Below are 57,671 nucleotides of genomic sequence, written 5' to 3' on the forward strand. Positions count from 1 at the left end.
CGGCCACGGTCAGGAAGTTGCAGCCTTCGATGTAGGACGAGGCTAAGCCGTGGGTGTACCAGGAGGTTACGAAGGTGGTGCCGGTCAGCCATGCCCCGATTGCCAGGTAGGCGGTGGGGAACAGCAGGATGCCGGACCAGCCGACGAAAACGAATCGATCGCGCTTGAGCCAGTCGTCGAGGACGTCGAACCATCCTCGCTCTGGCACGCGATTGACTGCAATAGTCATCGTGTGAATCTCCGAATAATAGCTTCAGATCGGGTAAATCGGGTTTTTTAACGTTACCCTTTGGCAGCCGCTCGCTAGAAATTAAGCGGGTTGCCAATCTATGTGTTTACGTTTCTTTACTATTCTACTCATTTTTTTGAGAAGATCCACACTTTCATGGCAGCGATCGCCTCAAAGTAAGCTCTGATGGGCGATCGCCAATTTGACGGAGTCTTGGGAGCGATCGGGGGGCATCGTTCCAGTTACCAAAAATTTGGGTCTAAAGCCTCGCCCCCTTCGACTTGGCTCACTTCGACAAGCTCACTTCGACAAGCTCAGTGCAAGCAGTGCGAGCAGGGCAAGCCTTCGACTTGGCTCACTTCGACAAGCTCACTTCGACAAGCTCACTTCGACAAGCTCACTTCGACAAGCTCACTTCGACAAGCTCACTTCGACAAGCTCAGTGCAAGCAGTGCAAGCAGTGCAAGCAGTGCAAGCAGTGCGAGCAGGGCAAGCCTTGCAGGGCGACTTGGCTATGATGTCAGAGAACTGGAACGGTATTTAACCAGTCTAAAAACCGAGCCTCTAATCGAGGCATCCGAACCTTGAAAACTAGAGTTAGCGGGTTCTGTTCGGGAAAGCTCGAACAGGTAAAAGCTCTAAGCAACACGGACATCTCACAGTGGCAAACTCGTTTCGCCACCCGTGTCCTCAAGTACAGAGAGTCAATTTTTCAGTAGATTATCAGGTACGGTAGATTATCAGGTACGGTAGGGCATACCGAAACCTCCTCTGTAATGGGGAAAACGTCTGGGGAGATAAACCCCTCTGGTACTTATTGGCAACAATGGGTAGTAAGGGTTGTCGCCGAACCAGAAATCTAGAACCGTGAGGTCTGGAGAATCCCCACGCCTTCAGGCTGGGGAGTATGTCAAACTGAGAAGGTCGAGCTACTAGGCTACGTTTCTTCATTTCATGTACACGATCGATCTGATTCTGAAATACACGCCCGTTCCCCTGTCCGTCCAGCGCAAAAGCGAAGAGGACGCTCGCGAACTGTACCAGCAGTTTCGGGAGGCGATGAACTCCGGCGAACCCAAGGTGATGGAGTTCATCAGCGAAGACAAATCGGACAAAGCCAAAACCATCTGTATCGTCACCAGCGAGTTAATTGCCGTACAGATGTCTCAAAAAGGTGCGGCCTCTGACGGACGCCAACCGGGATTCTTCATCGCCAGCGAAGCGTAATGGCCCGCGATCGATCCCAGACCGATCCCGCCGTTGTCGTGCGGGATTTGTCGTTTCAATGGGCTGACGGCACCTCTGTCTTGAAGGACTGTTCCTTAGAGGTGCCGTCTGGGGAGTTTTGGATGCTCCTGGGAACCAACGGAAGCGGCAAATCGACCCTGTTGCGAATTTTGGCGGGTTTACTCCCGGTGCAGTCGGGAGAGGTTCGCGTACGCGGACGGGTCGGATTCGTGTTTCAAAATCCCGATCACCAACTGGTCATGCCAACGGTGGGGGCAGACGTCGCGTTCGGACTCGTTGAAGAGCGGCTTCGGGTCGATCGAGTGCGCCAGCGGGTCGCCGAGGCGTTGTCGGTGGTGAATTTAGATGGGTTGCAGCAACGGCCGATTTACGCCCTCAGCGGCGGGCAAAAACAGCGGGTGGCGATCGCTGGTGCGATCGCCCGTCATTGCGATATTCTCCTGCTCGACGAGCCGACGGCACTTCTCGATCCCGACAGTCAACTCGATTTGGTCGAGCGAGTCAAACAACTGGTCGAACAGCGTCAGATGACGGCGTTGTGGGTCACGCACCGCCTCGACGAACTCGATTACTGTGACGGTGCAATTTTACTCGAAGGGGGAAAAGTCGTCGATCGCGGCGATCCCCAACGGCTCAAACACCGTTTTGTCAACGCTTGACCGCCAGGATGACGATTTTCGATGACACGGGAGCGGTGCGATAAAACTTTACAATAGTCGAGCGGGACGACTATAACAAAGTATCCCACTGTGGCAATCGAGCAATTGTAGAGTTTGAATCCATGTCACCCACCTCCCCTTTCGTCACCTTATTTGTAGACGGCTATAACATCATCGGTATCTGGGCGCAGTTACGCCAAATCCGAAATCGAGACGGGTTAGAACCCGCTCGTCGCACCTTAGTCGAGGTGTTAGTCAACTACAGCGCCTATAAAGGCTTTGAAACTTGCATTGTCTTCGATTCTCAATATCGCAACTCTCGAGGGCATCGCGAAACCGTCTCTGGTAATCTCTGCATTCACTATACGGATTTCGACCAAACCGCCGATACCTTCATCGAAAAAAACTGCGCGGTACGCCAGCGCCAAGTTCACCCCCTCGGACATCGAACCATCGTCGCCACTTCCGATCGCGCTCAACAGTTAACGGTGGTGGGCTACGGTGCTGAGTGGATGTCTGCCGAACAGCTCGATCGCGAGGTGAGAGCGACAACCCAGCGTGTCAGACAACGACAGCGGACTTCGACAACGCGATCGAGCCGCCGGTTTCTCTCGAGTCGCCTCGATCCCGTGGCGCAACAACGACTGTCACAACTGAGACGAGGATTCTGAAACCCCCACCGATACGGGGGTTTAGCTGTTTTTGTCGAACAAGTCGTTCCCTAAATTTCAAAATTTCTCAAAAAATTTTCCCAAACCCCCTTGCCAAATCCAAACGAGTTTGGTTAATATAGATCCTGCGTCAAGCAAAGGCATTCCTCAGTAGCTCAGCGGTAGAGCGGTCGGCTGTTAACCGATTGGTCGCTGGTTCGAATCCGGCCTGGGGAGTCTAAAAAGAAGAGGTAGGCGATCGCCTGCCTCTTTTTTATGTTTGATGGGGGGAGACGGCATCGAGACTTCTGCAACGCCCGCAAAACGGCATAATACTGAAGAGAAGACCGAGTCGTGCGGGTTGCTTTAACCGAGCCAACCAACCGACCAACCGAACCGACAGACCGATCTCGCGTTTTTGTGAGGTATTGAATCGATATGGGATATTCCCTAGAAGTCTACGACCACAACTTTGAAGAAGAAGTTCTCGAAAAATCGCGCCAAACGCCAGTTATCGTGGATTTTTACGCGACTTGGTGCGGTCCGTGTCAAATGCTCGCGCCCATTTTAAAACAGGTGGCGCAGGAGTATGATTGTGTTGTTGCGAAAGTCAACACGGACGAAAACCCCTACATTCCCCAAGCTTACGGCGTACAAGGAATTCCCGACGTCAAAATTTTCCGAGACGGTGAAGTTATCGATGGCTTTGTCGGCGTTCTTCCCGAACCCGAACTGCGAAATCTGTTAGCGAAATGTCAGATTCGCTCCGATCTCGACGATCGCATGGATGCAGTCAAGCAGGCGATGGATTCGGGCGATTCCGAGGCGGCGGAATCTCAACTTCTGGCGTTGTGCGAGGCTTACCCCGATCGCCCGCAACTGTTTCTCGATGCGGCGAAGTTTTACGTCGCGATCGGTGAATTCGAGAAAGCCGAGGCGCGACTGGCTGAGGTTCCCGCCAGCGATCGCCAATACGCCCCCCAAGTCGAAGCGGTTCGTGCGTTAATTACTTTTAAACGTCAGTGCGATCGCCCCGTTGGAGAGAGCGAACTCGATCGCGAATTCTCCCGTGCTTGCTGTCTGACGGTCTCTGGTAACTACAAAGAAGCCCTCGAAACCTTTATCGACCTCGTCGGACGCGATCGCGGCTACCAAAACGACGGCGCTCGCAAAGCAGCGATCGCCATTTTCAACCTACTCGGAAACGACCACCCCTTAACCCAAGAATATCGCCGACAGTTGACGATGGCCTTGTATTAAGAAAATTCTGACACGGGGTAGGTGGGGGCGACAACAGCGTACCTAACCTACTCCCGTTCGAGGTAGTTATGCACAGTAATGATGACGAGCGCGGATTGAAGCAATATATAGCAACCCTAAATTAGTTGTGTAACAAAATTGGGAACCGTGAATCGGGAACAGGGAACGGTGAATCGGATTTTTTTCTAGTGTTTTAATTGTTGACGACTCATTTAGGACTGCTATAGTAATGTCCGAAGTCGCAAATCGCGGCCACGTGATTTTCAAACTTTTTAGAAAACGATAAAATTTTACACACAAGTCGAGCTACAGGCTGACGAAGAGTATTGTTAAATATTTCAATTTAAAAAAAAGAATTGCTAATTGAATTATAAAAAAAAGAACCCTGGCATTTTTAAAATACCAGGATTCTCAATGCTTAATTTTGTTAAGTTCGAGGTCACACCGACTCAGATCGGGAAAATCAGGACGGCCTTAAACCATTAAGCCGATCGCGCCGGAGGTAACGCTCGTTTGTTGGAATAACGAACGGGAGCATTGCGTTTCGGCTCGTCTGCCAGGAAGACGCTGCGAATCAAGCGTGCAGCCGCCCGCTGAGCCAAATTTCCTACGATTTCCTGTCCCATCTGTTGCGTTTCCGGTTTAGCTAGCAAGCCGGGAACCAAGCGCACCAATTGCATAGGATCGAAACCGGGGGTATCTTGCAGGATTTCCCAAATCCGTTTGACCCGTTCGAGGTCTTCGCTCTCGCTCTGGCTCATCTTCACCGATCGCGTGGGACGGCTACCGTTGCGAGACAAATTCAACCATTCCCGTAACGCCGCGTTCGTGTTCTGTACCGCATCTTGGGACAGCAAATCGACGTTTTTCACCACTTCGTCCACGAGGCGATCGCGAATAAACTCGCCCCGTTCGGAAAACAGAAAGTCTAACGCCTGGTTCAACGCATTAGCCAAGTCGTAATCATCGCTGTCTTTGGCGTTTTTCAGCAGGTTTTCCAAACGGTTCCAGCGGAACTGTCCTTCCTTAAACAGCAACTCTCGCAGCGACGATCGCAACTCCGGCGACGAATCGGTCAGCAGCCGTTTCGCCACGTAAGGATACGCCTTACTCAACACCTTAAAATTCGGATCGACGTTAATCGCAATCCCTTCGAGGGTGACGAGCGATCGAATAATCAGCGCGTAATAGGCCGGAACCCGAAACGGATACTCGTACATCAACGCCGATAACTGGTCGGTAATGCTCTTAAAGTTTAACTCCGCCACACTAGCACCCAAGGCGTTGTTAAACACCGACGACAATGCTGGAACGATGGGTCTCAAATCCGTATCTGGCGTTAAAAACTCCAGTTTGACGTAATCCTGCGCCAACCCTTCAAAATCTCGGTTGACCAAGTGAACCACCGCTTCGATGAGGCCGTAACGCTGGTACTTTTTCACTTCGCTCATCATCCCGAAATCGAGATAGGCCAAGCGTCCGTCCGGCATAGCCAGCAGGTTTCCGGGGTGGGGGTCGGCGTGGAAAAAGCCGTGTTCGAGAAGCTGTCGCAGCGAGCATTGTACGCCCACTTCGATGATGTGTCGGGCGTCGATATTTTGTTCGCGAATCGCTTCGAGGTTGGTGAGTTTCGTTCCCGTAATCCACTCCATCGTCAACACGCGACGGCGGGTGTATTCTTCGTAAATGCAGGGAACGTAAATGCCTTTAATGTGACCGTACAGCGACGCGAAGCGTTCGGCGTTGCGAGCTTCGTGGCTATAGTCCATTTCCTCGAAAATGCGACTGGCGAACTCGTCCATGATGGCGACGAGGTCGCTGCGAAGACGCTTGATGCTCTTCTGCGCGATTTGCGCCAGGGTTCGCAGTAGATAGATATCGAGGGCGACGCGTTCGAGCAAGTCGGGACGCTGAACTTTCACCGCCACGGTTTCGCCGCTTTTGAGTTTCCCTTTGTACACCTGTCCCAGCGACGCCGCTGCTACGGGACGTTCGGAGAGTTCGGCGTAAATTTTGTCAGGGGGTGCGCCGAGTTCTTCTTCGATGAAGCGATAGGCGACTTTGTTGGGAAACGGCGGAAGTTGGTCTTGTAACTTACCTAGCTCGTCGAGATAGAGCGGCGGGACTAAGTCGGGGCGCGTGGACAGAGCTTGTCCGATTTTGATGTACGCCGGCCCCAAATCGGTGAGAATTTCCCGCAATCGGATAGCTCGGCGGGCTTCGTGTTTGGCAACGTTACCCGTTCGGCGATCCCACCACAGATTTAGGAAGAACAGCAGAAACGGCCAGACGATTTCTAAGAACCGACCCCAGACGCGGAACGGCCGCTTGCGATAGCGGGCCGAAACCATCTCGGGGTCGTAGCGTAGGGCTTTGTTATCGTCGTCGAAATCGTCGTTTCCTTCGAGCGGTACGAGAAATTCTTCTTCGAGAGGTGGCTCGACCCTATTGTTTGGGGAGCGATCGCCTTCGATCGCGCGTTTGGGCGGTGTTACGGTTCTAGCATCCATAAAAAATCTGCTACCGATGTGAGATCGCTTAATACATTGTAACAATTCTCACCATCACGTCGAAAGTGCGATCGCCCGTTTCCCCTATTTGACTTTCGCCTTGTGATGGTGGAAGCGAATCCCCAAAAATACGTCGTAGACGAAGCTGAAGAAGTTTTTACCGCCCTGAAAAATTCCCAGAGACTGATCGGCACCTTTTTCGTCGAGGAGCGACTTCGTGGCGTAGTAAGCCCCTTGATAGCCGTACCAGGGAATTGACGGCCAGAGATGGTGAATGAGGTGGTAGTTCTGCCCCAAAATCAGCACGTTGAGGATGCGACTGGGATAGACTCGGGCGTTTTTCCAGCGATCGCGTTCTTTGAAGGGACGGTGGGGGAGATAGTCGAAAAACAAACCCAGCGCCAATCCCACCACCAGCGCCGCCGAAAACCAATAATTTAAAATGTAGCCGACAAAACCGTAGTAAATCCCCAATCCAACTACGGTAAACAGGAAAGTCCGACTGAGAAACCATTCGAGGAGTTCGTATTTCCGCCAGAGCCGACGTTTGAAGAAAAAGATTTCGTGATAGAAAAACCGCGCCGCAATCATCCATAACGGCCCGCCGGTCGATACAAAATGATCCGGATCGTTTTCCGGATCGTTGACGTTGGCGTGGTGTTGCATGTGGACTCGCGTAAAGACTGGAAACGCGAAGCCGAGCATGAGGGCGCTGCTGTGACCGAGAACGGCGTTGGCCACTTTATTCTTGTGGGCGACGTTGTGGGAGGCGTCGTGAATCACAGTTCCCGCCATGTGTAAGGCGGTAACGTTCATCAGAAAACAGATAAAGCCCGGAAAGTTCCAAATCCAGTAGCCGAGGACTGACAACACGACTAACCCCGTGGCGCCCAGCATTAACAGGACTGTGGGATTGATTAACGCTTCGGGGGGTCCTAGAAATTCCTTGGGAACCGTCGTGACAGGCTTCGGCTCTGAAGCGATCGCAGTCATATGCTCTTTATTTATAGATGATGGCGGATTATTAACTTTCCGATGGTAGCAGGGAAAGATGAAGTTTTGTCAAGCACGGTACAGTTTGAGGCGATCGCGCGGGGGTTTTGGCAACTTTTTGCGGAGAAATGCGTCTGGACGTAACGAGCGGTCTCGCGAACCCTCTCGTTGCGTCGGGGTCGTCCGCCATGCTGTTACGACTCGATGGGCTATGTTTAAATCTATTTTTCGATCGATCGGTCCGAAAACGTCTCTTACACTCGCAGTGGCGGTTCTTTTAGGAACGATGGGAACGGCGATCGCGCAAATTCCCGAACTTCCCCCCTCCTCAGAACCGTCGGAGTCCGAACCCACACCAGACTCTTCTGAATCCAGTTCGCCTCGCTTTACCTGCGAAGGTATTAACAACCAGTACACGGTGATGTACTATCCCGAAAGTCAACCGGGTCAGGGGTACGCCTGGGCGTCGCCGACGCAACTCGGGGGCGGGTGGACGCCGCAGCGTCGCTGTGAGGAAATTAGCCGCCGCTTGGAGTCGTACCGTCCCGATGGGTTGTTGGAGTTGGGAACGGCGGTCGAAAACGGTTACGATATCGTGTGCGTGACCACACAAGCCAATTCCGCCTGTCGTATCGTGTTGACAGTTCCTCCCGGTCAAAATCCCCGACAAACTCGGGATTTGGTGTTTGAAAATATCGTTTTGGCCGATGCGGGAACCTCTACCGATGCGGTGATGGCGCTGACGGGAGAAGGTCGGGAAATTCGCGAAATTGAAGAGTTGTTGGGTATCGATTTACCGGGCGGACTTTCAGGCGATCGAGCGCCTCAAAGTTCGGCTTGGGTAAACTTACGACCGTTCCTCGATCCCGCCGATGGCGGAACTGGGGCGCAGTTAACGGAGTCTAATGTCAATAATTCTCCCGCATCGTCTTCTCCGAAAAATCCCCGCCTCAATCCAGAAAATTTCCGTTAGGAATACAGAGATTTCATACGGAATCCGGGCCGAAAACAGGGGTTTCTCCGACCCCTGCATCCCCCCAACCCCCCTTCCCAAGGGGGGCTAAGGGGGGATGTGTCTCTGTGGTGAGACGTTTTGAACCCAGCTTAAGCGAAAAAAGCCCGAGCGGTGAGTTTACCGTTCGGGCTTTATGGTGCTAGACCTAGATCTGACTAGGAGTTGTCGTTACGAAATCCGTTGGCTTAGCTGACGGCGACTGCACTGGGGCCGTAGGTGGCGCGATCGCCCGCATCGACGAAGCGATGGAACTGACGCCAGTATTCATCCACGTCGACGGTTACGCCGACTTCAGAGGCCAAGCGATTCAACATGGTTTGCTGGCGTTGGCGCGTGGCCACTTCGCCTTTGAGCATGAGTTCGCGCATCCGTTGTTGCAGAGATACCGTCACTTCGGGTTCTGGTGCAACGTCGGCCGCTAGGGGAGCCGGAACGGTTTCCGGTCGTACCGCCGGTTGTTGTTCGGTTTCAGCAGTTTCGCCGTTGGTGTGATAGGCGACGCCGCGATATTTGAGGTCGAGGGTCGGTTGCAAGACCAAGGGTTTCTTGGGATTGCGGAATCGCACGTCAATTCCCCGGTAGGTTCCAACGAGATCGCTCGATGCCGTTTCCACTTCGGGGGGAGTGTAATCGTAGGGGATACCGCGATAGCAGAGTTTCATGGTTTTCGCCTCCATTATGTGTCGTTGCTGTGTATCGGGTTCGATAGAGGCGCGTTCCTTCAGGATCTCTCCCTACTTCCGTCCTCTTGTCCGTTGGCTCTTTACAACTCGAGCCGTTTGGTGCGAAGAGGATGAACGATTGGTTTTCTGTCTGTGTTTATTATTACAGTTAACCACTTGAGCTGTCAATTTGATGTCAGGGATACATAACAAGACACCCGCGCGAGCGGGTGCGAACGATCGGTCTTGAAAACGGGGTGCGATCGCAAGTTCGGAAACAGCGTCGTTTGTCTGTTGTTGTCCGAACTGAGTGCGATCGCCGTTATTTCAAGCTAAATCCGTTAAAACTAAGAGATTTAGTGAGCCGATCCGTTTCCGTGGTAGTTATCGGTATCGTAAAATCCGTTCCGCGTTCCGAAAAACAAGCACAAAATCACGAAAACCGGGGTTATCGCCAGCAGTGCAGTTTTAATGTCCATAACAACTCCTTTGAGTACGGTATGAGTGCATCACTCATATTATGTGAGATGGGGGTACGATCGAGATGAGGGGATGATGAGTCACCGGGGCAGTGCGTGACGCGGTCATATAGCGCTTGCCAATTGGGTTAGGACAGTCAGATCTGGTTGTGTGTGAGTTTTCAGTCTTGAAAAAATGTCCTGGTTTATTTGGCGGCTGCTATACAAAGTTGGTCTGACTTCACCCATATTTTTTGCGTCATACACCCTTGTCTGTTGGCGGTGTATAGCGCTCGCCAATTGAGTTAGGACAGTTAGCTCTAACTGTGTATGACTTCTAGACTTAAAAATGTCCTAGCTATACATTGTCGGTGCGTTACGATTTATGGGTCTCACGTTCGACACCCGATTTTTCAAGTCACGCACCCTACGGGGACTCTAAATTTGGTAATTTTGAGAAGATCGACCTTACAAAAGACAAGCAATGGGAAACATGATGTATTCGAGGAAAAAGAGTTTCCAGATAAATTGGTAAAACTGAGCGATCGCACCTCGATCCTCTAAATCCAAATCCCGACGACGCCACCACAACAACACTAACACCGCCAAATGCATCGTCACGACGAGCGTTCCGTTAGCGTTGGGAAGCCACAACAACCCACCCACCGCCATCGCCACATCGCACAACGAAATTACGACGAGAGCGAGGCGAGATACCGCAGACGCCCCCAGGCGAATCGTCAGCGTCGAAATGTTGTAGCGTTTGTCGCCTTCAAAATCGGGAATATCTTTAAAAATGGCGATCGCAAAAGTAAAACCCAATACGAACAGCGTCAACGCCCAAACTTCCGGGGAAACAGGAAATCCATCGTTGAAGTGGAGAAAAAGCCCCAAATTCACCACGACACCGCGCACGGTAAAAATACAAAACGACGCCCAAAACGGAAACCGTTTCAACCGCAGCGGCGGAAGCGAGTACGCCGTTCCCAAGGCGAGACTGACGGCGACGGTGGCGAACAGCCAAATCCCCTGAGTTGCAGCGATCGCGATCGCGGCGATTCCCGTGACGCCGACAATCCATCTTCCTTGAAGCGAGGAAAATTCCCCCGACGCCAGGGGAAGATGGGGTTTGTTGACGCGATCGATCTCGATGTCTTCGAGTTGGTTCAAACCGACGATGTAGACGTTTCCGCACAAACACGCCAACCACGCCACCAGCGGAGGAAGTAAACTAGCTGCGGTGAATTCGCCGACGCCAACTGCAAGAGCGAACAGTCCCCAAACGCTCAACGTCGTACCGACGATGGTATGGGGACGACTAAACTTCCAAAACGCATAAAGGAGCGATCGAGTTTTTTGCCATTGGGCGATCGGTGTAGAATTCATGCAACTGTCGCGAATATGGGTTTCAAGGGCGATCGAAACCTCGTTAAACACGGGAGCTATTTCAGTTCCACGACAATGGGTAAACTCTCGCAAGGATAGGACTCTGCCAGAATCGAACCCTCTTCGTCGCAGGCTCCGTTACTGGGATCGTAAACTAACTTCTCGATTTCGGCGGTTTCTGGCACTTCAAAGGCGATTTCTCCAGCTTTGCGATCGCCGACAGCCACGGGTTCTAAATCGGTATCCAAGACGGACGCCGCCTGTAAATCCTGTCTGTAGTAATTTCCCTCTGCATCGACTAACTGCATTTCCTGAAAGGTGACGATGTAGTCGCGATCGCCGTTGTTTTCAATTTCGACCATTACCGCTAACCACGTCGTCCCATCGGCGGGTTGCTCGAACATTCCCTCTCCGGTAAACTCTCGCATTCCGGTAATGGACACGACACCGTCGATCCCTAGAGTATCGCGGTATTCGATGGGGGTGTTGAGGGCGTAAACCGTTCCCGAATCGATGTCGGGAGGAGCGGAATCGGCGATCGCTTCTGAGGCGGTTTCTCCCGTCGTGACAGCAGCTTCTTCAGCAACTTCTTCGACCGTATCTCCCGCAGTGTCGTCAGGGGATTCTACCGCGTCTCTCGAAGGTGAAACTCCCTCGTCTGGGGCGTTTTCACCGTTCGACCCACATCCGACTGTCAGTAGGAGTAGGGCAGTTACGACACTTCCGCGAACGATGAGTTTGTATAGGGCAAACATATCTTTAACAGTGAACAGCGAACAGTGAACAGCGAACAGCGAACAGCGAACAGCGAACAATTAGCAGTAAGTAGTTGACAGTTTTCTCCTCATCTCTTTCTAAGCGACGGGTTTTGTCGCACAGAGGACGCCGTAGCGAATTAGCCCCCGTTGGTAGCCGTCGCGCATCAAGCCGATCGCTAACGCCCCGCGCAAGGTTTCCCATCCCGATCGCAGGATACCTAAAACGACCGCCGGATCGAATGCAGAATTGAGAACGTCGTTCCAAAACGGGGCGACAGCTCGAGACCAATCCTCGGTTTGCAGGTTTTGAAATCCCACGCGATCGGCGATTTCGGCATATTCAGGCAGAGAAATCACGTAAGGCAAGTGGTAAATTTGGTAAATTTCAGATAAATGCTGGATTTCTGAGGCGGTGAGTCGTCCGTCGGGTTCCGAGATCGGGCGATGACACCAAGTCGCGAGGACGAAAGTACCGCCCGGTTTGAGGAGGCGATAACACTCTTCGATAAATTGGGTTTTGTCGGGCATATGTTCGCCGCTTTCGAGAGACCACACCCAATCGAAGCTGTTGTCGGTGAAGGGAACGTTGAGGGCGTCGGCGACGAGAAAGCCCAAAGAGCTGCTTCGTCCGGCTTCTGCGGCGCGTTCGGTAGCCCGTTGGACTTGGACGGGGCTGAGGGTGATTCCCGTGGCTTTCGTGCCGTATTTGCGCGATAGGTACAGACTACTGCCGCCGACGCCACATCCAACATCGAGAACTTGGGTGTTGGGGGAGAGGGGGGTTGCGTTCCCACAAGCTTCGACCCACTGTAGGAGTCGTTCGAGAAGGTCGATTTGGGCTTGTTGGCGATCGCGATCGGCGCGATCGCCGTAGTAGCCGTGGTGTAGGTGTTCGCCCCAAACCTGTTCCCAGAGTTCGGTCGAGCTGTCGTAGAAGGTTTGAATTTGACGGTTGAGGGTCGAAGTCATAGTTCGATCTTCGGTTGCGCGACGTTTCTAGTGTGGCATTTGCAGCCAGTTCTCGAACCGGCGATGGCGATTCGCCAAAAAAATACCCTCCTTTGCAGGAGGGCGATTCGGAGAGTAAGAGCTTTAACACTCGGTCGGTCTTTGGATTGAGAGATCCTAATTTACGGCGATGCTGTCGCTGAGATTTCCCGGCATTGCGAAAACACCTAACCCTTCAGTTTCCGAACACGCGTAAACCCCTTCACCGGGAAGGGCAGTAAATCCGGGGCAGTTCCCCCAAGTGCAAGCCGTCGCCGCCATATAAGCGTCGTAATCTTTATCGCGCAAGCATTTTGCCCAGGCTTCGGGATCGGTTCCCGAGGACGCACATTTGAGCGTGTTTCCCAATCCGATCGCTTTTAAGCCACAGTTGGCTTCGACACTACAGCCGTCTTTGGAAAAGACCATACCACCCGTTGGCGGACTGTTCGGATCGACAGACGTTCCGGCGTATAGATTATCCATCCGGCTCGGATCTTGTAGGAGCGTGGTCTTTTTCTGATTGAAATCGCTAACCTCGGGGGCTAATCGATACGACAGGTTCGTCAGGAAGTTCGTTTGCATGGTGTCGAGGCTAACTTCCCCATCGACAATCATTTGGAGGTCGTGGTCGCTCTCAGTTCCGAAAATGGGTAGCGCCTTCGCGGGGGTAGCGGCAACGCCACCGAGGAATAACAGCGCGGTTGAGGTTAGGGCAGCGAGTTGCTTTTTCGCGATCGACATGGTTCGAGTTTGTGTGTTTGTACTTATGTTTTGTTGGGCTGATAGCACATTTTTGCGTGTTTTTTCGGAAGTCCGGAGTGCTGACAACCTGAAGAGTTCTTGCTATGAATAAAGCAAAAAATACAATAACTAATTTAATGGTATCCGAGGCAAACTAAAGCGTCAATTCAATTTTGTGTAAAGAGATCGTGAAGCCAGAAAGTGAATTTATGCAGGTTTTGTAAAGACGATAAATTGACGTTGGCGGATAGTTCGGGCGACGATGGAACTATCCTAAAGTCGGGGCGGACTCGATTGAGGTTCTTCTCTAGTCAGTTATTTCCCATCTTTTGGGAGTTTGAGGAGAGAGGAACGGCGCGATCGATAATTTAACTCAAGTTGCCATAAGTCAATACATGGATGTCTCTGATGAAGGTACAAGAGCGTAAAAAAACACTAGCTCAAGCAGCTCGGGCGTTAAAACTGGCCGGTACGACGGCGATCGTTATATCGCTACTTAACTACCTGTTGTTACTGTTTCCCTTAAATCTGGGTGAGGTGACCTGGTGGCTGAACTTCACATCGCAAATCGTCGAACAGGGTATCGTGCCGTTAATCGGAATCGGTTTGATTTTTGCTGGGATCGGCTTCGAGACGCTGGTGGGACGAGTTAAGGAAACTGATAAATGGGTCAAATCGACGAAAACCTTAGCGTTTCGTTTGTCGGCCGTTCTGGCGGCAATTTTCGCGATCGCCATTCCGGTTCACGCTTTAGCGACAGTCGCGGCGAGTCGTCAAGCCATGGAAACCATCGACGAGAAAGCCACCGCCAGTCTCGAACAAATCGACGTGCAGCTTCAGCAGCAAAAGCAACTGTATTTGAGACTGTTAGAGGAGTCGCCCGATGCGGAAACGATGGTTCGGGAGTTAGTGGGGGACGAACCGCTATCGGAAGAGGAATTAGCCCAGTTAGAGGAGTTTCGCGAGAACCCGGAGGCTTTAGACCGACAAATTCAGGCCATCCGCACGAGCCTAGTCGAACGGGTTCAACGGCGGAGCAAGGAGTCCAAGGAAGCCTCGAAACTGGGAGTTTGGAAGTCTATCGCCCGGTTGGGCTTTACGAGTCTGCTGTTAGCTGCCTGTTACTTTAACGTGGCGTGGATCGGTTTGAAAGGCTCCAAACGACCGAAGAAGGGGACTCGTCGCCCTCAGCCCACTCAGGAACCAGACGAGACGTTTACACCCTAATTACGAAGATCGGAGGCTTGGGTTGGGGGGCGATCGCCGTTTCTGAAGAAATTTAGCTTTTTTTCCGAAAAGGGGGTTGCCATTTCAAATGACTGTGCTAAGATATAAATCTGTGACACGCAAGCGGTCGTCACAAAAATTGAAGAGCTGAGGGTCGGTGCCCGAGTGGTTAATGGGGGCGGACTGTAAATCCGCTGGCTACGCCTACGCTGGTTCGAATCCAGCCCGGCCCATCTTCAGCGCCCGTGTAGCTCAGCGGTAGAGCACACCCTTGGTAAGGGTGAGGTCACGAGTTCAAGTCTCGTCACGGGCTTTTTTTAGTGTCGATTCAGATGTCAGTTGACAGATTATTTGTTCTCTCTATTCTCCCCACACCCGAGACAAATTCAAGACAAAACCCGGTAAAACATCCTCACCGGATAACTCAGCCGGATTTGACAAGACTTCTACCTCTAAACCCACTCGATAAACTTCCACCGTTCGGGTTTGAGGATCGATTAACCAACCCAGCTTAGCCCCATTCTCCACATACTCTTGCATTTTTGCTTGCAGTGACTTCAGTGTATCCGAGTGCGAACGGAGTTCCACGACGAAATCCGGGCAAATATTGGCAAACGTTCCTTTCTGCTCGTCCGTCAGGGCATCCCAACGTTCTTGACTAATCCAACCCGCATCGGGAGAGCGAATGGCACCATTGGGTAACGTGAATCCCGTCGAACACTCAAAGGCTTCCCCAATAGCGCCATTGTCGTCATACCAGCGATATAACTGTCCGATAATGCTAAAGTTACGTTTTCCAGTTTCCCAACCCGTCGGCGGATTCACGATAAGTTCTCCTTGTGCAGTTCGTTCGAGTTGTAGGTCTCGGTTACTGGCGGCGAGAGCGGCAAACTGCTCGGGAGTGACGTACAGCTTTAGATTTCTGGGGAACTCAAGCGATAGGGTTGAGGATTCGAGTTGTGTTGGAATTTGTACCATTGTGACCGGCTCGATCGCAATCTGATTACAATTTAGATTAGCACTGACCTAAAACTGAGTGACTCATGGTTGAAGTCTCCCGCGACCTGGAAACGCTCTACCCTGATTTTGATGGGAAACCGATGGCTGACAATACAGAACAGTATGAATGGATTGTCCGCTTGGTTACAAATCTCAAGTATTTATTAAAAGACAAAGTTGCATTTGTCGCTGGAGATTTACTCTGGTATCCCGTGGAAGTTGAAGAACTCCCAGCACCTCGCCAAGCCCCGGATGTCATGGTTGCCTTGGGTCGTCCGGCGGGATATCGAGGCAGCTATAAGCAATGGCAGGAAGATAATATTGCCCCGCAAGTCGTCTTTGAAATTCTCTCACCAAGTAATACTCGCCGGGAGATGGCCGAAAAGCAGAAGTTTTATGAAGACTACGGGGTTTTGGAGGCATACTATTACGATCTGCAACGCTCTGATTTTTGGGGGTTTGTGCGGGAACGATCAGACGATATTTTTACGCTGATTACGGCTTTATATTTACCTTGGACATCGCCATTGTTGCAGATTCGATTTGAACGGCTTGAGGATGGATTGAGGATCTTCCATCCCAATGGTGAGCAGTTTGCGGAACCGGAAGCGAGTTTATTGGAACGCGATGAGGCACGGCGCGATCGCGATCGGACTCAGGCTCAGCTCGAACAAGCGTTAGCAAAGCTTCGGGAGTTGGGCATTGACCCGGATACACTTTAGGAGGATGCGATCGCACGGGAACTTCAGTTGAGGAATGGGTACGGTGCAAGGTCTTGTGGGAGGCTAACACTACCGCGAAGTGTCTCAGGACGAGGGGAGTAGTGCTGTACTGTAATGATGTCGATCGAATTTTTTTCAGTGTAAAAGATTAAGACTCAAGATAACCTTACAATTCATTGCCACCTATGAAAGATCTAAAAAAATACCACAGCACGAATATTCAAGTTTACGAATCAAGAGCTAAAGCATGGGATTGTCAGCGATCCAAGATCTTCTTAGAGAAGTTTTGGATCGATAGAGTCATAATGCATTTGAAGCCAGGCTCAGATGTCCTCGACCTTGGATGTGGCGCAGGAATTCCAATATCGGAATACATAATCTCAAAAGGATTTTCATTGGTAGGTGTAGATGCCGCTCGATCGATGATTGATATATGCCAAGAAAGATTCCCTGATTCCCAATGGCTACAAATGGATATACGCAATCTCGAGCTGAATAAGAAGTTTAATGCAATTCTTAGCTGGGATGCCTTCTTTCACTTGTCCCAGGATGAGCAGCGTAAAGTCCTTGTCGATATTGCAAAGTACATTCAACCGGGCGGCGTTTTGCTACTCACTATAGGCGATAGAGAAGGTGAGGTTCTTGGGGCTGTGGATGGGGAAATAGTTTATCATTCAAGCTTGAGTGAGAATGAATATCGGCAAATACTGGAAGCGCTAGGATTTGTATCCATTCATTTTGTTTTTCGAGATCCAGAGTGCGGCGATCGCTCTATTGTTTTTGCAATTAAGTCATAAACTTAGAGATAACGAAGCGTTGCACTGGAGCGATTCTCCAGATTTGCCAATAAATTCGACCGTTGGAGATCGAGCCTCGTACAGTTTGCAATACCAGAAAAGACATATTTCTTTTCATAACAACCACCAATTCACAATGAAATGCAACACTGAGGGGTTTCATTTTTGAATTGGTGGATTATCGTTAGCTTTCCACGTACGCAGCGCGTTCGGACAGACATAAAGCAAATCTTCTCAGGAGTCGTCTATTTGAACTGCTTTGAGAGAACTTCATTAAGAGCCTGCCTCAACTTCTCGCGTTCTTTTGCTTGACGTAACTACTCTGAATATTTTACTATAGCTCTCTCTATACAGTCTGAAGCGTGAAAACCGAGTAGCTTATAAGTGTGCTAGAGCGTTGTGCAGCTCTCTCCACACTCGTGCAGTCTCAATTTTTTCAAAAAGTTATGGGCAGAACACCTCCTAATGTATCTACGATAAAAGTTTTGGGACGACCTGCAGAACAAGGTCGATGGTTGTTGATTCCTTTGGGAATGACTATCTTACTGTGCTTGGGAACGGTCTATTCCTGGAGCATTTTTAGAATCCCGTTAGAAAACGAGCTGGGCATTACTGCGACTCAAAGCATTTTGCCATTTACCGTTGCTCTAGTTTTCTATGCAGCAACCATGCCAATTGCAGGCTTTTACATTCCTCGAGTTGGAACCCGCGTGACAACAGCAATTGGTGGGATTGTCGTTGGCTTAGGCTATATCCTTTCAAGCCTTACCAATCAGGTTGGAGGCTTAATTCTAACCTATGGCGTGGTTTCTGGTGTCGGGATCGGTATTGTGTATGGTGTCCCTCTGATGGTTGCCTCGCGCTGGTTTCCTGAGAAAAAAGGATTAGCGGTAGGGTTGACGGTTCTGGGCTTTGGCCTTTCGCCTTTTATTACTGCGCCCCTTGCCAATCGACTCATCAGCTCCTACACCGTTCGCCCCACTTTGCGAATTCTCGGGATTGCTTTTATAGCAATTATTTTCGTCATTGCCTTGACAATGAAGTTACCGCCAAAAGATTGGCAGCCTCAGCGAAATTTTGAAAAATCTCAACAGATTTTGCCCATCACTTATCCTACCAATCTATTTAAGAGTCAATCGTTTTATGGATTATGGTTTTGTTATGCGATCGCCACGTTTGTCGGTTTGAGCGCGATTGGAATTTCGAGTCCAGTCGGGCAGGAAATTATCGAAATTAATCCAACTACGGCTGCTCGGAGTGTCTCGTTATTTGCCGTGTTTAATGGAGTCAGTCGCCCGTTGTTTGGATGGTTGACCGATCGCTTCAAACCTCAACAGGTCGCCATCTTTTCCTATGTGCTGATCTTGATTGCTTGTATTGTGGCGAGCGATGCTAAAACGGGGCAGCTCGCTAACTATCTCTTCGCGTTTAGCCTGTTTTGGTTCTGCCTTGGGGGATGGCTCGCTATGGCTCCGACCATGACATTACACTTCTTTAATCCTGACGATTATGCCCAAAACTACGGCATTATCTTTACCGCTTATGGTGTGGGCGCTTTGATTGGTACGTTAGCGACGGGTCGCATCCGCGATTTGTTTGGCACCTACAACTACGTGTTTTATCTAATGGCATTTTTGGCGATCGTTGGCATTGTTGTCTGTAGCCTATTCCTCAAAGGCGTAAGTAGGTCAGTGGACTCGGTGGAAAATTAAAACGTCAAGCGGTACGCGACGGTTTGAGAAACCCGGTATCTCGGAGATACTGGGTTTTTGAGTCTCAGCTAAAATGAGATTGTCGCCGCGAGAGACAAGTTTATGGTTCGCGCTCTTACTCAATCCGTCACGTTCGATGAGTTTATCGCGTGGTATCCGAACGCGGGCGATCGCTACGAACTTCACGACGGAATTGTGATTGAAATGCCCAAGCCGACGGGAACCCATTCCAACGTCACCGGATTTCTGATGGAGGAATTGATTCTGGCGATCGTCGAGATGGGAAAACGAGGGATTTGGACGATTCCGAGAGAATCGATCGTGCGATCGAGTCACGGACAGTCGGGTTACGAACCCGATATTATTGTCCTCGATCGCGAGGCGCTCGATCGCGAATCTCGCTGGAAGAACGAATCGATTATCGAAAACGCTCAGTCCGTCAAGCTCGTTGTGGAAGTCGTCAGTACGAACTGGCGAGACGATTATTTTAAAAAACGGGCAGATTACGAGGAATTAGGAATTCGTGAATATTGGATTGTCGATTATGCGGCGTTGGGCGGACGAAATGTTATTGGCACGTCCAAAGAACCGACGTTATCGGTTTATGAACTCGTCGAGGGAGAATATCGAGTCAGTCAATTTCGAGGCAGAGAGCCAATTGTCTCTCCGACGTTTCCTGTTTTCGATCGCACCGTTGAGATATCCTTCGATCGCACCAGTAACGGCAACAGGTAATTGATATCTCTCCCGCTCTCTTTCTTGTAGTCGATCGCTCCCCCAATTTTCTATGATCCCACCTCAACTATGCCATCTCCTCGTCGGCATTCCCGGTAGCGGAAAAACCACCTTTGCCCGCCAGTGGATCGAACACGATCCTCGCTATCGCCTTATCTCCACCGATGCCATTCGCCAGCGACTCTATGACGACGCCGCCATTCAAGGAGATTGGAACGACATCGAAGTGGAAGTTCTCCGCCAACTCCGCCAAGCCTCCCGAGACGATCGCCCCGTTATCTACGACGCCACCAATGTCAAACCCCAATGGCGGTTGGGATTTCTGCAAAACCTACACTCGATCGATCCGCCACCGCCTTGGAACTGGATGGCTTGGGTGTTCGCGGTTTCTCCCGCCACCTGCAAACAACGCAACGCCAACCGACACCGTGTCGTTCCCAACGAGATTATCGACGAGATGGCTGAGGCGATCGATCGGTTTCCGCCAACTCCCGATGAAGGCTTTGTGGCAGTGAGCGAAGTTCCCTTAACTGACGATGGAAATTTCGATTTTTCTGCCGTTTTTGAGATAGTCGAAAAATGCGATCGATCGAGTTGCCAGAAATAGAGTTTTCGAGCTATTCCAAAATTACCCTGCAAGAAATCGCTAAAATTTTTACAGGGGTGCATCTCATACGGAATCCGAATCTCAAACAGCGTTTTTTTTCAAACCCTACACCCCCCTCTCTGTATCCTCTGTGCCTCTGTGGTGAAAACTTATTAAAACCCATAAATTTACATTTTTGAGATGCACCCTCTTTACAGAGTAAGAGTTTTCGCTAAACTGTATAAAAAATCAAATCGCTTGCATTCCTTTCCCTATCAAAGCTACAAGCATCTACCCTACATACCCAGATTGAGCGGAGCCACTCACGGCGAAGCCCCACTCGATCGGCTCTTGTTCCTCTCACCGCTAAGCCGGAAGGCTGTAGCGGAAGTCTCCCAAGGAGAAAACGATGATTTCCGTTTGGGCGAGCGTTCCCATCCTATTACTAGCGAGTTTCCTCATCGGCGGATTGCCCCTAATTCGTTGGATCGTTCTCGCTCTGGGCCGCAAAGACTTGCGAGAGTTGGGAACCGGAAACGTTAGCGTGTCGGCGGCGTTCTACCACGGCGGACGTTGGCTGGGAATTTTAGCCGTTCTCTCCGAAGCCGGAAAAGGCATTGCAGCGGTACTGCTGGCCCGATCGCTCGTTCCCGACGCCCCTATCTGGGAGTTAGTAGCGTTGCTCGTCTTAGTCCTCGGACGCTATACCCTAGGACAAGGGGCGGGAACCACCAATGTCGTCTGGGGGGTATTCGCTCACGACTGGCGTGTAGCCGTATTGGTCGCCCTCATCAGTGGTTTGAGTTTTACCGTCGTGCGAGAACGCCAAGCCGGTCGTAACCTGGTTTTAGTGCTGCTTCCCGCCGTAATGTGGATGCTGTACCCCCACGCAGCCGCTCGAGTGGTGGCGGCTGGCGCGCTCAGTGCAGCTCTCTATTGGACGTATCGATCGATGCCTGACGATTTAGATTTATCCCCCTCTGGCGGACGACCGGAAACCCGCAAGCTATTCCGCTTTTTCCGCGCCGATCGCGCCCTAGTCACGCTCGATCGCCCCCTAGACGCCCGAAACGTCGGGGCGAAAGCTGCCACGCTTTCCCAACTGCGACGGTGGGGCTATCCCGTCCCGATGGGGTGGGTGTTAAAACCGGGAGACGACCCCGAAATCTTGCTCGAATCGCTTCACCCGTCTCAAGAAAATCCGCTGGTGGTGCGATCGTCGGCGTTGGGGGAAGATACAGAACGCGCCTCCGCCGCCGGACAGTACGAGAGCGTCGCCAACGTGACCGACCGTCAAAGACTCTTCGAGGCGATCGAGCGCTGCTTGGCCTCGGTGTCCGTCCCCTCCGCCGTTCGATATCGCCAAGAACGGGGGATCGAAGACAGCGACATGGCCGTTCTCGTCCAGCAACAAATCCGAGGGGTCTTTTCCGGGGTCGCCTTCAGTCGCGATCCGATTTTACGGTGTGGCGATGCCGTCGCCATCGAAGCGCTACCGGGTGCCGCCTCCCAAGTCGTCTCGGGACAACTGACGCCAGAACGCTATCGAGTGTTCGTTCCCGACGAGTACGCGTCTCTCGACTGGAACGATGAAGAAACCGGAAAATGCCCAGAGTTGGTCGTCGATGGCGAACCGGGAGACGTTCCCCAAGCGATGTTACGTCGCGTCGCGGTGTTAGTTCGTCAGTTAGAACGTCGCTTTCAGCAGGTTCCCCAAGACGTCGAATGGAGTTTTGACGGACAGCATCTGTGGCTGTTGCAGTCCCGTCCGATTCCGACGCTGCTGCCAATTTGGACGCGCAAAATTGCCGCCGAAGTGATTCCCGGCTGCATTCGTCCCCTGACGTGGTCGATCAACCGTCCGCTGACCTGCGGCGTGTGGGGTGACATTTTTTCCATCGTGTTGGGATCTCGCGCCGAAGGGTTAGCCTTTCACGAAACGGCTACGCTGCACGACTCCCACGCCTATTTCAATGCCTCTCTGTTGGGGGAAATTTTCCACCGCATGGGGCTTCCTCCCGAAAGTTTAGAATTTTTGACGCTGGGAACCTCTACGAGCAAACCGCCCCTGTTTTCGACGCTGCGTAACCTGCCGGGATTGTTACGGTTGTTAGGCCGTCAACGTCGGTTGGGGAAGGATTTCGATCGCGACGATCGCGAGACCTTCGCGCCACTACTAGCGCAGTTGGACACCTCGCCAGTTTTGCCCTGGGGAGACTGCGAGATCGCCTCTGCCCCGTCACCGTCACAACTGTTAGATCGGATCGAGCGCATTTTAGAGGGGTTAGAACGGGCGACGTATTACAACATTCTCGCGCCCCTCGGATTTGCCGCACAAAAGGCGGTGCTTAAAGTGGACGACGACGCCTTAGACACGACGCGAGTTCCTGAAGTTGCCGCATTGCGGGCGTTGCAGGAACTGGCCGCTTCCGCCCGATTGCTGTTGCCAGAATTTCGTGCCGATCGCCCGACATCGACGCGTGTAGACACTTCCTCGCTGTTCGCGCGTTTGGCGGAAACTACCGACGGGAACAGCATTCTCGAGGCGTTCGATCGCTTTCTCGATCGCTTCGGCTATCTCAGCGAAGTGGGAACCGATATCTCAGTTCCCACCTGGCGCGAAGACCCCCACCCGGTACGAGAACTGTTCGCCAAATCCATCGCCGACCCGACATCGCCGCCCTCGAAACCGACGTCGTCTCAGCGGGGGCAACAGTGGGTTCAACAGTCTCTAGAGTTAAAAGGACGAGTCGCCGAGGTCTACAGTTGCCTGTTGGCACAGTTGCGGTGGAGTTTTGTCGCCTTGGAACGCCTTTGGTTAGACGCGGGATTGTTAGCCGAACCGGGAGATATCTTCTTTTTGGTCTTTCGCGAAGTTCGTACCCTCGTCACGGGGGAAAATCCCGATCTGGCCGAGTTCGTCCCGGCATTGGTGGCGCAGCGACGGGCGAAGTTCGAGCGCGATCGCCAGTTACCCCGCGTGCCGAGGGTTACCTACGGAACACCTGCCATGACCCTGTTAGCCACGGAAGACCGTCCGGCGCGATCGCGCTTGCGTGGGATCGGTGCCAGTGCGGGTCAAGTGGAAGGTTATGTCAAAGTCGTTCGCAATTTAGCCGCCGCCTCGAAGATCGATCGCCAAACGATTTTGGTGGTGCCTTACACCGACGCGGGATGGATGCCGTTGTTGGCGCAAGCGGGGGGATTGATTGCCGAAGTGGGGGGGCGTCTGTCTCACGGGGCGATCGTTGCTCGCGAGTACGGCATTCCGGCCGTGATGGACGTGGCCGAAGCGACGCGGGAACTCCGAGACGGCCAGCACGTCCGCTTAGATGGAGAAGTCGGCCTCGTTGAAATTTTGTAGCGGAACTTTGGAATCGATCTCAGACTGTTTGCGAGATCGAAAGTCGAGCGACGTTCGGGTCGCAATTGTCAATTACCAACAGTCTAAAATGGTTCTTCCAAACTTTTTAATTGTCGGCGCGGGAAAAGCCGGAACGAGTAATTTGATGGCGCGACTCGCCGAACATCCCGAAATTTACATCGTTTATAACGAACCGTCATTTTTTGCCCTAGAAGGACAATCTCTCGATTTTAAAGGGCCTCCCGGTGCTGATGTTTTAATTAATAAAAACGGCGTCACGACCCTAGACGCGTATCGATCGCTTTTTGAGGGGGGAAAAGACCATCTCGCGCGAGGAGAATCGTCTCCGTTGTATCTTTACAGTCCCGAAGCTCCCCAACGCATCAAACACTATATCCCCGACGTGAAAATTATCGCTATCTTGCGCGATCCCGTCGAACGGGCATTTTCGGCGTATATGCATACGTTCAGTCGAGGTCGCGAACCGATTACTGATTTTAAAGCAGCGCTCGAGGCCGAACCCTCTCGTATTCGAGACCGCTGGAACTGGATCTATCATTACCAAGCGTTGGGGTTTTATTACGCGCAGATCGAGCGATATTTTAAGTTGTTCGATCGCGATCGCGTTAAAGTTTATTTAAATGAAGATATGGCCGGGAATCCCGATCGATTTTTTGCCGATGTTTTCCGCTTCCTCGAAGTCGACGATCGCGTCTCGGTCGATACGTCCAAACGAGCGCTCGTCGGCCGAGTTCCCAAAAATAAAACCGTTCACCAACTCGCCAACAAACTCGCCGCTCTCGAGGTTCCCAGTCCGCTTCGTAAGTTAGTTAAATCTGTTGCGGGTGAAGGGTTGCGGGTTCGCGTGGCCTCGAAATTACGTCGAGCCAATCTCGTTGATAAACGCCAACTTTCTCCCAACCAACAGCAAAAGTTTCTCACTGACGAGGTCAAATCTCAGCTAAGGCAAACTTACCGAGACGATATTTTAAAACTTCAAGACCTCATCGATCGCGACCTGTCGCACTGGTTGCGAGAAGACTCACAACGTTAGTTCGGCTGTGATAGGCAGTTTAACCGTCAAGGGCGGTAACGGTCAGTCTCTGTCTCGGATTCTTTTCGATGCGATGTCAAAACGCGATCGAGATTCGTGAAACCCGTCGATCGATCGGGTCGGGATGCCGACCGAGCCGGATCGACGACCTCATACAAACCATCGAAAAAGAGATAAAATATAAGTATATAAACAACACAAAAATAGAGACGACATTTTTATAAATTCTTCACGATCTCCCCTCAAATTCGTATCAGTTCGTGACGTTTTTTGGAAATCACAACATTTCTCCGACCGCCTTTTGCCAGAGTCGATAGGATAGAAACAGAACGACCCGTTGACGAGTCCCCCAGGAGGAACCGATGTCTCAGCCAATTTTCGTTTTCGCCCTGACTGCGATCGGATCGCTAACGCTAATAGGCCGTGTTGCGGCCCAACAACCGCAAGCGATCGAACTCGACGACACCATCAGTACCCGCGTCGAAGACCTCTATCTCGACGAAATTTCCACGACCCCCGATCGCGGTCAGTCGACCTACCCCGAACTGAGAGAAGATGTAGGCTATCGGGGCGTTATCTTCGAACCCGTCACCATCGAACTCAACAACCCCGAAAACTTACCTCAAGATCAAAGCAGTCAGTTTAACTTGCGAGTTCCGCTGACCAACGAAGGAAACGGCGATTAACCCAACCGATCTAACCCAACCCGTCGATCTCGCGTCGCCGATCTAACCGTTCGCCCCGAGATTCGATCGCAGTCGAGACGCCAAACCCGCGATCCCCTGCCAGTCTTCAGACTCGACGAGAGAACGGGGGAAGAGACTGCTGGAAATTCCCACCGCGATCGCTCCCGCATCTACCAGCGATCGCGCGTTATCCAGCGTCACCCCTCCCGTCGGGACGAACGGCACGAAATCGAGGGGACTCTTCAGACTGCGAATATAACTGGCTCCCCCCACTGCCTGCACGGGAAACACTTTAACCGCCGCCGCTCCCGCCGTCCAAGCCGTAAGAATTTCCGTCGGCGACAACGCCCCCGGCACCATCGGAACGCCAGCCTCGATCGCAATCCGAACCGCCTCGACATCCGTATGGGGACAAAACAGAAACTGCGATCGCGCGGCGATGGCCTCGCGCACCTGCCTGGCATTCACCAACGTTCCCGCCCCGATCTGACAGTGTGGAAACTCGTCCCGCAACCGCCGCACCAACTCCGCCGGGCGATCGCCGTTCCAGCCTACCTCCACGAATTCCATCCCCGCCTCGACAACGGCTCGAGCCATACCGTATCCCATCGCCAACGTCGGCGATCGAACTACAGCGATCGCGCGTTGCTGTTTCAAGCGATCGAGCCAATCGGGATAACGAACTCCGAACAACTTTCAACCTCGACGATGATGTAAGGGAAAAACGACCGGACGAGGAGATGATGCGAACTCCCCCCATCTCCGTCACTCCAGAGACAAAAAAACGGGTTCTCACAGGAGAAACCCGGATGCCTCCGACTATTATCGCAAACGAGCTGACGGCAAGCCTCTTAAATCCCCATGCAAATCGCTTTTTGAGTTTCGCTCAACGTCGGATTCGTAGTCAGATAATCCGAAAGCCAATCGCACCCCTCCTCTAACAAGCGATCGATCGAGACGCCAGCCGACTCGTTCTCCATTTGCTCGAGAGATTCCACATCCCACAAAATAATCGTCTTATCGGCACTACCAGAGGCTAGCTTTTGCCCGTCGGGGCTGAAACTGACCGCACGGACCCAGTTATTGTGAGCGGCGAGAGTCTTCAGTAACGTCCCGTCCGTATCCCACAGGCGAACCGTATTGTCTTTTCCCGCCGAAGCAATAATTTGACTGTCTTGACTGAAGGTAACGTCCCAAACCCAATCCGTATGGTCTTCTAAAATCGCGTGAGGCGTCGTCTCGATCCGACCGTCGTTCCAATTCCACACGCGCGCCGTATTATCGCCCCCCGCCGTCACCAGAAACCGACCGTTCGGACTGAAATACAACGCGTTAATCCAAGCCTCGTGAGCTTGTAGTTCTCGAACTAACTCACCGTCGAGCGTCCAAACCTTGAGTTTGCCCTCGCCACCGACCGAAACGAAATAAGACCCATCTGGAGAAAAGCTCACGTCGGTCACTTCCGGTTCGTGAATCCCCTCGAGCGTTTGCAGCAACGTGCCATCGCCAATCTGCCAAAGCCGAACCGAACCGTCGGAACTGGCCGACGCCACCAATCGACCATCGGGGGAAATACTGAGGTTTTTGACCGTCGAGGTGTGACCGACAAAGCGACGAACGGGGACTGCGTTATCGAAGTTCAGAACCTCGTCCAAATTCCACAGTTGCAGGGAATTATCGTAACTGGCCGTAATCGTAAACTGACCGTCGGGGGTAAAGTTGACGTTTCGCAACCCCGCCTCGTACTCGATGCTACGCAACAATTGCGCCCCGTCTCGCTTCCAAATCTTTAAAGTATTATCAGTTCCCACCGACGCGATCAGGTTATCGGGACTGAAGCGCACGCCTTTGATACCAGAACGGTGTCCCTGTAGGATCTCGACCACCGCCCCTTCAACGCTTCGCAAGCGAACGGTCGTATCGTCACTTCCCGAAACGATGGTATTGCCGTCAGGGGCAAAGGACACGCTCCGTACGCTGGCATCGTGACCGACAAAGGTTTTCAACAAAATGCCGCTGACGCTCCAGAGTTTGACCGTGTTGTCGTCGCTCCCGGTGACTAAAGCTTTCCCGTTGGGAGAAAAGGACACGCTCCGTACCCAGTTCGTATGGGCCCGCAGTTGACGCAGGGCTTTCCCTTCTAAATTCCAGACGATCGCCGTATTGTCGGAACTCGCTGTCGCGATGGTATTGCCGTCGGGAGAAAAATCGACGTCCCACACTTTATCCCGATGTCCTTGAAACACCCGTTCGGGTTGAGGGGCGTTTTCCGTCACCTCTGCATCGTCGGCATCCGTTACCACTTCGATCGCCACCTCGGTTCCGCTGGCGTCCGCACCGGCCGCCGTTTCCTCCTCGGTTTCGGGATTGAGAACCGTCGCGATCGCCCACAATTTCACGTTAAGGTCGTGACTGGTGGTCGCAAAAGTTTTACTGTCGGGGCTGACATCGAGATCGTTGACTTCGCTGTCGTGGGCGGTAAACGTCGTTAACAACTCTCCCTCTGGCGTCCACAACCGCACGCGTCCGTCGTCGTCACCCGTGATGACGAGTTCGCCGTCGGGAGTCACGCGAATCGCCCGCACTCGCGCCCCGTGGTCGAGGGTTTGCAATAGCGAACCGTCTTCGACGTTCCACAGTTTTGCCGTTTCGTCTTTCGAGGCGGAGGCGACGATTTTACTGTCCGGGGAAAAGGCCACGCGGCGAACGTGGTCGTCGTGTCGGAACACGTGTAACGCTTCCCCGTTGCGTTTCCAAACCCGCACGGTGTCGTCGTCGCTGGCCGAGGCGAGGAGTTCGCCGTTAGGCGAAAAAACGACGCGGTTGATTTGGTCTTCGTGGCCGTCGAGGCGGTTGCGTTCTTGTACGTCGTAAACCGCTTGGCGGAGAACCTCCGTGGTGGTCGCGACGAGGTCGGGGGGAAAGTCGTAGTTGAGTTGGAGGTGTCGGGCGGCGTGAACGGCGTGTTGTAGGGCTTCGAGGCCGTCGTCGGTGAGCCGTCGGGCTTCTGAGAGGGCAGCGAGGGCGCGAACGCTCTGTTCTTGGGCGCGATTTCGTTCTCCCACCGCCACGGCGCGTTCTTTGACGGCGACGATCGCCAGGAGGCTGGTGGCGACCAATCCCACGGCAACCCCTCCGAGGATCGTTTTCTGACGTTTGCTTTGTTGTTGTTCGCTGGCGATGACGTATTGAGTTTGCAAGGGGGTCGGTTCGGGTTGTTTGTCCCCCCTTTGACTCAGCCACGCCGCAGCATTTTTGAGGTCGTTACCCCGGAGGGTGAAGCTAGCATCGCGGTCTTTGCTGTCCCATTCGATCGCTCGCTTGAGCAGTCGCGTGTGAGCGCGGACGTACTCGAGATCGGTGTCGATCGTCGAGAGGAGTTTGGGAAACGTGGCGTCGAAATCGTCAGTTTCGCGGAAGAAAATCCAGTTGAGTTTGGCCAGTTCCGGGTGAACCTCGTCGTAGGAGACTTCTTGGCAGACGATCGGAATCAGGCGTTTGTGGTGGGCGATCGCGTGTTCGACTTCCTCGCGGCAGACTTGGGAGGCGACGGAGTCGGGACTTAGGACGAAGACGAAATTATCGGCCGCTTCGATACCCCGATAGATTTCTTGTCGCCAGTCGGCGTTGAGGGGAATGTCTTCCCAATCGACCCAAATCTCCCGTTTGTGTTCGCAGAACGCTTGGTGCAGGCGCTGAACGAACGCTTTGTTTCGGCGACAGTAGGAAATAAAAACGTCTGTCATGGCTTCGCTCGATGCACGACTGAATGAGATAGGTTAGTTGACATCCTCACCGCCCTGGAAGGACGGTGATTCCCAAACCGTTCGGCTGACGCTCACGGCGAAGCCTCGCGATTTGGGTTCCTGCTTCCTTCCCTTACGGGTTTTTCGCAGTTGCTCTCCGGATCGAGATCCTTCAAGTCTTCGTTCTCTCGGATGCAAGCTCCGAGAGCTGCGAAGACTGCGTCTTACACTCGCTTCACAGGCTGTAACGGTGTGTCCCACCGCCAAGAGGTTTCGTGCGGCGTTGATGTCCCGGTCGTGAACCGTCCCACATTTCGGACAAGTCCACTCTCTGACATCCAACGCCATCGAATCCATTTTGTGTCCGCAACTCGAACACAATTTGCTACTCGGAAACCATTTATCTACCTTGACGAGAGTACGCCCGTACCACTGACATTTATAGTCCAGTTGGTTGACGAACTCTCCCCACGCACAATCAGAGATGTGTTTGGCGAGTTTGGGATTTCTCACCATCCCTTTAACCGACAAATCTTCCACCGCAATCGTTTGGTTTTCGCGAACGAGGCGGGTTGTCAGTTTGTGCAGGTAGTCGCTCCGAGCGTCTCGAATTTGTTCGTGAATCTTGGCAACCTTGCGACGCGCCTTCTCTCGATTCCGAGAACCCTTCATCTTGCGAGAGAGAGCTTTCTGGGCGCGTCTCAGGCGTCTGTAATGTTTCGTCAAATGACGAGGATTCTCCACTTTTTCGCCGTCGCTGGTGATGGCGAGATGGGCGATTCCTACATCGACGCCGATGCTTTTCTCGGACTGGGGAAGCGGCTTGATGGTATCGTCGTCTAACAAGATAGAGACGTGCCATCGTCCCGAGGGTTCGAGTCGCACCGTGACGGTCGAGGGTTCCGCGCCTTTGGGGAGTTGACGACTCCATCGGATGTTGAGGGGTTCTTGGCTTTTCGCTAAATACAGAGAACCATCTCGCCAACGAAACGCCGCTTTGGTAAATTCGGCGCTACCTCCATTCCGTTTCTTTTTAAAACGGGGATACTTGGCTCTTCCGGTGAAAAAGTGGGAATATCCCTTATCGAGGTGACGCAATCCTTGCTGGAGGGGAACCGCAGAGACTTCTGTGAGAAACTGCAACGCCTCTTCTTGCTTCCACTGCGTCAACATCTTTGAGGTTTCGCGATACCCCACCTTCTCCTGTCGCTCCTTCCAAGCTTGGGATCTCGCTGCCAACGCCTTGTTGTACACGAGCCGCACGCACCCGAGAGTCCGCCGCAAGAGGGACTCTTGCTCAGGAGTCGGATAGAAGCGATATCGGAATGCTCGAAGTGTCATTTGGGAGTTTAAACCCTCTCTGCCCATTTTACGGTCAAGCCGCCCTAGAAGGGCGGGGTTTTAAACCCAAAATTTTTGATAAGTTCAGAAGTTCGACGCGCGACGGCAGGCAAGTGAGAACTGGCGAGAGCGTTCTGCGGCCGTCGAGGGTCTGTCTGTGCGGGTAACTGGGCGATCGCGGGAAACCGGCCCGCACGTCACCCACCCCGGCGCTCTCACACCCCTACTTCGACACGTAATGAATCCAGAGATCGCCATCGCTGCCGCAGACATGGCTCATCATGCCGTAGGAATAGGTCAACCCTTCCCCAGTTCGATGGGTATCGTATCCCCATTCGTACCATTCCCCGTACGGATCGTTGACGATCCACCCTCGTTCGTTATAACCGCGAATCACGATAATGTGACCCGATCGCGTAAACCAACCGTGGGTAATAATCGGATTGCCAGAGGCCAACCATTCTTTGACTTCTCCCCATTTCGCATCGGGTTGAAAGTCGTCTTTGTACCCGTAAGCTCGCACCAGTTTCGCCAAATCGATGGGGGAGTGACGGGACAAACCATAATCCAAACAATACTGATATAGCTCGTCTTCGAGTTGTCGTCCCCCGTCGCCGATCGCCGGATGTCCTAAATAGGTCAAACACATAGCAACGCAGGTCACGTTGCAAGACCCGTGGGGATTGTTGACGTTATCGAGTTGGGACAAATAGGGAACGGGTAAATCGACCTGTTCGGCCAGACCCGGCTTGGCGGCTTGCACTTCCACCGGTTGGGGCGGCGTGCGCCAAATGGTGACGAAATCGGAGTCAGCATCGAGCAGCTCGGGATTGGTTTGCAACAATTCCCGTTCGAGATAAGCCAGCGCCTCGTCTTGGTGAGACAAACCTTCGTAGTATTTGGCAACGTTTACGAGTGAGATAGTCATCGCCCCATCGTCATCAAATAGACAGCACAGATTGGGTCGTACGCGTTTCGGTTCGTGCGCGTCGGCGATCGCTAACCGATCGCCTGTTGGAGATCTTGGACGACCGGCCAGAAGTGATCCCATCCGTTCAAACCGCCGTTGACGGCGCGTCGCACCCCTTGCCAGTCCCCTTCGAGGGCCCGTTGGTCTACCGATCGCTCCCAAAAATACTCCACGAGAATCTTCGAGGCCACGTCGGGATCGAGAGCCAGTTCGGGATTGTTTTCGAGATCGACGCCGAGTTTTTCGCCGTAGTGGTGATAGTTAGCACGGCCGGTAATTTGAATAAAACCCCGTCCGTGATACCGAACGCCATCGCCGGGATAGATGTTGCCGAGGTCTTCACGACCTTCGTACATCTGAGTAAAGTAATCGTTGCCGCCCCATTCGTTAATGGGTTGGAATCCGTTCGTTTCGACTGAGATCGTCGCCAGAGCTGCGATCAAGGTGGGTTTGTTGAGGATTCCTCGTTGTTCTAACCCTCGGATCAGCGGCGGCAGATACGTTTGCACGTCTTCGAGTTTCGCCCCCATCAGACGAGCCGCCACCTCGAAGGCGATCCACTGACTGACATCGTCGAGTCCCGGTACTTCTTTGGCTTCGATGAGTTTCTTGGCGAATTGGGGCGTGATTTGGTCGGTGGGTAAGTCAAAGGCTCGGGCAAAACGTTCGATCGCCGACTTGGTTTTCGGACCGTACAAGCCATCGGCTTTGTCGTGCAACACTTTGAGCGCCCGCAGTCGTACTTGAAGTTGTTTGATAAGAGCTTGAGATTTCGCCGCTTTCGTCCAAGATAAGGTTTTATGGTCTCGGAGAATATCTTGCAGCTTGAGTTGCGTCGTCTCCGAAGGGGTTGCGGTGGCGATCGAACTGTCCCGACTGCGGGTGACGCTTCCTTTGGGTAAGGGGGTCGCCTGTCCCGGTTTGCCATCGACGTAGTGAATCCACAGGTCGCCGTCGGGGCCGCACACGTCTCTCAGGTCGGCGTAGCTGTAGACGACGCCCGCACCGCTGGCATAGGTGTCGTAACCGCTGCGACTCCAATGACCGTAAGGATCGTTGACGATCCAACCGCGATCGTCGTAACCGATAATCGTGACGATGTGGCCGGAACTGGTAAACCAACCGTGGGTGATGCAGGGTTTACCTTGACGCAACCAGGCTTTTACGTCGTCCCATTTAGCGGCTTCTTGGAAATCGTCGCGGTAGCCGTACAGTTGTAGCAGTCGGGCTAGGTCGTGGGGAGAGTGGCGGGACAGTCCGCGATCGAGCATGAACTGATAGAGTTCGTCTTCGAGTTGCTGTCCGCTGCTGTTTTTCGTGGGATGTCCGAAGTACGCCATGCACATGGACACGCAGGTCACGTTACAGGAGCCGTAAGGATTGTTGGTGTTGTCGAGTTGGCTGAGAAACGGTACGTCGAGTTTGACCGAACCGTCGGGTCTCACATAACTCGGCGGCTCGGAGGTCGAAACGGCCGCCGTCGCTGCGGTGGGTTTGGCGTGGCTGACGCTGGCGGCGATCCCTTGGCTGAGGGTGGTCATTTGCTGGCCGAGTTGTGCTGGGGAGGCACTGTTGGCAGCCGCAACGGTTGTTTTTTTAGATTTCGAGGACTTGCGCCAGATGTTTAGAAATTCTGAGTTATCGGCGAGCAAATCGGGACGAACCGCCGCGATTTGTTCTTGTAATCGTTTGAGGGCTTTAATTTGATGGGGCAGGTCTTTATAATATTTGGCGACGTTGACGAGGGAAATGCTCATAGGCTTACCCCTGGCGAAACTGGATTCGATCGATACGTTCTAGCGTACTCGATTTCAACGGCAGTTGTAACGGCTCGAACGGTCAGCTTTACGTAACGTTTAACATTGGCAGAAACTTCGCGATTCCCGCTCCCGACGCGATCGATCTAGCCGAGTGCTTCAAGGAGGCGTTGAATGGGGGGATTTGTTTTTAGAGTGCGATTGGATGAGTCGCGATCGCCTGCAACCCAAATGTTTGTCCGAGCGGGGGGTCTGCATTATGAGGACGTTTCCCCAAAACTGACGAAAAAACACCTCGCGATGCGTCGGCGTCGTGGCCAGTTCTTAACAAAACACCAAAGCGGTAACGAGCAGTTGCAACGTCAACAACACCGGCCAGTACAACAGTTTGGGGATTAAGTTGTTGCGATAGCGCAGGAGAAAGGCATTCGATCGCTTGGCCACCAACAAACCATCGATGGCCACGAACAAAATCATCACGTACAAGACAAAGTAAAAATACTCAATGTAGAGAATTCCACCAGTCGCCAACGAACTTCTCAAATTAATTTGGTCGAGAATCAAAATGAACGTAAACGCGCCAGCAGCGGAAATCACCCCCGACGCGCTAAATCCGAGTTCGTCGTCTTCGATCTTAAAGCGAATAATGGTTTGCACGCCGAACAACAACACCGCCACCACGATCGTTCGCATCATTTTCGTGATAAACACGGTCAGGAAATCTCGACGCATCACGACATCGAAATACAGTTCGGGGAAGTTTTTCAGTTGCGTTTCGCCCTGGAACCCAAACCCCGTATTGTAACTGTTGAGCTTGTATTGAAAAAAGCTCTGCTCTAAGATCCACCCCGGCATCACGAAATTTTCCCCCATTTCGAGACCCGGTAAGGTGGTGGGGGACAAAATATCGTAAGCGGCCAAATCCGGCGTCAACACGACGTTTCCGGCGAAGTCCTGGTGCCAGATTCGCATCCAAACGTCTTTGCGATCGAACGGATACTTGGAGTAATCGAACGGCTGTCGCAATTTGGCTTCGATATACCAGCCAATGAGTTCGCCACCGTCAAATTCTTGGCGATAGCTTTCTCGAACGCTCGCTGACGTTGCCTCGGGTAACACGAACCCACGCGAAATCTCGTCGTGAACGCCGTCGAGATAACGCTGCCACACATAACCCGTCACGAAGACATCGTTAGCGTCGCTAAATTCCAACGACTGCAAAAATACCCCAGTCGGGACGAATACGGGGGGTGTATCTCCGGCAGCTTTAGCGCGTCGCGTTTGCTCGGTGAGAAATTTTTGTAAGCGAGCGGGATTGGCGATTTTGATGCCCATATCGTCGTCGAGGCTGGTCTGACTCATTTCCAAGCCCCAAATCGCACCGATTCCACCGGCCAAAAAGACGGACACCACGACGACTAAACCCCACAGACGATGAATACGATCGCCGTCGGGACGAATCGCCACCACCGAACCGAACACCAAACTCGCCACCACAAACAGCGTCAGCCAAATGAGTTTCCGGTCTAAACTCCTCGTATTCTGAAACACTTCGTCTCGAAACAAGACGACGGCTAACGACCACTCCGTCGAGGGAATCGGTTCGTAAACGACCCACGCCGACGCACGACCTTTCGGGGTCAGTTGTATCGCACCCCGTTCGCCGGACAGCATGGCCTCGGCCAGTTTCTCAAACTGAGGTGCGTTCCAGTGTTCGGACAGGTCGAAGATCGACCGTCGTTCTTTCACGACCGCATCGACGGGATGGTAAACGAACTTTCCCGATTGGGAGACGACGAACCCGTATCCCGTTTTCCCCAACGCCAAAGACTCCATTAAGGTTTTGAGTTGTTTGAAGTCGTAGTTGGCGTAAACGATACCGTTGGGGTCGGGCGTTGGAGGGCTTGTCTCGGGGGTCGCGAACGGAACGCTATATTCGGCCAGGAGTTGCTGGAGAACGCGTCCGAGATAGGGATCTGCCCACTGCGCCCCCCCGTTTAGGGGATCGTTGAACCAGGCGATATCGGGTTGGGTGTAGTCGTAAGTGTCTTCGACGTTGAAGCGTTGGAAGCGCTCTCGGTCGGGGCGATCGGGGTCGGGGACGCGCTTGTAGACGGGAGCGTACAGTCGCGTTTCGGCGTTGTAACCGTAGGGTGCGTAAGCGACGCCCACGCTGGAGAGGTTTTCGTTCTTTTCTAACTGCGTCTCGAGGCGATCGTCGAGGTCTTCTTGGCTCAGCCGACCGGTGTTCAGGTCTTCTGCTAACTCTTCGACGACGGTTTCGAGGGCTTTCAGTTGGCGATCGATTTGTTCGACCGCCCGTTGGGTTTCTGTAACGGCCCTTTCGGTGGCGGTCTCGATTTTGCGATCGCGTTCGCTCCAGTAGGACACGGCAGTCCCGATCGCACCCAAAATGCTGACCGTTCCGAGAATTCCCACCGTTCGCACCAGCCATCGGGTTCGGTGGGTCGCACGGGTTGGGGTTATTGGTTCTTCACCCACGATCGCTTCTCCTCAATGGTTAGACACACAGGAAGTTTTGACGGGAGAGTCGGCGATCGAGAACGGCCGCGCGATGGCGTCGCGATCGCCTTCTGTTGCCAGAGTTTCGACGGCATCGGTTCGGGAGCGATCGCACCTCTACGCAGTTAGATAAAACTGTTTAAGGTTAGATAAAATAACTAATTTAAGCAAGATTAGCTACTTTAGTTAGATTCGCTACCCTTGTTTTCGCCGCCTGTTGAGGGAGGGAGTACGAGGGACTATTCCCAACGAGACGTAATCGGAGCGCCGGGGGGTTTCGACTCGTCGATTTCGAGATTGTCGAGATCGCTGGTGTCCGGTTCCTCTAGCTGGCGCGGAGCGCGACGGGGCGGACTGGACGTAATCGGAGGTGCCGGGGGCAAATCCGTATCCGTCTCGGAGGCGAAGTCGTCACCATAGCGGGGAACGGTCGGTTCGGGAGGTGTCGTTGACAGCGATCGATCGAACTCCCGAGGACGAGGCGGCGGTGGCATCGGCGCACCCGGTATCGGTCTCGGAGTCGGCTGGTATTGAGAGCCGATCGTACTGGCCGTTTCGTAAATCTTTTCTTTCTCTTCCTCCGTTTGTTTGTTCTGCACCACCTCAGTAATCACAGAGACGTCTTCTTGAATCGCCTGTTCGATACGACCGGCAAAACTACGATAGGCGCTCTCGTGACTGTTCGCGTCCTTATACACGCCACTGAGTTGGAAAAACTGCCATCCTTCAGTTTTGAGAGTTTCGGCGGTTTTGCGATACTGCGTCCACTTGTCGCCGTAGTGGAAAAATTCTTCGACGGCGGCGGATATGGCCACCACTTGAGCTAAACCGAAAGTTCCCCAGAACACGATCGTTCTCACTCGACCTTGTTGGAAGTTCAAACTGACCAGCGCGGGAATGATGACGCCCCCGATAATCGTCACCAACCGCAGGCGATAGTATTGTTTCTGACATTGTCCGGCTTTCTTTTCGAGCCAAAGGAGTTGGTCGAGCCAGCGAGACTTGAGAAATTGTTTTTGCTGGTCGTTGAGGTCGAGTCCGTCGATTAACTCGCCGAACTGTTCTTTAAGATATGCGGTATAGGAGTTTTTTTTGGCCATTGTTGTCTTCTCGAACGATGGAAGCTCGCGACGTTCCCAATTTTAATCTCGAGCAGAACGATCTCGAGGGATGGCGTTTCGGGTCTGGAGGCAGTGTCAAATGGCTGGCAAACGGCGCTGAGGGGTCGCAACCCACATAGGTTTTACCCAGAACGGCGCGGCCGGCACGCTCAACAGCAGTATATGGGAATTTGTCGAGGGCGAACAGTGGGGCGATCGGGGGTGTTGCGTTACCCTGACGGCGCAGTTAACAGGTCGCTGACGACGGTTTGCAGGAAGTCGATGTCGTTGTCCAAATCCAAAACTTGCAAGCAGCCAGTGCGGATGAGGGGTTCGGCGCGATCGTCAGTGGGTTCGCCCCGCAGTCCGGCGGCCAGTTTGTCGGCGGTGCGTCCGCTTCCGGCTAAAACAACGGTGGTGCGACGCGCTTTGACGCTGTACGAAACGTCTTGCCAGGTGATTTCGCCGCCGTTGCTGACGAGGGTACACGCGGGGAAACCGTTGGCGATGTAGTCTGCCAGGTCTGCCAGCCAGGGACTTTCGGCACCCCAGTCCGTACCGGGAACGAGGACGAAGTGGCTGTGGTTGGGTTCGAGGGGGGCGGCGTCGTCGGAAATGGGGGGCGTTCCGTCGGGGAGAAGAACGGTTCCGATCGCACAGACGCCGATGAGGGGAAAAGTGCCGTCGATATGGGTGCGAGCTTGTCCCATTAGCTGCATGACGCCGCAATCGGTACCGCCGTCGAGGGCGATCGCGCTGACTTTTTCTAGGGTGGGAGCGAGAACGTCGTCGAACAAGGTTTTGAGGCGAGCGAAGGCGTCGGGTTCCATTTTGCTGGCACCGCCGACGAGAACCAGAACGGGACGAGACCGGGACAGTCCGAGGCGATCGAGACTCGTTTGAAAGTCGCTCTGAGACTCTAGATAGATGCCCGTGGCAGTATTCCCGTTGTGAAAGTGAAAAGAAGTCGGTTCCACGATTGAGAAACTAATAAAAACTCGTAATTCGGAAAATCTAGGCTTTTTTAGTGTAGCGGTCGCGATTTGGATTTGTCGTCTGCTCGATCGCTCCAGTTGGCAAAGTTGAGACCGGGAAACGTCCGATGCCTCGATCGATAGAGTTTTGTTAACATAAGTTCGTAAACGGTGCTGGTGTGCGCGGGTCTCGAAACAAATCGTGTTTGAGATGCTGACGGTATCGGCGATCGCATCGAAGGTTAGCTCATCGGAGATCGCGCGGTTTGAAAGTTTTTAACGCATTAACCCGATCGCAACGACGAAGTTTGTCCCTGCTCTTTGCGGCTGGGCTGTTTTTTTGGTCGAGCATGGCCTCACTGCTGCCGACGTTGCCCCTCTACGTCAAGCACGTGGGCGGAACGGAACAACAGATCGGATTCGTTATGGGATCGTTCGCCCTCGGTTTGGTGCTGTCGCGGCCGACCCTGGGCCGGTGGGCCGACTCCCACAGCCGAACGTTCGTGTTGCGGGTGGGAACGGTGGTCGTGGCGATCGCGCCGTTGGGCTATCTCCTCGTGTCGTCGATTCCGGGGTTGATGGCGCTGCGGACGTTCCACGGTATCAGTATCGCCGCCTTTACGACAGCATACAGTGCCTTGGTGGCCGATCTGTCGCCACCGCAACAACGGGGAGAACTCATCGGTTACATGACCTTGGTTACGCCCTTGGGGGTGGGACTCGGCCCGGCGTTGGGCGGCTTCGTCCAGGCGGATTTGGGCTATCCGGCGTTGTTTTTAACGACTTCGGCTCTCGGCGTCATCAGCGGACTCTGTGGCTGGCAACTGGCCGAACCCACGTCGTTCGAGGAAGATAGGGCGGCGCAACCGCCTTTCGAGACCTCGCGATCGCCCTCGGAGGCGACGCCCGAACCCAAGCCAGAAGCAAACTTTTGGCAGTTGTTAGCGAGTCCTCGGGTGCTGGTTCCGACGGTGGTGATGTCGGTTGTGGGCTTGATTTTCGGGACGCTGACGACGTTCGTTCCGTTGCATATCGAAGCCAGCGCGATCGCTCTCAATCCCGGTTGGTTCTACACGGCGACGGCGATCGCGAGTTTCAGTATGCGCCTGGTAGCCGGTCAAGCCTCCGATCGCTTCGGACGGGGACTGTTTATCAGTAGTGCTTTGGTGTGTTATGCCCTGTCGATGCTGACCCTATCCGTGGCAGACCGCAGCGAGTTATTTTTACTAGCGGGGTTCGTCGAAGGGATGGCCGCTGGGGTGTTGATTCCGACGACCATCGCCCTGATGACCGATCGCTCTGCGCCCCAAGAACGGGGACGGGTGTTTTCGCTGTGTGTGGGAGGCTTCGATTTGGGTATCGCCATCGCCGGGCCGCTGTTGGGATCGATCGCTCAGTATCTCAGCTACGGGGCGTTGTTCGCGATCGCGGCGGGGTTAGCGGTGTTTGCGTTGGTCGTGTTCGTAACCCGCAACAGTAAGGATTTCCCTCATTCGGTACGGTTTGCCCTAGGACGCGAACGAGATTTATACGCGATCGAAATGCCGAGTCCCCGTTAACTGCCCTCTGGCGCGATCGCATGGATAAAAAAACAGCCGACGGGTTCGATCCGCGTTTGTACGGGCGGATCTCGTTCGCGTGCGTGTCGAACCGCACCATACTCAGAGCGCACGCGATCGAACGTATCGCAGCCGCCCGCTCGATCGCGACATTTTCAAGATTGAAACTCACACCGCCAGATCGGACTGTCCTAACCCGAGCGCACGCCCTCGAACGTACTTCAGCTCGACATCGTATCGAGCGATCGTTTCTCCCAATTTTCGGCGAGTTCGATCGATTCGCTCTATTCTTCACACGATTTTTTAGAAACAATCCTTGAAATTACTTAGATGAAAATGCGGTATTTAAAAAAAATTTATTGCATATTTTTAAGTAGGTTCTTATCTGAATAAGAACTAAAAAATAGATTGTCAAAAAAATAAAAAACCGTATAAAATCAAAATAGCAACTCTGTAAATCTCCCAAAACGTGTGTCACGAGCCTTCGCCGACTTTTACCTCTTTTATCTATTAAATTGGATGCGAGAGTCCGATCGTACCTCCGTTGAAACGACAGTAGACTGTCTCACCAACGGGGTTGAAAGTGCATCGAATTTGGCGAAAATTCATCAAAACATCTTAGAAACTCAACTTCGCGACTGTTCCTCTCCTCAAGAGAGCTTAGATCTCGTCAGTCGAGCCGGACAGTTTTATCAACTCGTATTACAAGCTTGGGAACGCCGCATCGATCTCGACCGATCGCCGTTTTGGCAACAGCTCGTCGAGGGCTGTAACGAACTCATCTGTTTGAAAGATCTCGACGATCGCTTGCTCTACATCAACCCCAACCTCGAAACGTTGTTGGGCTACCCCCCCGAAGCCGGTCGAGACTGTTTGAGTCCAGACTCGATTCACCCCGACGATCGCGATCGCGTCACCCGCTATTTTGACGCGTGCGCCCGATCGTCCCCAAACAAACGATCTCTCGAGTACCGCTTGCGACACCGCGACGGTTCCTGGCGACACGTCGAATCCATCGCTCACGATTTACGAAACGACCCTCACATCGGGCGTATCGTCGTCTGTACCCGAGACCTTCACGATCGCAAACAAACCGAACTCGCCCTCGAAGAACAGGTTCGATTCAACACCCTCGTCGCTCGAATTTCAAACTCGTTTCTCAACCTGTCTCCCGACGCTGTCGATGGGGCGATCGCCACCGCCCTCGAACGCATCGCTCAGTTTTTCGGTCTCCAGATGGCCGGGTTGTTTCAGCTCGAGGACGACAGAACCCCGTCCGACGTTCGCCAACGCCAACACCTACAGCGAACCCATTCCTGGGTCGCCGAGGGACTCGAAGCCCAACGCGATCGCGTCTTTCCTCCCACCCTCGACGCAGAAGCCTTTGTCACCGGAACGCTCCAAAGCCCCGAACACTGTCCCCCAGACCGCCCGATCGCACGACCGATCTCGATTCCGCTACGCAACAGTAAAATTTTCGGCTGGTTGGCGTTCGCCAGCATCGACGCATCCGAAGACCGCTTACAGGATCGGAGCGATCGCCTGCAATTCGTCGGAGAAATCCTCTCGAGCCTGCTGCTGCGCTGTCGTAGCGAACGAAACCTGCAACGAGAGCGGGCGATGTTTCAAGAACTCGCCGACGGGATCGACGCCGTGATGTGGGTGTTCGACCTCAAACACCATCGTAACCTCTACGTCAATTCCACCAACTACCAACGCATTTGGGGGCGCTCGATCGCCGGTCTCTACGACGACGCGACGCAATTCTTCCAAACGATCCATCCCGACGATCGCCAACAGGTCGAATCCGCGTTGACTTCCGATCGCCTCTCAGAACTCAAAAAGATCGAATATCGCATCCTGCGACCGGACGGCGAAGTTCGCTGGATTTGCGCTCGCGGCTTCCCCGTGCGTCACGACAACGGCGAGATCGAGCGCGTTGTCGGAATCGCTGAAGACGTGACCGAACGCCGTCAGATCTGTACCGACCTCGAGGCCGTTCGCGAACGCTACCAACTGGCCGTCGAAGGAACCGGAGACGGACTCTGGGATTGGGATATTCCCCAAGATATCGCCCACGTGTCGCCGCGATATTGGGAGATTTACGGCGAACCCCGACAGGCGTTCCTCGAAAACGCCTATGCTTGGGTCTTCGATCGCGTCCATCCCGACGATCGCGATCGCTTCGCTCGAGCGGTTCGCGACTGTTGCGATCGCGAACTTCCCTATCACGTCGAATATCGCATCCAACATACCTCGGGTCGGTGGGTTTGGGTACAAAGTCGCGCTCAAGTCGTTCGCGACGAGAACGGGATTCCCATTCGCATGGTGGGATCGATAACGGATATCAGCGATCGCAAACGAGCCGAAACCGCCCTGCTCGACAGCGAAGCGCGACTGCAATTCCTCCTCGGCGTCAGTCCGGCGATCCTATACTGCTGCACTCCCCAAGACCCCTACGAAACACGATACATCAGCGAGAACGTGCGCTTTTATCTCGGGTACGACCCCGAGGAAATCCTCGGCGATCGCCACTTTCACGAGCGTCGCGTTCATCCCGACGATCGCGCCGAGGTGTTCGCCTGTCTCCCCAATCTGTTTCAACTCGATTTTCACGTCTGCGAATATCGCTTTCGTCACAAAGACGGAACCTATCGCTGGCTCTACGACCGAATGCGCTTAATTCGCGACGAGGACGGAAACCCCACTCAAATCGTTGGGAGTTTCATCGACATCACCGATCGCAAAGTCGCCGAACTGGCCTTGCAAAACAGCGAAGAAAAATTTCGCCAAATTGCCGAAAACAACCGCATCGTCCTGTTTGTCAAATCGGCGGACTCCTCGCAGATCGACTACGTCAACGCCGCTTACGAAACCCTTTGGGGACAGCCTCGCCAAGACTTATACGACGATCCCCAACAGTGGCTCGAGGCGGTAGTTCCCAGCGATCGCGCGAACGTCCTGCAAGTGATGAACGCCCACTTTACCCCAGATTCCCCCTCGAACGGAGAATATCGCATCCGACGACCGGACGGCCAACTGCGCTGGATTTATACCTGGACGTTTCCCATCCCCGATGCAGACGGGAAGTTATATCGAGTTGCGGGATTCGCCGAAGATATCACCGATCGCAAACGGATCGAAGCCAGTCTCGCCCGCAACAACGCCGAACTCGAAACCCGAGTACGCCTGCGAACCTTAGAACTCGAACGGTTTCAAGAACAGTTGCGCCAACAACAGCGAGATACTCAATCGCTGGTAGACAACTCCCCCGATGTCATCTGTCGTTTCGATCGCCAGTTGCGCCACGTGTTCGTCAACGCCACGCTGTTAGAGATTTCTGGGTGGCCGCTCGAACGGTTCCTCGGAAAAACGATCGAAGAACTCGGCTTTGCTCCCGAAAAGATGTCTTCCTTCGCCGAACACCTCCACCAAGTTCTCGAAACTGGTGAAAGCGTGGAGTTCGAGTGTAACTGGCCGACGAGGAACGGCTTGCGAGCCTACGAAACGCGATTGGTTCCCGAATTCGACGAGACGGGAACGCTGAGTACGATTTTGGAACTGTCGTGTGATATCACTGAAAAAAACGAAACCGAACAGGCGCTACGGGAGCGCGAACACAGCTTGCGCTTAGCCCTCGATATCGCCCACCTCGGCTTGTGGGAAGTGGATTTTCGCACGGGAAGCCTCGCCTGGTCTCAGCGAACTTGCGATATTTTCGGGACGACCCAGGACTGCGCCCCGACCACAGAGGCACAATTCTATCAGTGGGTTCACCCGGACGACTGCGATCGCGTGGGTCGAGCGGTCGAGCGTACCCTGCGGGAACACGTGGAATTCGACGAGCAAATGCGAATATTTCACGCCGATGGTACGTTGCGCTGGATTCACAGTCTCGGGCGATTCGTTCGCGACGACGATCGCGGCGATCGTCTGTTGGGAATTACGATGGATATCACCGCGCGGAAAACCGCTGAAATTGCCCTCCGTCAGAGCGAACGCCGTTTTCAATCGCTGGTGGCCAACGTTCCGGGAGCGATTTACCAGTACGTCGTCCGTCAACCTTTCTTGAACGCTGACGGTCGGTTGAACGACGAACTGACCTATTTATGTGACGACTATCGCACGCTGTTCGAGATCGATCCCGAGGCGGTGTTGCGCGATTCTAGCTTGTTTTGGTCTCTCATCCACCCCGACGATCTCGAAGGCTTCACCGCCTCGGTCTGGGAGTCGCTCGAAAACCTGACCCCCTGGCAGTTCGAGTATCGCATCGTCACGCCCACCGGTCGCCTGCGCTGGATTCATTCGATTTCGAGTCCTCAATTGCAGGATAACGGCGATGTGGTCTGGGACGGGATTTCCTTCGACATTAGCGATCGCAAACTCGCCCAACAAGCGCTCGAAGACAGTCGCCACTTTATCGAACGTATCGCCGATACCTCCCCGAACGTTCTCTATATTTTCGATCTCGAACAACGGCGCAACGTTTACGTCAACCACGCGATCGAACGCTATCTCGGCTATACTCCCAACGAAGTGCAAGCTTTGGGCGATCGCCTCCTCGAAGCCCTCATCCATCCCGACGACCTCGGGGCGTATTTCGATCGCCTCCAACAGATCGCGGCTACGCCGGACGCGAACGTATTCGATTTCGAGTATCGGTTACAGCATAAAAACGGCCTGTGGCGTTGGTTTCTCGCCCGAGAAACGCCGTTTCTGCGAGGTTCGGACTCTCGCGTCCGACAGATTATCGGTACCGCCCAGGACATTACCGAACGCAAGCTCGCCGAATCGCGCCTGCAAAACTCGCTGGCGGAGAAGGAGGTCTTGTTACGAGAAATTCACCACCGGGTCAAAAACAATCTCAACGTCGTCCACAGCTTGCTCAATATGCAGGCGCGGCGTGTCGAGGATCCCACGGTTCGCGAGGCGTTGCTCGACAGTCAACGTCGCCTGCAAGCGATGGCCTTGATTCACGAGAAACTCTATCGGTCGGAAAGTTTGGCACAGGTCGATTTTGCTGAGTACTTGCAACATCTCGTCACCACGCTATCGCAAGCTTCGACGCTAGACTCACAGAGGATTTCGGTGGAGATGGAAACCGAACCCATCGAACTCGACATCGACACGGCCGTTCCCTGCGGTTTAATTGTCAACGAACTGCTCGCCAACGCCTTCAAACACGCGTTTCCAGATGCGCGATCGGGCAGGGTTCGAGTCGAACTTCGTCGGGAGGAGGAACGGCTTTTGAGATTGACGGTTGAAGACGATGGAATCGGCTTACCGGACGACGCCCTGTCTCGGACGACGCGATCGCTCGGAATGCGTTTAGTTACCATTCTCGCCGATCAAATTGATGCTGCGCTCGAGATCGATTCCAACACGGGAACTCGCTTTCAGTTGCAGTTTCGAGTTCCCTCGCCGTAGCGTCTCACCCAGCGCGATCGCCGCTTTCAATTGTTCGGTTTCGGCAGTTTTTCCCAAATTTACTGTTTTTTGTCTCGCTAACTGTCCTATTTTTATGTCATGCTCGTTCCTCTCCACAAACCCGATCTGTAAAGATGCTACAGAGATCTCGAGAAAAAACGACAATCGATCGGCGATTGCCTCTAAAACACGATTATATAATTGATTGACAGTTTATTTTCTGTTTTTTGTCGAAAGTTGTCGCTTTTTAAGGTATGGTAAGATTGAGTGGCAAACCGAAAGTTTGAATTCATAAAACTTACCTAACAGTTTCATTTTTCATATCGAACGCGATCGGAGATGAATTGACTTATATTGCACTGCGATCGCTATGTATACTGGATTTCAGTACATTTCTCAGGAAACGTTCGCCTCTCAAAAATAATCTAGATTCGAGCAACTGACGGACTGTTTGAGACTCCAAGACTCATTGCTTGAAAAAATAAGACTTTGTTTTTTGTCGATCGCGATCGAAAAAACAAAGTCTTCGAGCGAAAATACCTAAAATATGGGTCTTCTGGGTCTGTGATGAAAACTGTATCCTAGACCACATAAAATTCAAGCTACAATCGCTGAAACCCTTGGTATTACGTTATCTAGACACAAAAAATCACCATATATCCCGAAGATTCTAAAATATTCGACAAACCGAACATAAAACTCAATAAAAACAGAAAACCAACATTTTGAGAGATCGAAAAAATGACGAAATATCAAAAGATATTAATTGTTGAAGACGAACTGATTGCCGCCCATAACCTCGCAGAAGATGTCGAATCTCTCGGGTATAGGGTTGTTGGCATTCTCAAAACTGCGGAGGAAGCCATCGATCGCGTTCGTTGCGATCCGCCAGATTTAGTCTTAATGGATATCAAACTGAAAGGAGATCTCACGGGAATCGAAGCAGCCGAACTCATCCGACAAACGGGAATTCCCATTATTTTCTTAACAGCGTTTAGCGATAATACTACCCTCGATCGCGTTCTCGAGACAGGAGCGTATGGATATCTAACAAAACCCGCCAAAATAGAAGATATAAAAACGACGATCGCCATAGCCATAAAAAAACAAATAGAGACTAAAAAAATAGAAGGTTTACTACAAGAACAAACTCAAGTCAACCAACTTAAATCAATATTTCTATCGACTGTTGCACACGATCTACGCATTCCCCTCACACAAATTTTAGGATCGCTTGAAATTATTCAATATTACGATCGCAAACTCGATGAAGCGAAAAAAGCCAAACATTTCGGTCGTATCAAAAACGCGATCGATTCGATGCGAAACCAACTCGAAGAACTACTAACCGTCAATCGTGCCGAGTCCGGGCGGCTTCCCTTCAATCCTCAACCGACCGATGTATTCGCGTTATTGAACGAGGCGATCGATAACTTTCAACAGAGTACGGACGGGCGAAATCCCATTTACTTGACATCCGAAGGCGATTGCTCGTCAGTTGCTGTCGATACAACGCTGATCGAACATATTTTGTCTAATTTAATTTCCAACGCCATTAAATATTCTCCACCCAACAATCCCATCGAAATTAACCTGCACAGCCACAGCGATCGCCTCGTGGTGACAGTGAGCGATCGCGGCATCGGAATGCCGTCAGACTTCCTCGACAAACTCTTTCAACCTTTCGAGCGTGCCTCCAACGTCGGTAACGTGAAAGGGGTGGGTGTGGGCTTGTACGTCGTCAAACAAGCCGTCGAACGCCACGGCGGAGAAATTTTCGCTCAAAGCGCGATCGGCGAAGGTACGCAGTTTACAGTGATTCTCCCCGTCTCCCGCTAAGAAGATGCCAGAACCTCGCAGAGCGACGCTTAACGTTTCGGACTCTTTCTCTTAAAATCTGAATAACTGTTCAATTGTTGTTTTCGAGGAAAATTTTGATGAAGACGTCCGCGAAACCCACCACAGACTGCTGTAGCTGTCACGGCACAACCGACACCCACCCCGCATCGCATCAGCGCAAAAAACGGCGAGAAATCTGGCTTCTCGCGGGGGTTAGCCTGTGGTTTGCCGTGGGACTAGCACTCACCGGAAACGAGGTCTTAACGGGAATCTGGACGCCTGCGTGGTTTCTCCCAGCGTATTTCATCGTCGGCTGGGACGTTTTGAAAACTGCCGGACGCCACATCGTGCGCGGTCGAGCGTTCGACGAAACCTTCTTGATGAGCGTGGCGACCCTCGGAGCGATCGCCATCGACGCCGCCCCAGAAGCCGTAGGCGTAATGCTGTTTTACCGAATTGGCGAAGCCGTCCAAGAGTTCGCCGTCGATCGCTCTCGAAACTCGATTCGATCGCTCTTAGAAGTGCGTCCAGACGTCGCTCGTGTCAAAACATCAGAAGGATTTCAATCAGTCTCACCAGAAGTCGTCGAAGTCGGCACCGAAATCTTCATCAAACCCGGCGAACGAATTCCCCTCGACGGCGAAGTGTTGTCTGGAAACAGCTATCTCGACACGTCTGCCCTAACTGGGGAGTCCGTACCGCGATCCGTCGAAGCGGGCGATCGCGTCCTAGCCGGAACCATCAACCAAAGCGGGGCGTTAACCGTGCGCGTCACCCAACCCTTCGGCGAATCCTCCATCGTGCGAATTTTAGAACTCGTCGAAAACGCCCGCCACCAGAAAGCCCCCACCGAAACCTTTATGAGACGGTTCGCCCGTCGTTACACTCCCTTCGTCGTGGGATTAGCCCTGGCGATCGCGACGCTTCCGCCGCTGTTTTTACCCGAAGCCACCTTTATCGAATGGGGCTATCGGGCGTTAATTCTGCTCGTCATATCTTGTCCCTGTGGGTTGGTGATTAGCATTCCCTTGGGATACTTCGGCGGCGTCGGCGGTGCAGCGAAACAGGGGGTGTTGGTCAAAGGATCGGTATTTCTCGATCGCCTCGCCGAGTTACACACCGTCGTTTTCGACAAAACCGGAACCCTCACCGAAGGCTCCTTCGAGGTAACGCAGGTGCGGCCTGCCGACGGTTGGAACGCCGAGGAGGTATTGCAATGGGCGGCGCTGGCAGAATCTCACTCGACCCATCCGATCGCCCGATCCATCTGTCGCGCCGTCTCCGATCGCACTTCTGAGATGACGTTTGAGATGACGTTGAGCGACTATCAGGAAATTTCCGGTCGTGGGGTACGCGTGACGGCCGCAGACAGTGAAGGGATCGAAAGAGCGATCGCCGTTGGAAGCGATCGCCTGTTCGAGTCGGCGAACTTTCCCCCCTTCGCGTCGGCCGGAACGGGCGTGCGCGTGGCGATCGACGGTCGCTATATCGGCGACATCGTCGTGTCCGATCGCCTGCGAGAAGACGCAGCAGCCACCGTATCGCAGTTAAAACAGTTGGGGGTCGATCGGATGGTGATGTTGACGGGGGACAGGCGATCGGTCGCAGAATCGATCGCCAAAGCGATCGGCATCGACGACGTGCGAGCCGAACTGCTACCTGAAGATAAAGCCAACGCGCTCGACGAGGTGTTTCGCGACTTAGCCTCGACGGAAACAGGAACCGTGGCCTTTGTCGGCGACGGTATCAACGACGCCCCAGCCATTGCCCGAGCGGACGTGGGCGTGGCCATGGGCGGATTGGGGTCGGACGCTGCCATCGAAACCGCCGATGTCGTGTTGATGTCCGACGCGCCCTCAAAACTGGTCGATGCCGTGCGTTTCGGCCGTCGCACCCGCCGCATCGTCTGGCAGAACATCGCGATCGCTCTGGGGGTCAAAGGTATCGTTATTCTCTTAGGGGCGTTGGGGTTTGCAACCCTCTGGGAAGCCGTCTTTGCCGATGTCGGGGTCGCCTTAATCGCGATCGCCAACGCCACGCGAGCGTTATACCGTGCAGAGTGAAGAACGTCCTCACGTCCAAGAAAGCAGCGATCGCTCTCGAGAGATCTGCCCCACCGATCGCAGAAGTGGCAAAATCGAAATATCGTTCGACGCCAAAGGAAACAGCGGTGAAAGTATCCCCGTCTCGACCCGGAAACGTTTCCGCCCTGCTGTGGTGGAGTGTTATCGCCACCGTCACTATTTTGACCTCTGCCATTTTGGGGGCGGTTGCAGCCTTAGTGATGCCTGCCTCTTCCTTCGTTCGCTCTCCGTGGCGTCAAGGGCGACTGTGGGACAATTTCGGGTACGAACTCTCGCGTCCGGTTAACATTCTCGTGTTGGGGGTCGATCGCGACCCGGAAATCGCCGACGATTCCCCCAATCTCTTTCGCGGACGTAGCGATACGGTGTTGGTGATGCACTTCGACCCCAACGACGACAGCCTCAATGTCGTCTCTGTTCCTCGAGACACGCAAGTCGAACTGCCCGATTATGGAGTTGCCAAACTCAACCAAGCCAACGCCATCGGTGGCGTCGCACTGGCTGAAGCCACGGTTCGAGGCTTGACGAACGACTTGAGCGTCGATCGCTACGTGCGCGTCAATACAGAAGCTCTCGTCGAACTCGTGGATATGCTGGGAGGCGTCGAGGTGTTCGTTCCCTATCCCATGTCCTATCTCGATCGCACGCAGCAACTCGTTATCGATCTCGATCCCGGTTGGCAACTCCTCGACGGCAGACAAGCCCAGCAGTTCAGTCGTTTCCGTCAAGGGCGTTATGGGGATGTCGGACGAGTCCAGCGACAGCAAATCCTCATTGAAGCGTTGCGCGATCGCCTGACTAACCCCACGGTGATTCCTCGCATTCCGGCGATCGTGCGCGTGATGCAGAAGTATGTCGATACGAACCTTACGCTCGAGGAAATGGTGGCCTTGGCTGGATTTGGCGTGCAACTCGACCCACAGCAGTTTCGCATGGTTTTGCTGCCGGGACGTTTCAGTACCGCTACTGAGTCTGATAGCAGTTACTGGCTGATCGATACTGAACAACGCGATCGCATTGTGGCGGAATTTCTCGATCGCACGCCATCGGATGCTTTTATCGATCGACCGAGTTCTCAAGCGGCTTTTAACGAAACGCCCACTCGACCTCGCATTGCGATTCAAAACGCCAGTGGCGACCCTCAAACGGTCGATCTCGTGCGATCGAAATTGCAACAACTCGGGTTTAGTGAGATTTACGTCGCTCCCAACTGGAACGAGGTGCGCCGTCATACGGCAATCGTCGTCCAAACGGGCGATCTCGAGGCGGCTCGACGGTTGCAAGGTGCGTTGGGATTCGGAAACATCGAGTCTCTTTCGACTGGCGATCTCGATTCCGATCTGACGCTACGGGTCGGTTCCGACGCGCGATCGGCGATCGAACGCTGGTGATGCGTGCATAAGTCGGTTCGACCTCAAAATTAGATCGTTCTCGACTTTTATTGAATTTCTATTCAATTTTCAGATCGAGACACACCTCTCAACTGCTTCGTAAAAATTGACCCGAGCGCGTCAATTCTTCGAGCAGTTCGTTCTCGCCAGTAAGAGGTCTCAGCGAAACCGAAAATTCGACTCCACTTTCTACACTTTTGATGACCGACAGTGCGTCTCGAATTCAAGTATGAATTTCCACTGTAAAATCACCCTCAATTTCACGTTTAGGGGCGAACAGTTAAAAATTCAAAAGTTCGTCAAAGCCAAAACAAATAGCGATTTAAGACTGCCAAGAAGTCCTGTTTTCTCAGCAGTCTAGCCAATAACAGATAACTCGTTTTCAACTTTGACTTTGCCCTTGAGGATAGCCCGCAGCAATCGATCGATTGCCCGTCTTTCTTCTTCAGAGAGCGTATCGTCCAAAATAGCTGCACGTAACCCGTACCGATCGGCAACTGCAATTTTTCCAGTCGTTCGGGCCGACACGAGCATTTCGCCGATCGCTCCGGGGATGAGCATCGTTCGCTCGATCGTATATTTATGCATTCTAAAGTATGACCCGGAGAAGACACTTCTAATTGTGATTAATCGAGTGAAGGATTTCTGTGATTTACTCCATCTCTCCAACGTGAGTTCGATCGTTAGAAAATTAGATCGACCTTACAACACCACAGCGATCGCGATCGTTGCAGGTTTTGTAATTTTAGGTTAAGGGTACGATCGCAGAAGAGACGAAAACGAGAGATCGAACAGTCCATCACCTCGTAACGAGATTCACGATACGTTGTCGGTCGAGCGATCGAGTTGCAAGCGATAGCGGTACAGAGCGACCGGACGACCGTTCGCCCGAAAATAATTCGGGTCTTTCGGAGACAAATAAATCGCGGTCATTTGGTCGGACTCGATCCGAGTCGGCGACGCGCGATAGTAAACCGTCGTGGTTTCCACCTCGTTCAGATAGATTTGCGGCCGCGTGCGAAAGACTTGATACGCCACTTCCGTCGCCACAAAGCGGTCGGGATTCAGACGTTCGCTGTTTCGGCCTCGCACCACCGAAACTAACTGGCGTTTCGGCGGAATCCGCGTAATTTGGCGGTTGGGGTTGTCGGGATCGACGCGAACGGACACCTCGCTGTCGGGGCCTAAATACGCGCGAGCGATACTTTCGCCGTTGAAGGTGCGATCGGCGACAATGGGAGCGTCGGACTCACCATCAGAATTCAAACCTGACTCAGACGGCGACTGTGGCTGAAAGCGCACCTGAAACTGGAGCGATCGATCCAAATAGCGACGGTTGACCTCGTATCCCGGCGTAACGATGTCCGGGGCTAACGGTGCGATCGCTTCGACCAGCGTACTCGTTACGTCCCACGTTCCAGCCATCCACTGCGGATAAATCAAATCCCCTTTTGCCATACGGACGGGGGGTTTTCCCTGCCAGTTCGGAAACTGTGCCGCGCGATCGCCCAACTCCCCAGCGATCGCCATCGGCATCCACAGCCACCAGAGGCAAACAATCCAAACAATTCCTCGAAACACAGTTCAATAATCGATCGTTGACAGTTAACAATTGATAACGAAGCGAGATGAGGCAATTTCCCCATCACATCATCACATCACCTCATCGCCATATTGCGCCACGAGGCGATCGAGAAACTCGTCTTGAGCGCGTCGGAACGGGATGACGTAATCTTCGCCGCCATCGATCGCTGCGAACCAGACCAAACCGAGATCGCGGGTCGGAATTGCCCCCGCCAGGGCGCTAACGTTCCACAACGTCCCTGTTTTTACGATCGCCCCTTTCGGAATCCGCCGGTCTTCGAGAGTTCCCCCATCGCGGCCGGAAACGGGAAACACATCGGCAACCGTCCGACCGTCCGCAGCTAACCGACGCTGAATTGCGGCGAAGAGGGCGCAAGCCGCCCTCGGCGAGATGCGGTTGTTCTGTCCCAACCCCGAACCGTTGACGAGTTGGATTTCTGTCGGGGGAACCCCTGCCAAGCGTGCGGCCCGACGAGCGACCGTCGCCCCGCCCCCCAACTGAGTCGCCAACGTTTCAGCCATGACGTTGTTACTGTACACGTTCATCTGCTTCAAAAGGGTCAGCAGCGGTCGAGATCGATGCCGGTATAGCAATCTCCCGACGGACGGGTTGTCGTCTGCCGAGCGGACTTCCCCGAGAATATCTAACTGCGGTTTGGGAAGTGGTTTGGCAGAGTTCGCCGATAAACGCTTGTAGGCGTTTTCGAGATCCGGCGTCCACTGTCGCGCGTCGAACGCCCGTTCGAGAAGGGTTCCGGCGGCAATAGGGTCGTCTTTAAAATTCATCGAGAACGTCGAGCCAACCCTGAGATCCCCCGAGACTCGTTGAATTCCCTGCCGTTGTAACTCGATCGCCACCGCGATCGCATCTTCCCACACGAACATCGGATCGCCCCCTCCCGCGATCGCCAGATCGCCATCGAGAGTTCCGTTATTGAGGGTTCCCGTGCCATAAAAAGCCGTCTCGAAAGTGCGATCGCCGCCCCAAGTTTCCAAAGCGACGAGAGACGTAGCGACCTTCGTAATCGACGCGGCCGGTAGGGGAACCGTACCGCGATGGGATGCGAGGACGCGAGTTCCCGCTTGGAGCCAAAGTCCCTGATTTTCGGGAGCGAACCCTCGAGACGAGAGACGTCGTACATAGCGATCGACGAGCTGCTGGGCGGGTGGGTCTGTGTCAGTCGAGAACGCCAGTCCCGGCGCTTCCAACAACGGCGAGAGCGATCGCGGAGGGGGCAGCGTCGTTCCCGTCGTTTCTAACCAGAGCGCTACCGCTCCCGACGCCACCAAACTCAGCATTTTTTCCACCTCCGTCGGATGTGCCAACAGTCGTTTTCAGTCGAGTTTCTCATTGCAGTTGGAGTGGTCTGGTAAAATTTGGGAGGCTTATACAAGATTCGATCGATGGCATTGAACAGGGCAAGGATTGCAGTAGATGCGATGGGCGGAGACTATGCCCCCGATGAAATCGTTTCTGGGGCGCTGCGAGCGCACGACGAACTCGACGTGGACGTTCAGCTCGTCGGCGATCCCGAAACGATCGAAGCATCCCTAGAACGACAAGGTCTATCTTCCAATATCCAGATTATCCCCGCAGATGGGGTCGTCGAAATGCACGAAGAGGCGTTAACGGGGATTAAGCGCAAGCCCAAAGCATCCGTCAACGTTGCCATGGAGTTGGTCAAACAAGGACAAGCCGATGCTGTCGTGTCCGCCGGACATTCCGGTGCGTCGATGGCCTCGGCTCTCTTGCGCCTGGGGCGACTCCCCGGCATCGATCGCCCGGCCATCGGTGCGGTGTTTCCCACGATGGACCCCAGCAAATCCGTACTGATTTTAGACGTCGGTGCGATCGTCGATTGCCGCCCCAAATATCTCGAACAGTTCGCCCTTCTCGGCACGATTTACAGTCAATGCGTCCTCGGACGCCCCGATCCGAAAGTCGGTTTGCTCAATATTGGCGAAGAAGCCTCCAAAGGCAACGATCTCGCCGTTCGTACGTATCAAATGCTGGCCGACAACCCTCGCATTCCCTTCGTGGGGAACGCCGAAGGTCGCGACATCCTCTCGGGTAATTTCGACGTCATCGTTTGCGACGGTTTTGTCGGGAACGTTCTGTTGAAATTTGCCGAAGCGATCGGCAACGTGCTGTTGCAATTGTGTCAAGAAGAGTTGCTGCGGGATCTCGACGATCGCGATCTCTCTCATATCGCTCCCAACCTCAAACGGCTCAAACAGCGCATCGACTACGTCGAACACGGTGGGGGTTTACTCCTAGGCGTCAACGGAATCTGCGTGATCGGTCACGGTAGCTCTCACGCCATGACGATTTTCAACGCCGTTCGCTTGGCGAAAAACGCAGTAAACAACCGCGCGATCGAACGCATTCAAGAAAAGCACCTCGTCGAACAGTAAACGGACTCGACGTGAGGTTTGTCGGAGACTTTGCTCGAAAAAGAACTGGCACGACGGCCGAGTCTTCGGTTTTGCTGGCAGAACGCAGTTCTTTCTCGCCTAAAGTTCGACCCCGAAGCGAGGACGGTGAGGGATACAACATACAGATCGAGTAACAGATGACGACATTAGGTATTGCAATTACGGGTAGTGGCGGGTCGACCCCAAACACGAGATTAGATAACGATACGTTAAGCCAGATCGTAGAGACCTCGGACGAGTGGATTTCGACGCGCACGGGAATTCGCCAACGGCGTTTGGCCAGTCCAGAGATGTCTCTGTCCGAACTCGCGGCGGCTGCCGCTCAGGAGGCGTTGGAGATGGCCGGTTTGAGTCCGTCGGAGGTGGATTTGGTCGTCCTCGCGACCTCGACGCCAGACGATCTTTTCGGAAGTGCCAGTCGCGTCCAACACCGTATCGGCGCACCGCAAGCGGTCGCCTTCGATTTGACTGCGGCTTGTTCGGGATTCGTATTTGGATTGGTGACGGTCGCGCAGTTTTTGCGGACGGGGGTTTATCGTAACGCCGTGTTGATCGGTGCCGATATTTTGTCGCGTTGGGTCGATTGGTCGGATCGCCGGACTTGCGTGTTGTTTGGGGACGGTGCGGGTGCTGTCGTGTTGCAAAGGACTTCACCCGAGGACGATGGACTGTTGGGGTTCGAGTTGCGGAGTAACGGCGCGCAAAACGGTTGTCTGACGCTGGATTACAGTCATCGATCGCACGCTCTGGTCGAGAATCTCGAGGTCAGCCAGGGGAACTACAGCCGCATTGCGATGAACGGCCAAGAGATCTATAAGTTTGCGGTGAAGAAAGTTCCTGAAGCGATCGAAAAAGCCCTGTTCCGAGCGAACTTGACCAATGAAGATCTCGATTGGTTGTTGCTTCACCAGGCGAACCAACGTATCTTAGATGCCGTGGCCAAGCGGTTGAACGTTCCGAGCGAGAAGGTGATTAGCAATTTGGCTCGCTACGGAAATACGTCGGCTGCGTCGATTCCACTGGCTCTCGACGAAGCCGTGCGATCGCACCAAATTCAGACCGGCGACACGATCGCCGCCTCGGGATTTGGAGCGGGGTTGACCTGGGGGGCGGCAATTGTGAAATGGGGTGGAGCGGCTTAGGGGCTAGCGATCGCGGTTTAACGGGCGTCGCGATCGGGGTTCGTCCCGAATGTTGTAAGATGCTCGACCGGACGAGAGTTCGAGTGTAGGTTCTGTCGAACGGGTCGGCCAGAGCGAACGGGCTTTCGTCGAGCGAACGTTAATTAGAAAAGTTTGAAGTAGTGACGATGAAAACAGCTTGGGTATTTCCAGGGCAAGGGTCTCAAACGACAGGAATGGGGGTCGATTTAGCCGAACTGCCAGTGGCTGCTGAAAAATTCCAGCAAGCTGAGTCGATTTTAGGTTGGTCGGTACTCGAAAACTGTCGCACGGGCGACAATTTATCGCAAACTCTGTACACCCAACCTTGTTTGTATACGATCGAATGTATTCTCGTGGATTTGTTACGGGAGCGGGGAGAACGACCCGACGCCGTCGCCGGTCACAGTTTGGGGGAATACGTGGCGTTGTACGCCGCTGGTGCGATCGATTTCGAGACGGGGTTGAAGTTGGTCAAACGCCGTGCGGAATTGATGAACGAGGCCGAAGAAGGGTCGATGGTCGCTTTGATGAAGTTCGATCGCGAACAGTTAGACGCGGCGATCGCAGAAACGGACGGCGTGGTTCTGGCTAACGATAACAGTCCGCTTCAGGTGGTGGTTTCGGGAACTTCCGAGGCGATCGAAACGGTATTATCGAAGGTGAAAGTCCGCCGCTCGGTTCGTCTCGATGTATCTGGTGCGTTCCACTCGCCGCTGATGGAAAAAGCCGCACGAGCCTTCGATACCGTTCTCGAACCGGTGGGATTTTCGGACGCGACGGTTCCTCTGTTGTCGAACGTCGAACCGACCCCCGAAACGCAAGCCGACGCTCTGAAATCTCGCTTACAGCAGCAAATGACGGGGCCGGTTCGCTGGCGGGAAATTTCCCTCCGTCTTTCTGGTGAGGGGATCGAGCGCGTCGTCGAAGTGGGACCGGGGAAAGTGCTGACGGGATTGATCGGCCGTACTTGTACGGATTTAACGTTAGAAAATGTCGGAACGCTCGAACAGTTAAACGATCGAGGCTAAAGCTTTTTTTTGAGGATTTTGTCGGTTTTAGGGTAGAAAATCTCCACCCAGTTTACTTTTTTAGATTGAAGCGATCGCTTAAATTTAAGGGTTTTAAATCCTAAATTCTAACGCCTTAATATTTTTTGAGCGTTCGATCTACAAAATTCAAGTACTGGTTTAGTTCGATCCGAAAAGCCCCTCTATCCCCCCAATCATCCCCCCAACCATCCCCCCAACTCCCCTTTCAAAGGGGGGCGAAGGGGGGATAGGGGGCTAAGGGGGGATGTGGTGAAGACTTCTTGAAACTCAGCCTTATTGAAAGAAAACGGATTCCGTATAACTTCGTTAAAAAAGGCAGAAAAGACCCTAAAGATGGCATTATTTGATTTGAAATTCGTTTGTTTAAAACATCGATTTAAAAAATTAAATATAATTATCCAAAATCGAAAAAAACAGATCGTTCAAAAAATAAATATTCTTCCAATACAATTGGATCGATCGAGAAAAAACAATTGCATTGATTTTTGTATAAACTGTTAACAGCATTTCGTCAAATTTCCTGTCAAACCTATCCATCCAATCCAGCAATCGAACATGGGTCGAAACCGCGAACCTGGCATTAGTCTCGCCTTGTACCACCTCTTCAAATGGTCGGTGGTCAGCCCGATGTTGCACGGCTACTTTCGCGGGCGAGTATTCGGCATTGAAAACGTCCCCAAAAGCGGGCCGGTCGTCGTGGCTAGCAACCACGCCAGTTTCTTCGACCCGCCCATCGTCGCCTGTAGTGTCCGGCGTCCGGTGGCGTTCATGGCCAAAGAAGAACTATTTTCAATTCCCGTCTTCAAACAGGCTATTCAACTGTACGGCGCGTATCCCGTCAAACGAAAAGCGGTCGATCGCCAAGCCATCCGCCAAGCCCTCGACTATCTCGAAAACGGCTGGGCGACGGGGATATTTTTATCGGGAACGCGCACGCGCGACGGAAAAATCCCCCATCCCCAACTCGGGGCTGCCCTCATCGCCGCCAAAGCCCAAGCTCCCGTTCTGCCCGTTTCTCTTTGGGGAACCCAAGATATCTTTCCGTCGGGATCGAAAATTCCCAGACCCGTTCCCGTCACCGTCCGCATCGGCGAGGCGATCGCCCCTCCAGAAAACCGCGATCGCGAGACCTTACAAGCCTTCACCCAAGACTGTGCCGACCGCATCGAACGACTGCACGCTCTCGGACGTTGAGGAGGGTCTATTTTCGGGCGCAGACGAGGGTACTCTACAATCGGGACGAACACGCTCGAACGCCGCCGTTCAAACTAAAAATTCCTATGAGCA

46 protein-coding genes, 3 tRNA genes, 2 pseudogenes and 1 riboswitch (1 of these 52 only partly in view) are annotated in these 57,671 nt (G+C 53.3%); of the genes and pseudogenes, 29 read left to right on the top strand and 22 right to left on the bottom strand.

Annotated elements, in window-relative coordinates:
• Positions 1–229: pseudogene (locus tag GEI7105_RS29255) on the bottom strand (photosystem II D2 protein (photosystem q(a) protein)); the annotation flags it as partial.
• 954 nt (positions 230–1,183) lie between these two features.
• Between GEI7105_RS29255 and GEI7105_RS0105855 the strand changes: the two are divergent.
• From GEI7105_RS0105855 to trxA, 5 genes are all read left to right on the top strand, one after another.
• On the top strand, positions 1,184–1,456 hold the full coding sequence (locus GEI7105_RS0105855) for a UPF0367 protein family (protein WP_017659544.1): 273 nt from the start codon (positions 1,184–1,186) through the stop codon (positions 1,454–1,456).
• Complete coding sequence (locus tag GEI7105_RS0105860) at positions 1,456–2,136, top strand: energy-coupling factor ABC transporter ATP-binding protein (RefSeq protein ID WP_017659545.1); 681 nt, start codon at positions 1,456–1,458, stop codon at positions 2,134–2,136. Before GEI7105_RS0105855 ends, GEI7105_RS0105860 begins: the two co-directional genes overlap by 1 nt.
• 122 nt (positions 2,137–2,258) lie before the next feature.
• Positions 2,259–2,807: a YacP-like NYN domain-containing protein gene (locus tag GEI7105_RS0105865; protein ID WP_017659546.1), complete on the top strand. Its 549-nt coding sequence runs from the start codon at positions 2,259–2,261 to the stop codon at positions 2,805–2,807.
• A 144-nt stretch (positions 2,808–2,951) separates the two neighbouring features.
• Positions 2,952–3,023, top strand: a tRNA-Asn gene (locus GEI7105_RS0105870).
• Between the two features lie 201 nt (positions 3,024–3,224).
• Positions 3,225–4,046 (top strand): thioredoxin, encoded by an 822-nt coding sequence (gene trxA / locus GEI7105_RS0105875; protein WP_017659547.1) that lies wholly within the window; start codon positions 3,225–3,227, stop codon positions 4,044–4,046.
• Positions 4,047–4,254: 208 nt separating this feature from the next.
• On the opposite strand, the pseudogene GEI7105_RS36815 reads toward trxA, so the two are convergent.
• From GEI7105_RS36815 to crtR, 3 genes and pseudogenes are all read right to left on the bottom strand, one after another.
• Positions 4,255–4,389 (bottom strand): annotated as a pseudogene (locus GEI7105_RS36815) (IS1 family transposase); the annotation flags it as partial.
• 139 nt (positions 4,390–4,528) lie between these two features.
• Positions 4,529–6,556, bottom strand: a complete 2,028-nt coding sequence (locus GEI7105_RS0105880; protein ID WP_017659548.1) for an ABC1 kinase family protein — start codon at positions 6,554–6,556, stop codon at positions 4,529–4,531.
• 84 nt (positions 6,557–6,640) lie between these two features.
• A complete protein-coding gene (gene crtR, locus GEI7105_RS0105885; RefSeq protein WP_017659549.1) occupies positions 6,641–7,549 on the bottom strand; it encodes a beta-carotene hydroxylase in 909 nt (302 codons plus the stop codon).
• A gap of 211 nt (positions 7,550–7,760) precedes the next feature.
• Here crtR and GEI7105_RS0105890 point away from each other — a divergent pair, with 211 nt between their 5' ends.
• Positions 7,761–8,522, top strand: coding sequence for a COP23 domain-containing protein (locus GEI7105_RS0105890; protein ID WP_017659550.1), 762 nt, complete (start codon positions 7,761–7,763; stop codon positions 8,520–8,522).
• Between the two features lie 227 nt (positions 8,523–8,749).
• Here GEI7105_RS0105890 and GEI7105_RS0105895 read toward each other — a convergent pair whose 3' ends face one another.
• The 6 genes from GEI7105_RS0105895 to GEI7105_RS29265 all read right to left on the bottom strand — a co-directional run bounded on the left by GEI7105_RS0105895 (position 8,750) and on the right by GEI7105_RS29265 (position 13,559).
• Complete coding sequence (locus tag GEI7105_RS0105895) at positions 8,750–9,226, bottom strand: DUF4278 domain-containing protein (protein ID WP_026097464.1); 477 nt, start codon at positions 9,224–9,226, stop codon at positions 8,750–8,752.
• Between the two features lie 48 nt (positions 9,227–9,274).
• Positions 9,275–9,366: riboswitch (Glutamine riboswitch) on the bottom strand.
• 216 nt (positions 9,367–9,582) lie between these two features.
• Positions 9,583–9,705 (bottom strand): DUF8629 family protein, encoded by a 123-nt coding sequence (locus GEI7105_RS40365; RefSeq protein ID WP_017659553.1) that lies wholly within the window; start codon positions 9,703–9,705, stop codon positions 9,583–9,585.
• 447 nt (positions 9,706–10,152) lie between these two features.
• Complete coding sequence (locus GEI7105_RS0105910) at positions 10,153–11,070, bottom strand: homogentisate phytyltransferase (protein ID WP_017659554.1); 918 nt, start codon at positions 11,068–11,070, stop codon at positions 10,153–10,155.
• Between the two features lie 56 nt (positions 11,071–11,126).
• Entirely contained in the window at positions 11,127–11,825 is a 699-nt protein-coding gene (locus tag GEI7105_RS0105915) for a DUF4352 domain-containing protein (RefSeq protein WP_144053687.1), read from the bottom strand.
• A 99-nt stretch (positions 11,826–11,924) separates the two neighbouring features.
• Positions 11,925–12,797 carry a methyltransferase domain-containing protein gene (locus GEI7105_RS0105920; RefSeq protein WP_017659556.1) on the bottom strand — a complete coding sequence of 291 codons (873 nt, stop codon included), beginning with the start codon at positions 12,795–12,797 and terminating at the stop codon, positions 11,925–11,927.
• Positions 12,798–12,953: 156 nt separating this feature from the next.
• A complete protein-coding gene (locus GEI7105_RS29265) occupies positions 12,954–13,559 on the bottom strand; it encodes a hypothetical protein (protein ID WP_017659557.1) in 606 nt (201 codons plus the stop codon).
• A 408-nt stretch (positions 13,560–13,967) separates the two neighbouring features.
• Between GEI7105_RS29265 and GEI7105_RS0105930 the strand changes: the two genes are divergently transcribed.
• The 3 genes from GEI7105_RS0105930 (at position 13,968) to GEI7105_RS0105940 (ending at position 15,099) form a co-directional block, all read left to right on the top strand.
• A complete protein-coding gene (locus GEI7105_RS0105930; protein WP_144053688.1) occupies positions 13,968–14,786 on the top strand; it encodes an HpsJ family protein in 819 nt (272 codons plus the stop codon).
• A gap of 151 nt (positions 14,787–14,937) precedes the next feature.
• Positions 14,938–15,019: transfer RNA gene (locus GEI7105_RS0105935), tRNA-Tyr, on the top strand.
• An 8-nt stretch (positions 15,020–15,027) separates the two neighbouring features.
• Positions 15,028–15,099 (top strand) — tRNA-Thr (locus GEI7105_RS0105940).
• A gap of 47 nt (positions 15,100–15,146) precedes the next feature.
• Here GEI7105_RS0105940 and GEI7105_RS0105945 read toward each other — a convergent pair.
• Positions 15,147–15,764: a Uma2 family endonuclease gene (locus GEI7105_RS0105945; protein WP_017659559.1), complete on the bottom strand. Its 618-nt coding sequence runs from the start codon at positions 15,762–15,764 to the stop codon at positions 15,147–15,149.
• A 65-nt stretch (positions 15,765–15,829) separates the two neighbouring features.
• On the opposite strand from GEI7105_RS0105945, the gene GEI7105_RS0105950 reads away from it, so the two are divergent.
• The 8 genes from GEI7105_RS0105950 (at position 15,830) to GEI7105_RS0105985 (ending at position 25,441) form a co-directional block, all read left to right on the top strand.
• On the top strand, positions 15,830–16,507 hold the full coding sequence (locus GEI7105_RS0105950; protein WP_017659560.1) for a Uma2 family endonuclease: 678 nt from the start codon (positions 15,830–15,832) through the stop codon (positions 16,505–16,507).
• A gap of 185 nt (positions 16,508–16,692) precedes the next feature.
• A complete protein-coding gene (locus tag GEI7105_RS0105955) occupies positions 16,693–17,304 on the top strand; it encodes a class I SAM-dependent methyltransferase (protein WP_017659561.1) in 612 nt (203 codons plus the stop codon).
• A 446-nt stretch (positions 17,305–17,750) separates the two neighbouring features.
• Entirely contained in the window at positions 17,751–19,016 is a 1,266-nt protein-coding gene (locus tag GEI7105_RS0105960) for an L-lactate MFS transporter (RefSeq protein WP_026097465.1), read from the top strand.
• 102 nt (positions 19,017–19,118) lie between these two features.
• Entirely contained in the window at positions 19,119–19,751 is a 633-nt protein-coding gene (locus GEI7105_RS0105965; RefSeq protein WP_017659563.1) for a Uma2 family endonuclease, read from the top strand.
• 52 nt (positions 19,752–19,803) lie between these two features.
• Positions 19,804–20,358, top strand: coding sequence for an ATP-binding protein (locus GEI7105_RS29270; RefSeq protein WP_017659564.1), 555 nt, complete (start codon positions 19,804–19,806; stop codon positions 20,356–20,358).
• 388 nt (positions 20,359–20,746) lie between these two features.
• Positions 20,747–23,701 carry a glycerol-3-phosphate acyltransferase gene (locus GEI7105_RS0105975; protein WP_017659565.1) on the top strand — a complete coding sequence of 985 codons (2,955 nt, stop codon included), beginning with the start codon at positions 20,747–20,749 and terminating at the stop codon, positions 23,699–23,701.
• 88 nt (positions 23,702–23,789) lie between these two features.
• Positions 23,790–24,755 (top strand): sulfotransferase family protein, encoded by a 966-nt coding sequence (locus tag GEI7105_RS0105980; protein ID WP_026097466.1) that lies wholly within the window; start codon positions 23,790–23,792, stop codon positions 24,753–24,755.
• Between the two features lie 362 nt (positions 24,756–25,117).
• Positions 25,118–25,441 carry a hypothetical protein gene (locus GEI7105_RS0105985; RefSeq protein ID WP_017659567.1) on the top strand — a complete coding sequence of 108 codons (324 nt, stop codon included), beginning with the start codon at positions 25,118–25,120 and terminating at the stop codon, positions 25,439–25,441.
• A gap of 42 nt (positions 25,442–25,483) precedes the next feature.
• On the opposite strand, the gene GEI7105_RS0105990 is transcribed toward GEI7105_RS0105985, so the two are convergent.
• The 6 genes from GEI7105_RS0105990 to GEI7105_RS29275 all read right to left on the bottom strand — a co-directional run bounded on the left by GEI7105_RS0105990 (position 25,484) and on the right by GEI7105_RS29275 (position 35,757).
• Positions 25,484–26,134 carry a bifunctional 4-hydroxy-2-oxoglutarate aldolase/2-dehydro-3-deoxy-phosphogluconate aldolase gene (locus GEI7105_RS0105990; RefSeq protein WP_017659568.1) on the bottom strand — a complete coding sequence of 217 codons (651 nt, stop codon included), beginning with the start codon at positions 26,132–26,134 and terminating at the stop codon, positions 25,484–25,486.
• 158 nt (positions 26,135–26,292) lie between these two features.
• Positions 26,293–29,187 carry a WD40 domain-containing protein gene (locus GEI7105_RS0105995; RefSeq protein ID WP_017659569.1) on the bottom strand — a complete coding sequence of 965 codons (2,895 nt, stop codon included), beginning with the start codon at positions 29,185–29,187 and terminating at the stop codon, positions 26,293–26,295.
• A gap of 33 nt (positions 29,188–29,220) precedes the next feature.
• Positions 29,221–30,528, bottom strand: coding sequence for an RNA-guided endonuclease InsQ/TnpB family protein (locus GEI7105_RS0106000; RefSeq protein ID WP_017659570.1), 1,308 nt, complete (start codon positions 30,526–30,528; stop codon positions 29,221–29,223).
• Positions 30,529–30,751: 223 nt separating this feature from the next.
• Positions 30,752–31,456: a C39 family peptidase gene (locus GEI7105_RS0106005; protein ID WP_017659571.1), complete on the bottom strand. Its 705-nt coding sequence runs from the start codon at positions 31,454–31,456 to the stop codon at positions 30,752–30,754.
• Between the two features lie 71 nt (positions 31,457–31,527).
• Positions 31,528–33,255, bottom strand: a complete 1,728-nt coding sequence (locus GEI7105_RS0106010) for a C39 family peptidase (RefSeq protein ID WP_017659572.1) — start codon at positions 33,253–33,255, stop codon at positions 31,528–31,530.
• Between the two features lie 324 nt (positions 33,256–33,579).
• Positions 33,580–35,757, bottom strand: a complete 2,178-nt coding sequence (locus GEI7105_RS29275) for a PDC sensor domain-containing protein (protein ID WP_158413170.1) — start codon at positions 35,755–35,757, stop codon at positions 33,580–33,582.
• 15 nt (positions 35,758–35,772) lie between these two features.
• Here GEI7105_RS29275 and GEI7105_RS40370 point away from each other — a divergent pair, with 15 nt between their 5' ends.
• On the top strand, positions 35,773–35,907 hold the full coding sequence (locus tag GEI7105_RS40370) for a hypothetical protein (protein ID WP_281166975.1): 135 nt from the start codon (positions 35,773–35,775) through the stop codon (positions 35,905–35,907).
• Between the two features lie 110 nt (positions 35,908–36,017).
• On the opposite strand, the gene GEI7105_RS34475 is transcribed toward GEI7105_RS40370, so the two are convergent.
• Positions 36,018–36,878: a DUF4231 domain-containing protein gene (locus GEI7105_RS34475; RefSeq protein ID WP_017659576.1), complete on the bottom strand. Its 861-nt coding sequence runs from the start codon at positions 36,876–36,878 to the stop codon at positions 36,018–36,020.
• A 2-nt stretch (positions 36,879–36,880) separates the two neighbouring features.
• On the opposite strand from GEI7105_RS34475, the gene GEI7105_RS38260 reads away from it, so the two are divergent.
• On the top strand, positions 36,881–37,018 hold the full coding sequence (locus tag GEI7105_RS38260; RefSeq protein ID WP_158413171.1) for a hypothetical protein: 138 nt from the start codon (positions 36,881–36,883) through the stop codon (positions 37,016–37,018).
• Positions 37,019–37,108: 90 nt separating this feature from the next.
• Here GEI7105_RS38260 and GEI7105_RS0106035 read toward each other — a convergent pair whose 3' ends face one another.
• Positions 37,109–37,855: a TRP family putative cation channel gene (locus GEI7105_RS0106035; RefSeq protein WP_017659578.1), complete on the bottom strand. Its 747-nt coding sequence runs from the start codon at positions 37,853–37,855 to the stop codon at positions 37,109–37,111.
• 263 nt (positions 37,856–38,118) lie between these two features.
• On the opposite strand from GEI7105_RS0106035, the gene GEI7105_RS0106040 reads away from it, so the two are divergent.
• The 5 genes from GEI7105_RS0106040 (at position 38,119) to GEI7105_RS0106070 (ending at position 50,152) form a co-directional block, all read left to right on the top strand.
• Positions 38,119–39,411, top strand: coding sequence for an MFS transporter (locus GEI7105_RS0106040; RefSeq protein WP_017659579.1), 1,293 nt, complete (start codon positions 38,119–38,121; stop codon positions 39,409–39,411).
• Positions 39,412–39,882: 471 nt separating this feature from the next.
• Positions 39,883–44,838: a PAS domain-containing protein gene (locus GEI7105_RS0106055; protein WP_026097468.1), complete on the top strand. Its 4,956-nt coding sequence runs from the start codon at positions 39,883–39,885 to the stop codon at positions 44,836–44,838.
• Positions 44,839–45,579: 741 nt separating this feature from the next.
• Positions 45,580–46,677 carry a hybrid sensor histidine kinase/response regulator gene (locus GEI7105_RS0106060; protein ID WP_017659583.1) on the top strand — a complete coding sequence of 366 codons (1,098 nt, stop codon included), beginning with the start codon at positions 45,580–45,582 and terminating at the stop codon, positions 46,675–46,677.
• Between the two features lie 98 nt (positions 46,678–46,775).
• Entirely contained in the window at positions 46,776–48,740 is a 1,965-nt protein-coding gene (locus GEI7105_RS0106065) for a heavy metal translocating P-type ATPase (RefSeq protein WP_017659584.1), read from the top strand.
• 107 nt (positions 48,741–48,847) lie between these two features.
• A complete protein-coding gene (locus tag GEI7105_RS0106070) occupies positions 48,848–50,152 on the top strand; it encodes an LCP family protein (protein WP_245555379.1) in 1,305 nt (434 codons plus the stop codon).
• A gap of 357 nt (positions 50,153–50,509) precedes the next feature.
• Here the strand turns inward: GEI7105_RS0106070 and GEI7105_RS0106080 are convergent, their stop codons facing one another.
• The 3 genes from GEI7105_RS0106080 to GEI7105_RS29290 all read right to left on the bottom strand — a co-directional run bounded on the left by GEI7105_RS0106080 (position 50,510) and on the right by GEI7105_RS29290 (position 53,062).
• Positions 50,510–50,713, bottom strand: a complete 204-nt coding sequence (locus GEI7105_RS0106080; protein ID WP_017659587.1) for a hypothetical protein — start codon at positions 50,711–50,713, stop codon at positions 50,510–50,512.
• A 255-nt stretch (positions 50,714–50,968) separates the two neighbouring features.
• Positions 50,969–51,733 carry a DUF6816 family protein gene (locus GEI7105_RS0106090; protein ID WP_017659589.1) on the bottom strand — a complete coding sequence of 255 codons (765 nt, stop codon included), beginning with the start codon at positions 51,731–51,733 and terminating at the stop codon, positions 50,969–50,971.
• Between the two features lie 72 nt (positions 51,734–51,805).
• Positions 51,806–53,062, bottom strand: coding sequence for a D-alanyl-D-alanine carboxypeptidase (locus tag GEI7105_RS29290; protein ID WP_144053689.1), 1,257 nt, complete (start codon positions 53,060–53,062; stop codon positions 51,806–51,808).
• Positions 53,063–53,140: 78 nt separating this feature from the next.
• Here GEI7105_RS29290 and plsX point away from each other — a divergent pair, with 78 nt between their 5' ends.
• From plsX to pgl, 5 genes are all read left to right on the top strand, one after another.
• Positions 53,141–54,151 (top strand): phosphate acyltransferase PlsX, encoded by a 1,011-nt coding sequence (gene plsX / locus GEI7105_RS0106100; RefSeq protein WP_026097469.1) that lies wholly within the window; start codon positions 53,141–53,143, stop codon positions 54,149–54,151.
• A 158-nt stretch (positions 54,152–54,309) separates the two neighbouring features.
• The gene (locus tag GEI7105_RS0106105) at positions 54,310–55,314 is read left to right on the top strand and encodes a beta-ketoacyl-ACP synthase III (protein ID WP_017659592.1); all 1,005 of its coding nucleotides are present in this window, start codon (positions 54,310–54,312) and stop codon (positions 55,312–55,314) included.
• A gap of 167 nt (positions 55,315–55,481) precedes the next feature.
• Positions 55,482–56,363, top strand: a complete 882-nt coding sequence (gene fabD, locus GEI7105_RS0106110) for an ACP S-malonyltransferase (protein ID WP_017659593.1) — start codon at positions 55,482–55,484, stop codon at positions 56,361–56,363.
• Positions 56,364–56,939: 576 nt separating this feature from the next.
• On the top strand, positions 56,940–57,578 hold the full coding sequence (locus GEI7105_RS0106120; RefSeq protein WP_017659595.1) for a lysophospholipid acyltransferase family protein: 639 nt from the start codon (positions 56,940–56,942) through the stop codon (positions 57,576–57,578).
• Positions 57,579–57,664: 86 nt separating this feature from the next.
• A protein-coding gene (gene pgl / locus GEI7105_RS0106125) for a 6-phosphogluconolactonase (RefSeq protein ID WP_017659596.1) crosses the window boundary here: on the top strand, positions 57,665–57,671 show its 5' portion. 734 nt of this gene lie beyond the right edge of the window; only the first 7 of its 741 coding nucleotides appear in the window; it begins with the start codon at positions 57,665–57,667; its stop codon lies off the right edge, out of view.

Origin of the sequence: Baaleninema simplex PCC 7105 (genome assembly GCF_000332355.1) — a bacterium.
GTDB classification, from domain to species: Bacteria; Cyanobacteriota; Cyanobacteriia; order Cyanobacteriales; family Geitlerinemataceae; genus Baaleninema; species Baaleninema simplex.

What these genes read in the sequence shown, in the direction of transcription:
- GEI7105_RS0105855 (WP_017659544.1), top strand. Translation starts at nt 1,184, where the DNA reads ATGTACACGATCGATCTGATTCTGAAATACACGCCCGTTCCCCTGTCC.
- GEI7105_RS0105860 (WP_017659545.1), top strand. Translation starts at nt 1,456, where the DNA reads ATGGCCCGCGATCGATCCCAGACCGATCCCGCCGTTGTCGTGCGGGAT.
- GEI7105_RS0105865 (WP_017659546.1), top strand. Translation starts at nt 2,259, where the DNA reads ATGTCACCCACCTCCCCTTTCGTCACCTTATTTGTAGACGGCTATAAC.
- trxA (WP_017659547.1), top strand. Translation starts at nt 3,225, where the DNA reads ATGGGATATTCCCTAGAAGTCTACGACCACAACTTTGAAGAAGAAGTT.
- GEI7105_RS0105880 (WP_017659548.1), bottom strand. Translation starts at nt 6,556, where the DNA reads ATGGATGCTAGAACCGTAACACCGCCCAAACGCGCGATCGAAGGCGAT.
- crtR (WP_017659549.1), bottom strand. Translation starts at nt 7,549, where the DNA reads ATGACTGCGATCGCTTCAGAGCCGAAGCCTGTCACGACGGTTCCCAAG.
- GEI7105_RS0105890 (WP_017659550.1), top strand. Translation starts at nt 7,761, where the DNA reads ATGTTTAAATCTATTTTTCGATCGATCGGTCCGAAAACGTCTCTTACA.
- GEI7105_RS0105895 (WP_026097464.1), bottom strand. Translation starts at nt 9,226, where the DNA reads ATGAAACTCTGCTATCGCGGTATCCCCTACGATTACACTCCCCCCGAA.
- GEI7105_RS40365 (WP_017659553.1), bottom strand. Translation starts at nt 9,705, where the DNA reads ATGGACATTAAAACTGCACTGCTGGCGATAACCCCGGTTTTCGTGATT.
- GEI7105_RS0105910 (WP_017659554.1), bottom strand. Translation starts at nt 11,070, where the DNA reads ATGAATTCTACACCGATCGCCCAATGGCAAAAAACTCGATCGCTCCTT.
- GEI7105_RS0105915 (WP_144053687.1), bottom strand. Translation starts at nt 11,825, where the DNA reads ATGTTTGCCCTATACAAACTCATCGTTCGCGGAAGTGTCGTAACTGCC.
- GEI7105_RS0105920 (WP_017659556.1), bottom strand. Translation starts at nt 12,797, where the DNA reads ATGACTTCGACCCTCAACCGTCAAATTCAAACCTTCTACGACAGCTCG.
- GEI7105_RS29265 (WP_017659557.1), bottom strand. Translation starts at nt 13,559, where the DNA reads ATGTCGATCGCGAAAAAGCAACTCGCTGCCCTAACCTCAACCGCGCTG.
- GEI7105_RS0105930 (WP_144053688.1), top strand. Translation starts at nt 13,968, where the DNA reads ATGAAGGTACAAGAGCGTAAAAAAACACTAGCTCAAGCAGCTCGGGCG.
- GEI7105_RS0105945 (WP_017659559.1), bottom strand. Translation starts at nt 15,764, where the DNA reads ATGGTACAAATTCCAACACAACTCGAATCCTCAACCCTATCGCTTGAG.
- GEI7105_RS0105950 (WP_017659560.1), top strand. Translation starts at nt 15,830, where the DNA reads ATGGTTGAAGTCTCCCGCGACCTGGAAACGCTCTACCCTGATTTTGAT.
- GEI7105_RS0105955 (WP_017659561.1), top strand. Translation starts at nt 16,693, where the DNA reads ATGAAAGATCTAAAAAAATACCACAGCACGAATATTCAAGTTTACGAA.
- GEI7105_RS0105960 (WP_026097465.1), top strand. Translation starts at nt 17,751, where the DNA reads ATGGGCAGAACACCTCCTAATGTATCTACGATAAAAGTTTTGGGACGA.
- GEI7105_RS0105965 (WP_017659563.1), top strand. Translation starts at nt 19,119, where the DNA reads ATGGTTCGCGCTCTTACTCAATCCGTCACGTTCGATGAGTTTATCGCG.
- GEI7105_RS29270 (WP_017659564.1), top strand. Translation starts at nt 19,804, where the DNA reads ATGATCCCACCTCAACTATGCCATCTCCTCGTCGGCATTCCCGGTAGC.
- GEI7105_RS0105975 (WP_017659565.1), top strand. Translation starts at nt 20,747, where the DNA reads ATGATTTCCGTTTGGGCGAGCGTTCCCATCCTATTACTAGCGAGTTTC.
- GEI7105_RS0105980 (WP_026097466.1), top strand. Translation starts at nt 23,790, where the DNA reads ATGGTTCTTCCAAACTTTTTAATTGTCGGCGCGGGAAAAGCCGGAACG.
- GEI7105_RS0105985 (WP_017659567.1), top strand. Translation starts at nt 25,118, where the DNA reads ATGTCTCAGCCAATTTTCGTTTTCGCCCTGACTGCGATCGGATCGCTA.
- GEI7105_RS0105995 (WP_017659569.1), bottom strand. Translation starts at nt 29,187, where the DNA reads ATGACAGACGTTTTTATTTCCTACTGTCGCCGAAACAAAGCGTTCGTT.
- GEI7105_RS0106000 (WP_017659570.1), bottom strand. Translation starts at nt 30,528, where the DNA reads ATGACACTTCGAGCATTCCGATATCGCTTCTATCCGACTCCTGAGCAA.
- GEI7105_RS0106005 (WP_017659571.1), bottom strand. Translation starts at nt 31,456, where the DNA reads ATGACTATCTCACTCGTAAACGTTGCCAAATACTACGAAGGTTTGTCT.
- GEI7105_RS0106010 (WP_017659572.1), bottom strand. Translation starts at nt 33,255, where the DNA reads ATGAGCATTTCCCTCGTCAACGTCGCCAAATATTATAAAGACCTGCCC.
- GEI7105_RS40370 (WP_281166975.1), top strand. Translation starts at nt 35,773, where the DNA reads ATGGTTAGACACACAGGAAGTTTTGACGGGAGAGTCGGCGATCGAGAA.
- GEI7105_RS34475 (WP_017659576.1), bottom strand. Translation starts at nt 36,878, where the DNA reads ATGGCCAAAAAAAACTCCTATACCGCATATCTTAAAGAACAGTTCGGC.
- GEI7105_RS0106060 (WP_017659583.1), top strand. Translation starts at nt 45,580, where the DNA reads ATGACGAAATATCAAAAGATATTAATTGTTGAAGACGAACTGATTGCC.
- GEI7105_RS0106065 (WP_017659584.1), top strand. Translation starts at nt 46,776, where the DNA reads ATGAAGACGTCCGCGAAACCCACCACAGACTGCTGTAGCTGTCACGGC.
- GEI7105_RS0106080 (WP_017659587.1), bottom strand. Translation starts at nt 50,713, where the DNA reads ATGCTCATCCCCGGAGCGATCGGCGAAATGCTCGTGTCGGCCCGAACG.
- plsX (WP_026097469.1), top strand. Translation starts at nt 53,141, where the DNA reads ATGGCATTGAACAGGGCAAGGATTGCAGTAGATGCGATGGGCGGAGAC.
- GEI7105_RS0106105 (WP_017659592.1), top strand. Translation starts at nt 54,310, where the DNA reads ATGACGACATTAGGTATTGCAATTACGGGTAGTGGCGGGTCGACCCCA.
- fabD (WP_017659593.1), top strand. Translation starts at nt 55,482, where the DNA reads ATGAAAACAGCTTGGGTATTTCCAGGGCAAGGGTCTCAAACGACAGGA.
- GEI7105_RS0106120 (WP_017659595.1), top strand. Translation starts at nt 56,940, where the DNA reads ATGGGTCGAAACCGCGAACCTGGCATTAGTCTCGCCTTGTACCACCTC.